Raw genomic sequence first — 56,198 nt, 5'->3', positions numbered from 1 at the left:
TGCATTCTTCTGCCAACCAAATACCCCCTAGGGTATGTTGGTGATACCCCCTGGGGTATAAATCGCCCAGCTTTCATACGACCGAGGAGACCTCCAGTGAGAATCGTGATGGTTGGCGGCGTCGCCGGCGGAATGAGCGCCGCGGCCCGCGCACGCAGGCTCGACGAGAACGCCGAAATTATCGTCTTTGAACGCGGCGAGCATCCGTCATTCGCCAACTGCGGTCTGCCGTACTACGTGAGCGGCGAGATCGAAGACGAAGCGTCGCTCCTGGTGCAAACTCCAGAATCACTGAAGGCCGCCCTCAACATCGACGTCCGCATCAAGCACGAAGTGATCGGCGTCGACCCGACGGCTCAAACCGTTCAGGTCCGCAATTGGGGTGCACCTGACGCGCCAGTCACCGACTGGGAGTACGACGCCCTCATTCTCTCCCCCGGCGCGGTCGCTCTGCGTCCCCCGCTGCCCGGCCTCGACTCGCCGCGGGTGCAGACGCTGCGCACGGTCGGCGATGCGGTCACGCTGCGCGACGAGGTCGACTCCGGCGCCACGCGCGCCGTGGTCCTCGGCGCAGGCTTCATCGGCTTGGAAGCCGCTGAAGGCCTACGGATGCAAGGCCTGAGCGTCGACGTCGTCGAACTTGCCCCGCACGTGTTGCCACCCCTGGAAGCCGAAATGGCCGCACTGATCCAGGACGAACTGGCGACCATGGGCATCACCGTCCACGCGGGCGTTGCCGCGACCGAAATCGAGACGGGCAGCGACGCTGACACCGTGATCCTCGCCGACGGCACCCGCATCACCGCCGACGTCATCGTCTTGTCGGTCGGCGTCCGCCCCGACACGGCAGCCTTCGAGGCCGCGGGCGTGGCGTGCGAACGCGGCGCCATCGTCGTCGACGAGCATGGCCGCACCAACCTGGACCGAGTCTGGGCAGTCGGCGATGCCACGGTCAGTACCGATTCGGTGACGGGCCTACGCAGGCCGGTGGCCCTCGCGGGCCCGGCCAACCGCGCCGGACGGCTCGTTGCCGACCACATCGTGAACCCGTCGACCGCGCGACCGATCCCGCATCCCGTCGGGACGGCGATCGTTCGCGTCGGCTCGCTGACCGCCGCCATGACCGGCGCAAACCGCAGCGCGCTCGATGCGGCGGGTATCGACTACGCCACGGTCCATCTACATCCGGGCAGTCATGCCGGCTACTTCCCCGGTGCCGAGCAGATCCATCTGCTGATGCACATTCGTCGGTCAGACGGCCTCATCCTCGGTGCCCAGGCAACCGGTATCGACGGTGTCGACAAACGCATCGACGTGCTCGCCACCGCGATCCGCGCAGGCATGACCGGACCCGACCTGATCGACCTGGACCTGGCCTACGCGCCGCCGTTTGGTTCGGCAAAGGACCCGGTCAATATGGCGGGCATGATCGCCGAGAACGTCATCAACGGGTCGCTGAAGCTCTGGTACGCCGACCAAATCGACGAGTCGGGCTTCCTCTTGCTGGACGTTCGCGGCCCCGACGAGCAGGACGAAGATCCCGTTCCCGGCGCGCTGTGCATCCCGCACACGGAAGTCCGCGACCGACTCGACGACATCCGAGAGGCCGCCGCGGGACAACCGATCCGCGTGCTGTGCGCCAGCGGCGTGCGGTCGTACCTGGCGTACCGCGTGCTTCGCGGAGCGGGCTTAGACGCCGCCAACCTGTCCGGCGGCTTGCTTACCCTGCGCGCCACCGAACGTCTCGCCGAACTCCAACCCGCCTGACGAGCCAGTCCGTCACTGAGCCAGCACTCGGCTGAACCACCACACAGCTGAGTCACTATCTAACTGAGGAGCATCACCCATGTGCCAACGAGCAACGTGCAAGAAGTGCGGCAAGACCACCTGGCGCGGCTGCGGCCGCCACGTCGATGAGGTAATGCGCGGCGTCCCCGCGTCCAAACGCTGCCAGGGTCATCCCGACGAGCCCGGCTTTTTCCAGAAGCTTTTCGGCGCACGGTAGACGCGCCTTCCCCCTTCCCGCATGATGCGTTGATTCCCGCTCCACGTCTGACGTGGAGCGGGAATCAACGCATCATGCGGGAACAATTAGACGAGGCCGACGCCGCCGAGAAGCGGAGCGTGCACCTGCCCGTATTCGGTGGTGCGTTGGCGTGGTCGGCGACCAATGCCTTCGACGATCTCATGCAGTTCGGCGACGGTCTTGGCGCTACCGTGCTGGCTGCCCGCCATGCGCGAGATCGTTTCTTCCATCAGCGTGCCGCCGAGGTCGTCGGCACCGCCGCGCAGCATCACGCGGGTGCCCTCGGTTCCAAGCTTCACCCAACTCGTCTGCACATGGTCGATCCGACCATGCAGCATCAGACGCGCCAGGGCGTGGACGGCGCGGTTCTCCCGGCGAGTGGGACCGGGGCGCGACGCACCCGCGAGATACAGCGGCGACGACTGGTGAACGAACGGCAACGGAACAAACTCGGTGAAACCACCGGTACGGTCCTGAATGTCGCGGAGAGTATTAAGGTGCCCCACCCAATGGCGAGGGGCATCGACATGCCCGTACATCATCGTCGAACTCGACGGAATCCCCAGCTCGTGCGCGGTGGTGATGACTTCGATCCACGACGCAGTCGGCAATTTGCCCTTGGTCAGGACCCAGCGGACCTCGTCGTCAAGGATCTCCGCGGCAGTGCCGGGAATGGAGCCGAGGCCAGCTTCCTTCAACGCCGACAGCCAGTCGCGAATAGACTCGCCGCCGCGCGATGCGCCGTTGACGATCTCCATCGGACTGAATGCGTGGACATGCATCGACGGAATACGTTCCTTGATGGCGCGCACCAGGTCGGCGTAGCCGGTCACCGGGAGTTCCGGATCGATGCCGCCCTGCATGCAGATTTCGGTGGCACCGTCGACGTGTGCTTCCCACGCGCGGTCGGCAACCTCGCTTGTCGACAGCGTGAACGCGTCAGCATCGCCCTTGCGCTGGGCGAATGCACAAAACCGGCAGCCGGTGTAGCAAATGTTGGTGAAGTTGATGTTCCGGTTCACCACATAGGTCACGTCGTCGCCGACCACGTCGGCGCGAATCGAGTCGGCCAAAGCGGCGAGCGCATCCAAGCCCGGCCCGTCGGCTTCGGCAAGCGCCAGATAGTCGTCGTCCGACAGGCCCGCCGGATTGCTTTCGGCACGACGCAAGGCCGCAGCCACCTCCGACGGCAGATGCGCGGGCGCACCGGTACCGAGTTCGAGGACCTGTTCGCGAATGGTGTCCCAGTCGCCGAACGCGTTGTCGATGTCGCTGCGAGTTTCGGTATTGCGACCGTCGGTGTCGATCTCCGAGTTGAGGTCAACGCGGCCCGACGAATCCCACTCCTCGTCGGGTTCCTGCCACGGCAGGCCGACGGGCTTCACGTCGGCGGCCAGTCCGGTCACCGGGTCGGCGAGCGCCGTGACATGCCGCATGATCCGCGGATCAACCCACGGATTGCCCGCCTTGACGTACTTGGGCTGCGCGGCGATCCGCTCAACCAACTGGTAGCCAGCGGATGCGGTGACCTCGGCGAGGGTGTCGAGGTTCGGCCACGGGCGTTCCGGGTTTACGTGATCGGGGGTAAGCGGTGAAACACCACCCCAGTCGTCGACCCCGGCACCGATGAGCGCCCGACATTCATCGAGTGACACCAGGTTCGGCGGGGCCTGGATCCGCATGCCGGGGCCCAAGATGAGGCGCGAAACAGCGATCGCCGCCAGGAACTGCGACATCTCCGCGTCGGGGGCACCGCTCATCGCGGTGTGCTCCTTGGCTCGGAAATTCTGCACGATGACTTCTTGAATGTGACCGAACGCCTTGTGCGACTTCCGAATCGCGAAGATCGACTCGGCCCGCTCGGTGCGATTCTCCCCGATCCCCACGAGGATTCCGGTGGTGAACGGGACAGCAAGACGGCCAGCGTCCGTCAACACCCGCAAACGCACCTCGGGGTCCTTGTCGGGACTCCCGTAATGGCATTCGCCCTTGTCGGTAAACAGTCGGCGAGCCGTGGTCTCCAGCATCATGCCCATCGACGGCGCGACCGGCTTCAGCCGATTGATCTCTTCCCAGCTCATGACACCTGGATTGAGGTGCGGCAGCAGGCCGGTCTCTTCCAGAACGCGGATCGCTGCGGCGCGAACAAAATCAAGAGTCGAATCGTAGCCGCGCTCGTCGAGCCATGCGGCCGCTTCGGGCCACCGGTCTTCCGGCCGATCGCCAAGCGTGAACAGCGCTTCTTTGCAGCCGAGCTCGGCACCCTGGCGAGCTACTTCGACGATCTCGTCGATCTCCATGTACATGCCTTTGCCCTCGCGGGCGAGCTTGCCGGGCACTGTCACGAAGGTGCAGTAGTGGCAGCGGTCGCGGCACAGGTGCGTGACCGGAATGAAGACCTTGCGCGAATAGCTGATCTGTTTGGCACGACCGTCGGCTTCCAGCCCGGCGTCGCGGACGCGCGCCGCAGCATCACACAGGGCGACAAGATCGTCGCCGGTGGCAGCCAAAAGCACGGCCGCCTCGTCGACGTTGAGGACCGCGCCGTCTCGTACCCGGCGTAGCGCCCGACGCATGGCAGTCGCGGACGGCAACGGTTCGTGAGAGTCGGCTACCGAAGGGCTGCCGGGGGAAGTATTGCCGTTGGAAGAGATGGTCACTTCTCCGATGGTAGCCACGTGGAATGGATCGGGGCACCGCGGTGGCATTCGATCACAGTTTGGTCAGATCCCTCATGCGGGAGTTGGAGATATAGAAAGCCGGTGCCGCCAAGCCCAAACCCAACAGGAGGAATAGTCGCCAATCGGTCAGCAATGATCCATTCCCGAAGATCGGGAGCATCGCCATGACGGTGACGATCAGCCACGCGATCAACGGCGCGAACTGCCATGCCGACCTGGTGTACAAGGCGGCGATCTTCCAGATGACGATGTTGACGATCCCGGCGATGACCGCGGTGATCGGGAATGGCCAGGAACCAATTCGTACCAGAAGGAATGCGGAGGTAAGGATGCCGAGGAGAAGGCCACTGACGACCAGAATCCCCAACTCGATACGACTGGTCACGCTCACTTGACCACCCCGGCGAACAGGTCTGTTTCGCGGATCCCGGGCTCGCGACCGGTGTCGACACGAATGAAGTGTTCGGTGGTCATGATTGGTTGCAGGATGTTGTTACTCAGCGTGAACTCGGTCCGCGACGGCGCCACGACCACCTGCGTCGCGTGGGCTGCGAGGGCCCGAGCCTTGCGGTCGAGCACTCCGCTGACGTCGATCGCCGCGGTCACTTCCGCGTCCGGATAGCTCGGGAGCTCGCCGGCTGCAGGCATACGCCAGCCATCGGGGACGGCGGTGACGGCAGCCAGTCCGCGCTGCAGTTCCGATGCCTCGGTAATCGATTCGTAGACCTTGATGGGCGGGCCGTCGACCTGGAATTGTTCGAGCGCCCGGCGGGTGACCTCGTGCACGCGAATATGGTCGGGATGCCCGTAAGTGCCCGCCGCGTCGTAGGTGACGACGACCTGCGGAGCAAAGTCGGCCAACTCCTGCGTCAGCGCCTCGACCAGATCGCCGAGGTCAGCTTGGACCAGCGCACGAGGATTCTCCGCCGATGGTGTGCCAGCCATACCCGAATCACGCCAGTGACCGGCACCGCCGAGGAACCGCGGCTGGGGCCCACGCACTCCGGGCGGAGTGAGCTCGGCCAACGCCGCCGCAAGCTCGGCGATCCGGAAACCGCCGAGCTGATCGGCACCCCCATCAGCGACGAGTTGCGACCACCGCGAACCAATGACTTCGCCCTCTTCGCCGAGAGTAAAGGTCACCACCCGCACGTCGACGCCACGCGAGAGATATTCGGCGATGATTCCACCGGTCATGATCGTCTCGTCGTCAGGATGTGCATGTACCAGCAGCATCCGCAGCGGGGCGATCATCGCAATGACCACCGTTCCGCGCCGCCAAAGACGCCAAGCTGTGCGGGACCGTTCAGTTCGACACCAACAATTCGATCGGTGACGGCCGCATACATGGTGTCTTGGAAGATCGGCAGGTACACGGCTTGGTCGGCCAGCAGGCCCTCCGCCTCTTGCAACACGGAGGTCGGATCCTCGGCCTGCACCGCAGTCGAAGCCAATGCCATCAATTGCGGGTTACACAGTCCGGACACATTGCCGGTGTAGCTGGCATCTGCGGCCACGTCTGTGTCCGGCTTCGCCGTCGATGTGGTGACGCCAGGTGCCTGCGGCGTTGTGGGCAGAATGCTCGCGTCCGCGGGCTGATCACTGCCCCGCTCCACCGTGTGGGCGCCGGCCTCCGTGCCCTTCGGCGGTGCCTGGCAGGCCACCTGCGATGCGAATTCCGTTGCGGGACTCCCGCCGACACCGGTCCAGCCGACGACCAGGTCGACGCGGCCTGCGGTCAGCGCCTGCCCGTACAGTTCGGTGTTCGACATGCCGACGACGCTGGCGCGAACACCCTTCGACCGCAGTTGGTCGACCATGGTTTCCGCGGCCGACAGCGAACTCTGATCGGTGTTGGTCGCACCGATCCGGACCACCAGATCGGTGCCGTCGAGCTGAATCGGAGCCACGCCAAACGGCAATCCCGGCACATCCGCGGGCACCAGCGCCGGTGTCGAGGGGGCGGGTGCTTCACTCGACGCCGACGGATCAACCGGTTCCGGGCGCTGCGTTGCCACACCCGGTCGGTAACCCGCTGCGGCTAACCATTCGAGAACCTGAGCTTCCGATGGCCGTGCACGGTTGGGCGCGGTGTAACCGGGGTCCGACGGGGCATACACGGTGTTGGCATAGGGCGTCACAACGTCGTCGCCCGCGGCGGCAGCAGTAATCAGCGCACCGTTCAGCATGCCGAACACGGCTTTGCGAACATCTTGCGAGGCCATCACCTTCGACCGCGCGTTCGCGTTCACCGCGAGAGCCCGCGTGGTGGGCAGTCGGTTGCTCGCGACACCGGGGATGGCACCGAGTTCCAGCGCCGACGCGTTTCCGGTCGGCAGTGCGGCGAGGGTGGAGTCACCGTTACGGATCGTTTGCGCCATCTGCTGCGGCGTGCCCGCCTTGCGCAGCACCACTTGATCGATTTCCGGGGGCTTGCGCCAGTAGCGGTCGTTGCGGATCAACCGCACTTCATCGCGTGACCGGTCGATCGAATAGATCTGGAAGGGACCAGCGGTGATGGGCTTGCCCTTGTCCATGCCATCTTGAAAGCCCGTCGGGTCCGACCGCAGCGTGTGGCTGGGCAGGAGGTTGTCGAACAATTGTCGCCAGTTCGGGTATGTCTCGTCGAAGGTGACGGTGACGACTTTGCCGCCGCCGGAAGTCTGCACGTTAGAGATTGCGCGATATCCCGCGGGACGAATCACGTTGGGCTGCCGCGACATCTGCTCCCACAGGTACTGGAAGTCGTCTCCGGTAACGGGGAGTCCGTCCGACCACTGGGCGTCGCCTTCGATCTTGTACTGGACCTGGAAGGGCGCATCGGAGATCACTTCGGCCGAGGTCAGGAGGGCGTCGTTGACGCGCCACTGCACACCGTCCGGTGTGTTCACCGGAACGAACGGACTCGGCAAAGTCATGGCGGCAATCGCCGTCGTGACCGTTCCCTGATCGGCACCGAGGTGCGGGTTGAACCCCGCACCGATCGAGTCGGTGGCGATGGTGACGGTCCGTTCGTCCGGATATTCGCTGGGGGTGTGCGTCGGGAGGGTTTCCCGAACGGGTGGAGGCGGATCTGCCATGCATGCGGTGGCCGTTAGAGCCACCAATCCCGCAATAGCGATCGCGGAGATTCGCGCCCGCACGGTCCTCATCCGCACTCCTTCACCCCTACCAGCCAAACGACCTACTAAGACATCGACTCAGACGACATCAATTTAGACGTTGGCGTCGCGCGACTTTGCGCGCGAGCGCTCACGTGCCCGAGTATTCGAGTCCAGGTTGACCTTACGCACACGGACAACCTCGGGCGTCACCTCGACGCATTCGTCGATGGCACAGAATTCCATCGCGCCTTCCAAGTCCAAGCGCATCGGCTTGGCCAGGGTCTCCATGACGTCGGCAGACGACTGACGCATATTCGTCAGCTTCTTCTCGCGCGTGACGTTGATGTCAAGGTCTTCCAGTCGGGGGTTGATACCCACGACGTGGCCTTCGTACGAGTCGTCACCCGGGTCGACGAAGAAGGTGCCGCGATCGGCGAGCTGGATCATCGCGAACGGGGTCACGGTGCCCGCGCGGTCCGAGACCAGCGAACCGGTGTGGCGGGCACGAATCTCGCCAGCCCAGGGGCCGTAGTCGTCGAAGACGGCATTGGCGATGCCGGTGCCGCGAGTTTCGGTCATGAAGTCGGTACGGAAGCCAATGAGACCACGCGACGGGATGTGGAACTCCATGCGAACCCAGCCGCTGCCGTGGTTGTTCATCTGGTCCATGCGGCCCTTGCGGGCGGCCAGCAACTGCGTCACCGCGCCGAGGTATTCCTCGGGGACGTCGATGGTGAGGTGCTCGAACGGCTCGTGCGTCTTGCCATTGACCTGGCGGGTAACCACCTGCGGCTTACCGACGGTCAGCTCGAAACCTTCGCGACGCATCTGCTCGACGAGGATGGCCAGCGCCAGCTCGCCACGACCCTGAACCTCCCAGGCGTCGGGTCGGCCCACGTCCTGCACGCGCAGCGACACGTTGCCGATCAGCTCAGAATCGAGACGATCCTTGACCATGCGCGCGGTCAGCTTGTGGCCCTTGACGCGGCCCGCGAGGGGGCTGCTGTTGGTGCCGATGATCGCCGAGATCGCGGGCTCGTCGACGCTGATGCGCGGCAGAGCAATCGGGTTTTCGGGGTCGGCGAGGGTATCGCCGATCATGATTTCCGACATGCCAGCGACGGCGACGATGTCACCGGCGACGGCTTCCTCTGCGGGTGCACGGTCGACGCCGAGGGTCACCAGGAGCTCGGTGATCTTTGCGCGCTCGACGACCTGCTCGCCGTCGACCTCGCGGATCCATGCAACCTGCTGACCCTTGCGGAGGGTGCCGTTGTGGATGCGGACCAAACCGAGGCGACCCAGGAAGGGCGAAGCGTCGAGGTTGGTGACGTGGGCCTGCAGCGGCGCGTCGATGTTGCCCTTCGGTGCCGGAACACTGTTGATGAGGACGTCGAAGAGCGGGTCGAGGTTCTCACCGTCGGGAACCTGACCATTTTCGGGCTGCTCGGTGCTGGCGATGCCCGCACGGCCCGAGGCGAACAGGACCGGCAGATCGAGTGCCAGTTCCGCGGCCTCTGCGGCTTCGTCGTCCAATTCGGAGGCGAGGTCGAGCAGAAGGTCCTGTGATTCGCTGACGATATCGCTGATGCGGGCGTCGGGGCGGTCGGTCTTGTTGACGACGACGATCACCGGCAGCGACGCGGCCAGCGCCTTGCGGAGCACAAAGCGAGTCTGCGGCAGCGGCCCCTCGGAGGAGTCCACCAGCAGAACCACGCCGTCAACCATCGACAGCGCGCGTTCCACCTCGCCGCCGAAGTCGGCGTGACCGGGGGTGTCGATGACGTTGATGACGTACTCGGTGCCGTCGGGCTGACGGCGATGCACGGCGGTGTTCTTCGCGAGAATGGTGATGCCCTTCTCGCGCTCGAGGTCGCCGGAGTCCATGACGCGGTCAACCAGTTCGGCGCGTTCACCGAACACTCCGGACTGACGCAGCATCGCGTCGACCAATGTGGTCTTGCCGTGGTCGACGTGCGCCACGATCGCGACGTTGCGGAAGTTGGTGACTGCGCTCACTAAGGTCTCTTTCGTATCTGAATCAGGTGTCATGCGGTGGCAGGCAGCGCTGATGCGCACCTTGCCAACACTGATCATGCCGATAGCTGATCAACCCGTTAAGGGTACGGGAATCGGGAACCTTTTCGCGACGGGCTCTTGCGCGAATGTGGTTAGGCTGCGCTAATATCAGGCATGGGTAAGACGAGTCCGGCGAAGGTCGCGCAGCTGAAGCCGAAGAAGAAGTGCTGCAAGAAGTCGACCCGCTGCCTGCGTTGCCCCGTGGTCATCCACCGGATGGGAAAGCTCGACTGCAATCACATGTCGAAGAAGCAGGCCAACAAGGCTCTCAAGAAGGCCCGCGCTGCCTGAACTGCAGTTCAGCAACCATTTCTCGAACCCAACCGAGGTCATTCGGCACTATCGCGCCCGCATCCAATAGCTCGCTGAGACGGTCGGGATCGGCCCACTCGATGGCCCGATGTTCCAGCGCGCGAGGCGTTCCCGACACGATTTCGGCCCGCAAGGCGACCAGCGTCAAACCCGGTTTTGGTCGCACCACATCGGCGAGTTGCGCGCCCGCAAAAATCTCAACGTCGAGTTCCTCACATAATTCACGTGCGAGTGCCTGCGCGGGAGTCTCCCCGTGTTCGACCTTCCCGCCGGGGAGTTCCCACAGGCCGGCGACGTCGGCGGGATAGTCGCGCTGCGCCAACAGCATGCGCGACCCGGCAATGATGGCTCCGGCAACAACCAGAACATCGCTGACCTGTTCGGTGCCACGCTGGCTCGCCATCCCCTCGCTCTCGCTCGCTTCGCTCGTCATCGGTTCGATCTTCATCGGGCGATCACCGCCAACGCTCCAGCGTCGAGGCGAATCTGCACTCGATCGCCTGCTTTCACCGGATGCGAACTGATGCCCTCGAGGGTGGAACCGTCAGCGGTCGTGACGCGCACCCGCCACGAGGAGACCAGCGCCGCCGCATGCTCAATCACTGCGCCACCGTTCGGGTCCGGGCTGGCGATGACTGACTCGGGCCGCAAGGCCACCTCGCACGGGCCGTCGGTGACGCTGCCGAAACTCACATCGTCGGCGAGCGACGCGGTTCCGAATGCCGTCGTCAAAACTTGTTGACGCACACTTCCACTAACCACCGCCCGCGCTCCGAGAAAAGACGCCGTGTCGTGGTCGATCGGTCGATGCCACAGCCGCGACGCCGCATCGGTCTGCACGATGGTGCCCGCCCGCATCACCGACACCGCGTCGGCCATGAGGGCGGCCTCGCGGTGGTCGTGGGTCACGAGCACTGTCGGCGTACCCGCGGCACGGACGATTTCGCCAATCGCTTCGGCCAGTGATTCGCGCAGTTGCGAGTCGACGGCAGCGAGCGGTTCGTCGAGGAGGAGCAGTCGTGGTTCTGGGGCTAGGGCACGAGCCAGCGCGACGCGCTGTGCCTGTCCACCCGACAGCGCCGCTACCGGGCGGGACCCGTACCCCTGCAGGCGCACGAGGTCGAGCATTTCCTCGATCCGCCGCGAGGCTGCCGCGCCACGTATGCGGCGCCGAGCGAGGCCGTAGCCGATATTCTGCGCCACCGTCCGCCCCGGAAAGAGTTGCCCATCTTGGAAGACCACTCCAAAGTCACGGCGATGCGGCGGCACTTTCGCCAGATCCGTCCCGTCCCACGAGATCACGCCAGCGGCGACGGGTTCGAGTCCAGCCACGGCACGTAGCAGCGTCGACTTGCCGCACCCGGACGGACCCAGCAGCGCCGTCACCGCTTCGGTACCCGAACCAACCGACCAATTGACGCGATCGACGGCAGCGAAGCGCCCGTAGCGAACGGTCACGTCGTTCAAGGTCAGCATTAATCCTCGGCCTTTTCGCTAGTGAGTTTCGGGGCAGCCGGCGGGGACGCCGTCCGTGTCTGAGTGGCACCGCCGCCGAGCAGTTCAATGAGCGCGATAATCGTCGCACTCGCCGCAACCAGCAAGACCGACGCCGCCATTGCCGTCGCCAGGTTGTCCTGGCCGGGGCGTCCCATCAGAGATCCGATGAGCACGGGCAGCGTTGTGGTGTCTGCGCTGGCCAAGAATCGGGTGGCACCAAATTCTCCGATAGCCATGACAAATGCGAATCCGGCTGCCGCACACAGGGATCGGATAGTGAGCCGGAAGTCGACCGAGACTATGACGCGCAGTGGGCCGGCCCCGAGAGTGCGGGCGGCATCGCGCAGGCGCGGCGGTACCTGGTTTAACGCCGGGATCATGATGCCTGCGACAACCGGGATCGCCAGGAGTGCTTGGACCGCCGGAATCACCAGTGGCGACTGGGCCAGGTCGGCGGGCAGTTTCGAGACAACCAGCAGATAGCCGAAACCGAGTGTCACGGCGCTGACCCCCAGCGGGAGCACCGCGATCAACGCGGCGATCTGCGCAGGCCAGCCACCGCCGCGGGTTACCGACAGCGCGATGAGGCTCCCGACTATCACCGAGATCACCATCGCTGCCAGGCCACTGGTCAGCGAATACTTCATCGCGACGAATGCAGAATCGCCATAGGTGGCATCGGTGAGAGCGCGGTAGCCGTCCACTGTCCAACGACGACCGTCGGGCCGCACTGATCGCACCAGAAGCGCCGCCAGTGGCAACAATTGCCACACCGCAATCCAGACCAGAATGGTCACAACCGCGACCCACGCGAAGCCGCGCGGGCGGCGGTGATGCGCGCGCCCAACCGCCATCGGACCGCTCACGGTGCTGCGTCCCCCGACAATTCTCGCGAGCAGAAGGGCGCAGGCAACGACAGCGATCTGCAGCATCGAGAGCGTGACGGCTTCCGGGATCCGGAAATAGCCGACTGCCTGCTGGTAGATCTCGGTTTCCAGCGTGCGCGCAGTTCCGTTACCCAAGATCACGACGACGCCGTAGCTGGTGGAACAGAACAGGAACACCAGGGCGGCTGAGGCCGCGATCGCCGGCACAATTCGCGGCATCACCACGTCGACAAAGGCCCGCGACGCGGTCGCCCCTAGCGTTCGCGAAGCTTCGACAGTTCGCGGGTCTACCTGCTGCCAGGCGGCCGTCACCACGCGGACTACTACCGCGACGTTGAGGAAGATGTGCGCGAGGATGATCGCCGCCCAGCCCCCATCGATGCCGAGAAAGCTGAGCGGCCCGGTCAGCAAGGCACGGAAGGCCACGCCGACGACCACGGTCGGCAGCACAAACGGAACGGTGACGATGATGCGCAGCAGCGCCGATCCCGGGAGTTGGACGGTGGCCAGGAGCCAGACGATTGGGGCGGCGACCAGGACGGCCAGCACTGCCGATACCGCGGCCTGAGCAAGGGTGATCCACAGCAGATCCCAGCCGCCAGTCCGGGCCAGGAGTTCACTGACCCGGAGGCCGGTCCCGTCGTCGGCCGCTCGTCGGACGAGTTCGACGAGTGGCCACCCGAAGAGGAGGGCAATAAATAGCGCAGGTACCGCGGCCACCGCGCGCATGGTCGGCGAACCGCGCCGGGGAGTGCCAGTGTCAGTCAACGGCCTAGCCCTTGACGACCGCACGCCATTCGTTCAGCCATTCTTCGCGGTGGGCGCTGATGTAGGCGGGGGTCATGGTGACAGTCCACGCGGGGATGGGAGCTCGCTGTCGCCAACTAGCGGGCAGGGGTGTCCCCTTCTGTACCGGGTAGACGTACATGGAGGTCGGCAGTGCGGCCTGAACTGTCGAGCTCAGCATGAAGTCGACGAGCTTCTTCGCGCCCTCGGTATTGGCGGCACCGCGTAGAACGCCGATGTACTCCACCTGTGCGAAGCACGAGTCCAGGAGCGCACTGGTGCCGGGTGTCGCGGCCGGGCTTGATGCGTAAGACACGACGATCGGTCGCTTCCCGTGGCCGGCCCCCGCGCTGAATTCCTGGTTGTAGGCGACTTCCCAGCCGGAAACGATCTTTGCGCCGTTACTGACCATGCCGCGCCAGTAGTCCGGCGCGTGATTCCGGAACCGGCCAAGCGTCGCCAGCAGGAACCCCATGCCCGGCGACGACGTCGATGGATCCATCAAAACTGTCAGATCGCGGTATTTGGGCTCGGTGAGTTGATCAAACTGCGTCGGCGCTTCAATATCTCGGGTGTCGAACCAGGCGTCGTCGATGTTGATGCAGACGTCGCCGCGGTCGACGGCAGTCAGTTCGCCGGCCGACCCTTCGACGTTGAACTCGGCGGCGCCATTGGCCGCGGCGGGTGACACATAGGGCAGGAGTGCTTTGGCCTCGATGGGGCGAGCCGCAAAGGTGTTGTCAATACCGAAAACCGCGTCGCCCTTGGGGGATCCGGGTGTCAGGGAGATCGTGGCCGACAGCGCTCCCGCGTCACCGGAGTGCACGATTTTGAGTTTCATTCCGGTCTCGGTCTGGAACTGGTCGACGATTTCTTGCGGCAACTGGAATGAATCGTGCGTGAGGAGGGTGACCTCGTTGGCGCTGTCTTCGCCAGATCCGCATGCCGATAGCGTCGCTACCAGGGATATTGCCAGCGAGGCGACGATCATCGTGCGACCGGGTCGCCGAATGCCGCCGCTGCGGTTACCGAAAATTGCCATCGGTCTGCGTATCTCCTCGGTTGTGAGTCGCCGAAAAGTCTTCACTCGCGGCGCACTGGTTCCTCCTGAGGCGAATATAGCCAGTTGGGAACGGGTATCGGAATTTGCCGGACCAGACGAACGTAATCCCATGAAACACTTCCGTAACAATTTCCCCAGCAGCCACATATGCACCATCGAGTTGTGGTTAGAATCGCCGAGTTAGGTTTTTCGTGGATCTCTCTGAAAATCCCATTGCTCGACGACCGAATAGGATCACAGCTGTGCGATTTGCGCACCCCCGCCGCACCGCCGCCGCCATCGCGGCGGCTGCCGTCATCGCCCCCGCCCTGATCGTCCCTGCGTCCGCATCGGCAGCGCCGGCCGACGCCGCACCAAACACCCAGCAGGAATTGCCGATCCCGGATGCTGAGAACGCACCCGACGTTGATCCGCAGGTGCTGGAGTCGCTCGGTGCGCTGACCCCGGCGATTATCGGTTCGGCCGCCACGCGCGACTCTGACGGTAACGTCAACACGAACCTTCTTGCGCAGGTCAAGACGCTCGCCAATAACCCCGCCGTGCCCGCGCAGGCACAGGAGGTTTGGCGCTCGCTGATCGACTTCCTCGGCGAGCCTGGCGCCAGGGAAGCCGCCAAGACCTTTGAACTGGAAGCCAACCCGGCCGCCAAGAAGGACGATGCCCCCGACATCCCGACCGGCCCCAACAAGCCGCGAATCCAGCAGTTCCTGTACCCAACCCTGGGATTCGGATGCATGCCCGGTGGCGGCAACTCGGTTGGCATGGCCCTGGTGACCGCAGGCCCGCAGAAGGCTCCGGCACCCGGCCCGAAGAAGGGTCAGGCCGGCTACGTCTACACGAGTTTGGGAACCGGCCCGGCAATGCGCACGGCATTGACCGTCTCCTGGTTGAACATCGACAACGGTCGCACCGGCCAGCAGAACTTGCGCCCCAACCCGAAGATCAATGCAACCAAGGGCCCCGGCACCTTCACCGCGATTGCCAACACCGGCCGCGGCCGCATCGTCTCGACGATCTACGGAACGGTGACCACCAAGACCAAGGGTCGCGTTATCTCGTGCGGGATCGCCCCGACCATCGGCACTGCGATCATCTAGATAGCCGCCTTTTTCTCAGCACCGCGCCCCAGACTCGAAGTCTGGGGCGCGGTGCTTTTCTGCTAGCGCGATTTTGCATTGCCGATGCAAGTTTCCCGCCGGTCGCGGGGAGGTCACGACTCGGACTCGAGACTTGAGAAAGCCACTCCGACTTACTCATTATTAACTTGAGAAACATTAGTCACATCAGTCACAGCCGCAACATGGCCTGGTGACCGATGCTCGCTTTCAAGCATCTACGTTCGGGAGGACCCCTGTGACCATGCGCATGAACCGATCGATGCGGGTAGGAATCGCTGGCCTCGCCGTCGCCACCACCGCAGCCCTGAGCTTTCCCGCCGTCGCGCATGCTGAACCAGAGGCCGTTCCCCCCGCTGCTCCCGGCGCCCCCGCGCCCGACAACGCCACCCCGGCGCCGTCCGGAGCGACGACGCTGCCCGAGATTCCCGGCGATGCGGAACTGGCCGACCTGGTGAGCACGCTGAAAGCCACCGGCGGCACGGAAAAGGCTAAGGAGGCGTTGACAGCGATCCTCTCCTCAGATGGTCAGCTGGACCCGTCAAAGTACCTTGGCAGTACAGGCCTGCTCGACAGCATCGGCCTGGACTCATCCATCCTCGGCAAGCTCGGACTGGGCTCCGGAAGCCCGACCGCCCCCACCGACCCGGCAGCACCGACTGATCCAGCAGCACCCACAGATCCGACTGCCCCCACCGATCCGACTGCTACAGCGCCAGCTTCCCCGGAAGCACCCGTCGCTCCCGGCGCTCCGTCGCCGGCCGCTGATTCCACCACCATCGGCGCGGTGCCAGCGGCTGACGACATTCTGACCACCTTGCAGAAGGTAACGGGCGCCAACCTGTTAACCCCGGCAATTTCACCCCTGTGTGCCGATCCGACCTCCGACAATCCGTTGGGCCTCGCAACGGCACCGGCACTCGCCGTCCCCGGTCCCTGGCCGACGTTGAAGGCAAGCCAGCCGGGCATCCTGGGCGCGCTCGCCAACCTCTTGCCGAACAACGACCCCGACCTGTTGGCGGCGATCAAGTCGGACGAGACCGCTTACGCGATCGTTCCGCCGAGTAAGCCGGAGTCGGACAATTTCCAGGTCGCCTGGTTCAACACCTCCACGCTCCAGGGCGGCTTGGCCGATTTGAAGCCGATCTCGGAGTCTGCCGAAGCCGGACCGCTGAAGGAACTGCTCGCCAGCACTGAGAACTTCCACGGCATTCGGCTAGCGAAGGTCAAGACCGGTGACGGCACCATCCTGTCGGCCGTTTTCGGGACCACCACCCAGGCGGGACGGACCTGCTTCTTCCTGCCCGCCCTCGGTGCAGTCGAAAGTTAACGACACGACACGCCAGCACTGCTCGTCTCCCCTGATCTACATCCAACGATCTACCTCCATCTTGCCCGCAAAGGACCCCCATAATGACCACCGCGAAGAGCCGGTTCACCCGCACCCGCGTCGGGAAGACCCTGGTCGTGACCACGGCTGCCGCAGCAGTGGCCGTCGGTAGTGTGACTGGCGCTCGAGCTTTCGCTGACCCGGCCGAGGCGGTGCCGGAGCAAGGTGGTCAGACCGCGGGATCGGTGTACGCCAACCGCGTCATCGCTCCCACAAGTCTCATCGCCGGCGCTGCCCGCGGCCAGGAGTACACCTACTGGTCGCCGGGTTCGGACGAACGGCTTCACCTGTCGACCGCAACGCTGCTGGAGCCGAAGGGTAAGACGCCGAGCGCCGGTTGGCCGGTATTGGTGTGGGCCCACGCCTCGAATGGCTGGAATCAGTCGTGCGCGCCGTCAAAGACCCGCAACGGTGCCGACGACGCCGCAGTGACACGCCTGTTGAAGCAGGGCTACGCGGTGATCTCGCCCGACTATGCCGCGGTCGGCATGCCCGGCGCGCCCCAGTATTCCGATGTGAGCGCCACCGCCCACAACATCGTCGACGCGGTGCGCGCGGGGAGCGACGTCGGCGAGTCCGATCTGTCGCCGAAATGGGCCGTGGTCGGTGAAGGACAGGGCGCTTCTGCCGCCGTTGAATTGGCCCGAAACGGCGCATCGTGGCAGTCGGGCAGACTCGACTTCCGCGGCGCCACCGCCACCAGCATTCCCGCCGGCTACGACGACCTCGTCACGAATCTGAGCCCATCGTCGCAGCCGGTCCCGACGGGCGTCGTCGCCGATGTGCTCTACACGCTTGCCGCCCAGGAGCCAGACGATGTGAAGTCGATCCTTTCAACACGCGGCACCGCGCTCGTCGAGCAGGCTCGCACCCTGTGTAGCGCCGCCCTCGCCAAGGAGATAGGCGGCACGCAGCTCGCGGACCTGGTGTCGCGGCCGCTGTCGTCGAACGCGAAACTGGCTGCGGCGCTGCGTAAGTCGCTGGCTATCCCGTCACGGGGCTTCAGTCGCCCGGTGTTGATGAGTCAGCGACTCATGGATCCGACGGTCGTAGTCCCGACCTCGCTGGAATACGTGACACAGGCCCAGTTCGCGAGCAACAAGGTCACGATGAAGACCTACCTGACCGGTGATGACGCGGCGGCCCGCAAGCAGGAACGCTCGGCCGTCGACGCCTACCTCGAGGACCTCTTCTAGCGTCGAGCCGACACCAGCAACCTAGACGACGGCGCTACTGCGGCACGACGAGTACTGCGGGTTCACCATCGGGTTGAACGCGAGGGCACCGATCTTTTGATGGATGGTGAAGGAGACCTTGCCTCGCCCCGGGTGCAGGACTGCTTCCCAGTCCGCGTTCCGCGCTCGGGTCGGGACGCGGACCGACCCCTTGCGGCCAGTGGTGACATTGCGCCAGTTCACGGTTGTCAGAGTGGTCACTTCAACAAACGGTCCCACGCCGTTGGTGTTGTTGGCCGCCAAGGAAATTGAGGGGCCGGGCAGTCCGTCCGATGCGGTTCCGCCGGTATAGATGTCGACCTTGATCCTAATCGGCGCACTTGGCCACGGGTTGGCACTGTTGCACGAGATGGTCCGGACAAATTTGCCGTCCCACGGGATTGCCGAAGCGGTCGGCGCGCTGACTACCCCAACCGCAACGACCGACGCGGTCGCTGCGACAACGGCACCGACTCGGGCGGCATACCTCTTAGAGGTTCGGCCACTGTGACTGTTGACGTTTGCACGTGAGTTTCCGCTGCGCATGTGTGGGAGTGTGCCAGCATCTACGATCCTTGTATGGGAAGACTCCAAATTGCCCAGGAGCGCGCCGCCGACGACCTCCTGTCGACAAATGCCTTTGCCTTGACGACCGGCATGCTGCTTGACCAGCAGTTTCCAATGGAGCGCGCCTTTGCTGGCCCGGCAAAAATTCTAGACCGATTCGGCACCCTCGATCCGGTGGCAATTGCCGCCGCCGATCCCGAGACGTTCGCCGATTTGTGCGCGACGCCGCCCGCCGTCCACCGTTATGGCCGGTCGATGGCCGAACGGATCCAGCAGCTCGCACGAGTGGTAGTCGACGAATACGACGGCGACACCGCCGCAATCTGGACTACCGCCAAAACCGGAGAAGAACTCTTCCGCCGCGTCCGGGCACTTCCCGGATTCGGCGAGCAGAAAGCCAAGATCTTCGTCGCCCTGCTGGCCAAGCAGTTGGATGTGAAGCCACGCGGCTGGACCAAAGTGACCGGCGACTACGGACGCAAGGGCTACCGGTCAGTCGCCGATGTCACCGATCCCGACTCGCTCCAGCGAGTTCGCGACTTCAAGAAGGCCGCGAAAGCCGCAGCCAAGCAGTAGACGGCACTAAGCGGTAGGGCCCGGATGTGTCTGCCGCTACAATCTACAACCATGAATAAAAGCGCGAACGATGTTCGTACCGCGATAAGAATCCCGATACGCATTGGTTTCGCGACTGCTGGCATCGCTCTGTCGACCCTCGAGTCGGTGCTCAACGTCGCCCGCCTCACCGCCGAGAGCGTGGAGAGCGAAGTTAATTCTGTGATCGGCATCAACGGCGGCGGCGAGATCGCCACCGTCCGCGCACCACTGACGATCCTGGCCCAGGTTGCCGACCTACTAAGCCCCGACCGACCCTTCGGTCGCATTCTCGCCAGCGGCGGGCCGCTCGATCGCCTAATTCAGCCGGGCGGTGTGATCGACCGTTTGACCGCGCCCGACGGGCTCCTTGAGAAACTGACCGAGCGCGGCGGGCTACTCGACCAGATGACCGACGAAAACGGCATCTTGATGCGCGTGGCATCGAAGGGCGGGCCACTGGACCGGCTAACCCGCGAAGGCGGAGTCGTCGACCAGTTCACCGACAACGAAGGCATCTTGGAGCGCATTACGTCCGAGGGCGGCATCGTCGACAAGTTGACGGCGCCGAACGGAGTGCTGGAGAAGCTGTCTCAGCCGGGCGGCGTCCTCGACCGCGCGGCCAGCGACGAAGGCCTCCTCGACCAACTTCTCGGCGCCGACGGCGCGCTGGAAAAGCTGATCGCCCCCGGCGGACCGCTCGACAAGTTCACCGAACTGTCCGAAACTCTCGCTTCCCTACCGCCGAACTTGGCCGCCATGCAGGAAACAGTCGATCACCTCAACGAAGTGGTCGAATTGCTGAACGCGTCGGTTGCGCCGATTGGCGGACTCGCCGACCGCCTCCCCAAACGCCTGACCCGCGGCACCGGCGGTACTGGCGGGGCCGGCGGGGCCGTGACCCAGACGCGCCCGCAACTCGCCGGTGACCCGACCGACGACGCCGCCAGCCGCTACCCCGGGCGTTAGGCGCCCGAGGATTAGGCGTTGAAGACGGCTTCCAATGCCGCCACGTAGCGGTCGAGTTGCGCTTCGGCCATCGAGCGCGAGGCGATGGAGATCGTCACGACGTCACCGATGCCGTGGACGCCGTGACTAAGTCCGTGGACTGCCGATAGTGCGGGAAAGCCAGCGGTAAACAACACGCGTCCACCTCCGAGGGCGAGGTCGTCGGTTCCGCGATTGACCGACGAGACGATGGTCGTACCTGCCACCCGCGCCGGGGTAGCCGACGCCGCATTCATCACCACCGCGAGTGACTCAAGGACTGCGGGAGCCTGGGCGGCAGCTCGTCGTTCGGCACGCCGGACGGGGGCGTCATCGCGAACCCGAGCATCGCGGAGTTGTTGGTCGATGACCATGGCGCGGTCGGCTAGCGGCAGATCGCTCCGCAGGTCGATACCGGTGGTAAAGAAGTTGTTGCGTTGACCCGCAACCGGCTCGCGCGCAATGGTCACCTCAGCGACAACTCGACCGTCGCTAGATCCGCCTATCTCTGGCAGGACCGTGCCGAGGACTGCGAGCACGCCGGTCGTCACCGAAGGTCCACACAGTCGGACCCGCTCGCGTGGAACCGTCACGGTACGAAGACGAGTGATCTTGGGCGCGGCCACCGCTGGAGCCGAGACATTGAGCCGGGTCGGAACGATCGCCGCTGGTGTCGTGGACGGAAGGTCGTGTTCTCCTGCGGCTTCGGTCGGCCCCGCACGCCTCCAGGCGTCAATGCCCAAGGCCATGGCCGCGGCCAACTTGGGGAGCGTTGTCATCAAACCGACACCGGCAGCGCACGCGTCGGAGACGTAACCCCACATCGGCACTCGCCGGGACCACTCTTCTCCGCTGCGCTGGCCCGATGAGGCGCTTCCCGCTGGCGGGCCTTCCGCTGACAGTAGGCACCGCGCGATGGCAGATGCGGTACGACCGTCACCGAGCGCATGCGACATCTGCAGGACGACCACCCGACCGTGTCCGCCGGCTGCAGTTGGCAACTGGGTCAGGTCCCCAAAGACGTGCACGCGCCACAGTTCGTCGGGGGTTCGCCCGCCCGCTGCTGGCCCCCTGTCCATCATGTCGGCGATCGTCAGGAGGCAGTCCTCCCAGGTGTCGCCCGGGTGCAGACGAAACTGGTCATCGCGTATCGGGGTCCGCGTCCAGCGCGGGAAATCAAGATTCCCGGGCACCGGGTCGATCCGAAGGTGCAGGTCCGCGATTCGGTCCGCGCGCTCACGCAACTCGCCCAGGATCGCCCCTTCCCTGTGGTTGCCGTCCCGGTGGTTGCCGTCCCTGTGGTTGCCGTCAGCACCGTCCGCACTGAGGGCAAAGGCGTATAGCAGGAATTGGTCGGTAGGCGAATTCAGTGACCGCCAATACATCGCGGCGTCGGGTGGGCTGAGCGCTCGCACCGGACCTCCTCACCATCCGTCATTGTCACCGTGGGCATAATTCGTTGCAGTGCAGGCGTCGCACGCGCGACGTCGAGAAAGGCAACGACGTGTCCAGCAGTTCCCACTCCGCAACTTCAACTTTCGAGGAGCTGGGTCTCAATCCGACCACCCCGGTCATCGTAGGCGTTGGGCAGGCGGCCGAACGCCTGGACGACCCCGATTATGCGGCGCTCGGCGAGGCCGACTTAGCTGCGCGGGCAGTCACTGCAGCTCTTGCTGACGCCGGCGTCAACCAGGTCGCCCTGGCGGCGTCCGTCGATACCGCAGTTGCCGTTCGGTCATTTGAGAACTCCAGCCCGGCGTCCCAGTCACCATTTGGTCGACCGGACAACATGCCGCGCGCGGTCGCCGCTCGGGTCGGTATGGAGCCGCGACGCGCGGTTGTCGAAGTGACCGGTGGGCAGAGCCCACAGCACCTGGTGAACGAGTTTGGAGCCGAAATTGCTGCCGGTCGAGCCCACGCGGTGGCGCTGTTCGGGGCCGAAGTGATGTCGACGGTGAGGCACGCACAGCGCAGCACTGACAGTAAACCCAACTTCGCCGAAACGATCGGCGGCCAACTCGAAGACCGCGGGTACGGAATCGGCGGCCTCATCTCCATTGAGGAGGTGAAACACGGGATCGTGATGCCGACTGCCCAATATTCGATTATCGAGAATGCCCGACGCCACCGGCTAGGGATGTCGGGAACCGAATACGCCCGATCGATGGGCGAATGGTTTGCCCCGATGACACGGGTCGCTGCCGAGAATCCGTTCTCGGCATCGACGGACGTGCACTCGGCCGACGACCTGTCGACACCCTCAGAGGGCAACCGGAGGGTCAGCGTCCCGTACACTCGTCGGCTGATAGCCCGCGATCAGGTCAACCAGTCAGCGGCCGTGATCCTGATGTCGGTCGCTTCTGCGCAGGCGGCAGGTATCGCGCCGGACCGCTGGGTGTTTCTACACGGACACGCCGACACCAGCGCTCAGCCGCTGCTGGGGCGACCCGATATCTCACGCGTTCCCACATCCGTCGCCGCCGTCCGTGAGGCGCTGCGCATGGCCGGGGTCTCCTTGGATGACGTCCACCACTTGGACTTCTACAGTTGCTTCCCGATCGCAGTCTCGCACGTGGCCGACGAATTGGGGCTCAAGCCCGACGACCCGCGCGGGCTCACGGTGACCGGCGGGCTCCCCTACTTTGGCGGCCCCGGAAACAACTATTCGATGCACGCGATCGCCGAGATCGTGCAGCGCGCACGGCGGGCACCCGGCAGCTTCGGGCTGGTGGGCGCGAACGGCGGGATGCTCAGTAAGTACTCGGTCGGCTTGTACTCCACCATCCCGACGCGGTGGCGGCCGTCGACCTCCGCTGGCATTCAGGCGGAACTGGACCGCGAAGGGTCGGTGTCCCTGGCCCGTTTCCCGAACGGTGAAGCAACAATCGAGTCGTTCGTGGTGATGTCCCCGGACTCGGGCCGACCGGCGGCCACCATCGTCGGGCGACTCGCGGACGGTTCCCGCTTCATGTCCGTGGCTGACTCGGATGACACCGACTTGCTCGAACTCCTGTCCGGCGACGCCGATCCCATCGGAACTACCGTGTATGTGCGGTCGACACCGGAGCGCAATTTTGTTGCGCTGTCGCGCGAAGAACTCGATACCCGCCATCCGCTGCCGCCGGTCGGGTTCGCCCAGCGCTACGAACATCTGGAGGTGCATTGTGATCGCCAAGTGCTTGAGATCACGATCAGGCGTCCCGAATCGCGCAATGCCTTGGATGCCACCACCAATGCCGAACTCAACGCAGTCTTCGACGCCTATTTTGCCGATCCCGACTTGCGAGTGGCGATTCTGACCGGCGCAGGCGACCGCGACTTTTCGGCAGGCAATGATCTGGCTGCGGGAGCGTCCGCTGCCGGATTCTCGATGCCCGCCAACGGGATTGCCGGACTCACGTCACGGCGGGAGATGCCTAAGCCAGTGATTGCCGCTGTCAACGGCGATGCCCTCGGCTCGGGTCTGGAGATTGTCCTGGCTTGCCACATCGCGGTGGCCGATAGCGAAGCAATGTTCGGGTTGCCCGAAGTCACAATGGGCCTGGTGTCGGGTGCGGGCGGACTTGTCCGACTGCCGCGAGCGATTTCACCGATGCTGGCGCGCGACATGGTCTTGACCGGTCGGCGCATTGACGCCGCCGAGGCGCTGGCACACGGATTGCTGTCCCGCGTCGCACCGCACGGATCGGTGCTCGAAGTTGCGCGAGCAGTAGCGGCCGACATCTTGGCTGCCTCGCCCGTCGCGATCAGTTCGTCCTTGGAATCGATGGAGCGCACGCAGACCCAATCCGACGTGGTCGACGCGGTCCTCGACAGCATGACCGCGTTCGACACCGTATTGGTCTCCGAGGACCATCACGAGGGAATTGCCGCGTTGGCCCAGAATCGGGAACCGCAATGGAAGGGTCGATGACCTGCACTGATCGCTAATATCCGCGCAACCCTTGAATTACTTGGACATCCAAGTATATCGTGGTGGCCGTCACCAAAACGGATGCCCACGGAAGGACTCGCATGACTGCGTTGCGAACCATCGATCACTACTTGAACGGCGCACACGTCGCTGGAACCGGCGCCACCGCCGACGTCTACGACCCAAGTACCGGCCAGGTTCAGGCGACGGTTCCCCTCGCCTCGACAGCGGAGGTCGACAATGCCGTCGCCATCGCAAAGGAAGCGCAGAAGACGTGGGCCGCGTTCAATCCGCAGCGCCGCGCCCGCATCCTGATGAAGTTCATTGCTCTCGTCAACGAGAACATGGATGAGCTAGCCGAACTGCTGTCCAGCGAGCACGGTAAGACTCTCGAAGATGCTCGCGGCGACGTGGTTCGCGGCCTCGACGTCATGGAATTTGCCGTCGGCATCCCGCACCTCCTCAAGGGCGAGTACACCGAGAACGCTGGCACCGGCATTGACGTCTACTCGATGCGCCAGCCGCTAGGCGTGGTTGCCGGAATCACGCCGTTCAACTTCCCGGCGATGATTCCCCTGTGGAAGGCGGGCCCGGCCTTGGCTTGCGGCAACGCCTTCATCCTCAAGCCATCTGAGCGTGACCCGTCGGTCCCGGTCCGTCTTGCCGAGATCTTCAGCGAGGCAGGACTGCCCGATGGCGTATTCCAGGTGGTGCACGGTGACAAGACCGCCGTCGACGCGCTGCTGGTGCACCCGGATGTGAAGGCCGTGGGCTTCGTCGGGTCGACCGACATCGCGCAGTACATCTACGAGACGGCTGCAGCCAACGGCAAGCGCAGTCAGTGCTTCGGCGGCGCCAAGAACCATATGATCATCGCCCCGGACGCCGACCTCGACCAGGCTGTTGATGCACTCGTCGGTGCCGGATACGGTGCCGCTGGCGAGCGATGCATGGCGATCTCGGTGGCCGTCCCAATCGGCGACGCGACCGCTGATGCGCTGCGCGCCAAGCTGATTGAGCGAGTCTCCGCACTCCGTGTCGGCCACAGCCACGACCCGAAGGCCGACTACGGCCCGCTGATCACCGCGGCCGCCCGCGACCGCGTGATCGATTACATCAATCAGGGCGAGGCCGCTGGTGCCGATCTGGTGATCGACGGACGCGGCAAGGGCTCCACCGACGCCACGTTTGAGGGCGCCGACCTGTCGGGCGGCTACTACGTCGGCCCCACCCTGTTTGACCACGTCACCAAGGACATGTCGATCTACACGGACGAGATCTTCGGCCCGGTGGTGTGCATCGTCCGCGCGCACGACTACGAAGCAGCCCTCGCCCTCCCGACCGAGCACGAGTATGGCAACGGCGTGTCGATCTTCACCCGCGACGGCGACACGGCACGCGACTTCACCTCCCGCGTCGAGGTCGGGATGGTCGGCGTCAACGTGCCGGTCCCCGTCCCCGTGGCCTACCACACGTTCGGCGGCTGGAAGCGTTCCGGTTTCGGCGACCTGAACCAGCATGGACCTGCGTCGATTATGTTCTACACGAAGACCAAGACGGTCACGTCGCGCTGGCCTTCGGGCATCAAGGAAGGCGCCGACTTCGCTATGCCGCAGATGCACTGATCCGACGACCGACGAGAGAAAAGGCACCGGCAGGAATCCCCATGCCCTATCCGAAGTTGCTTGATGACGACCGGATCGTGGTCGAAGCGGCGCGCGATTTCGCCCGCAAGCGGTTGGCACCGTATTCCCTCGAATGGGATGCGCAATCGCACTTCCCTGTCGACGAGATGCGGGAGGCCGCTTCTCTGGGAATGGCAGGCATCTACACGAGCGAGGACGTCGGCGGTTCCGGTCTACGCCGGATCGACGGGGTGCGGATCTTTGAGGAACTCGCGAAGGCCGACCCGGTCACCGCAGCGTTCCTGTCGATCCACAACATGTGCACGTGGATGGTCGACACGTACGGCACCCCCGCTCAACGCGAGCGGTGGGTGCCGAAGATGGCGTCGATGGAATTCATCGCCAGCTACTGCCTCACCGAACCGGGTGCCGGTTCGGATGCCGCAGCGCTGTCGACATCTGCACGGCGCGACGGCGACGGCTTTGTCCTCCGCGGGAGCAAGCAGTTCATCTCCGGCGGTGGCGTCTCCGACGTCTACGTGGTGATGGCGCGCACCGGCGATGCCGGCGCACGCGGGATCTCCACATTTGTGGTGCCAAAGGATGCGCCAGGTCTCTCGTTTGGACCACCCGAGGCGAAGATGGGTTGGAACAACCAGCCGACCGCACAGGTGATCTTCGACGACGTCCGGGTGCCCGCCGACGCCTTACTCGGCGGCCCGGACGCTGAAGGCACCGGCTTCTCCATTGCCATGAACGGACTCAACGGCGGGCGGCTGAATATTGCCGCGTGCTCATTGGGTGGAGCACAGTCCGCATACGACAAGACGTTGGCGTACACCGCAGAGCGCGAAGCGTTTGGTAAGCCGCTGATCCAAGAGCCGACGATCGCAGCGACGCTCGCCGACATGGCGATCGCACTCGAGGCCTCACGACTAATGCTGTGGCGGGCGGCCGATGCGCTCGATGCGGACGACCCAGACAAAGTCGAATTGTGCGCGATGGCGAAGCGATTCGTCACCGAGAGCTGTTTCACTGTTGCTGACCAGGCATTGCAGTTGCATGGCGGCTACGGCTACCTGCATGAGACAGGTATTGAAAAGATCGTCCGGGATTTGCGGGTGAACCGCATTCTTGAAGGAACCAACGAAATCATGCGGATGGTGATTGGCCGTGCTGAAGCACAGCGCGCCGCCGCAAGCCAGAAGGGCACACGATGAGCAGAATCGCTTTCCTCGGACTCGGTCACATGGGTGGACCGATGGCCGCGAATCTCGTTACCGGCGGACACGAGGTAGTTGGTTTCGACCTCGTCCCCGAACTGCTGTCAGCGGCTGTCGCGACCGGAGTTAAGGCGGCGACATCGGCCGAAGAGGCCGTCTCGGGCGCTGACGCCGTCATCACGATGTTGCCGAGCGGCGCTGCGGTACGCGCGGTGTACGAAGCGGTGATCCCACATGCGACACCGGGTCAGCTGTTCATTGATTCGTCGACAATCTCCGTCGAGGATGCACGCGCCGTGCACGACATGGCCGAGGCCGCCGGATTGATGCAGCTCGATGCGCCGGTGTCCGGCGGAGTGAAGGGTGCGACGGCAGGAACGCTGGCGTTCATGGTTGGCGGCAGTGCGACGTCGCTGGCGGCGGCGCAGCCGATTTTGGCACCCATGGCGGGAAAGGTCGTGGCATGCGGTGGCTCGGGCAACGGCCAGGCAGCCAAGCTGTGCAACAACATGATCCTGGCGGTGCAGCAGATCGTCGTCGGTGAGGCATTCACGCTCGCCGAGAAACTCGGATTATCGGATCAGGCACTCTACGACGTCGTCACCGGGGCGACCGGCAACTGCTGGGCGCTGCAAGCCAACTGCCCGGTTCCCGGTCCGGTGGAGTCGGCACCGTCAACAAACGAGTTCCGTCCGGGTTTTGCAACGTCCCTGATGAACAAGGACTTGCACCTGGCAATGGACGCGGTGTCGAAGACCGGTGCGACTGCCCCCTTGGGGTCACATGCCGCGAAGCTGTATGACGAATTCGCGTCGGAGCACAGCGACTTGGACTTCAGTGCCATAATCGAGACGCTGCGCTGAGCTGACAACAGACGGGCCGCCAGCAATAGTCGTTGGAGGGAGTGGCGTGGCCGAGGTTGATCGCGAGTCCAGTCTGCATGACCCGATTGCCTTGGCCCGTCGCAACTGGGAGGACGCCGGTTGGGGTGGCGACATCGCCGACGGCATGGAGGCGGTCACTTCAGTGATGCGCGCGCATCAGATTATGCTGGCGCGCGTCGAGCAGCAGTTGAAGCCGTTCGGCCTCACCTTCGCCCGGTACGAATTGTTGCGACTCCTTGCCTTCACTCGGCAGGGCTCGCTCCCCATTTCGAAGGCGAGCGATCGTCTGCAAGTTCACGTTTCGTCGGCGACGCATGCGATTGCTCGGCTTGTCGATGCGGGTTTGGTGGAGCGGATCCCGCACCCTACGGATGGTCGGACCACGTTGGTCTCTATCACCACTGACGGTCGTGACCTAGTCGAGAAGGCCACCATCGTGCTGAACGGCGGCGTGTTCGCCGATGTGGGAATGCCGGTCGAGCAGTCTCGTCAGCTGGTCGACGCCATCCGCACCCTGCGGCACTCCCACGGCGACTTTTAGCGTCGGCTACCGGCGTCGGTGGCGCCCCGACCGGGGCTAGTCGATGGCCGTATCGAATTCGATGAATCGGACGCGTCGCCCAGGATTGGTGTTGGTTTGATTCGCGCGCAGGGCGTCGAGTTCGTTTGCGAAGATTCGTTCCACCCGCGCTCCCGAGCTGGGCGAACCATCGGAGACCACTACTGCCCACACTCCGTTGCCAGCACCGCTGCTCACCGGTTGGGTTTCCGTTTTCGGTTCCGGACGGACTTGGGAGCTGTGGCCGCTTTCGGTCGCGGAGCGTGGGCGCACTGCGGTGGCGGCAATGTCTGCCCAGGCTGCGGTAGCACGCGGGTTTTCGAGCGCCTGCCGAAGGAGTCGGCGTAGTCCGTCACCGGCTTCGCGCGCGAAGCGATCGAAGTCGTCGGGTCCCCGGTCGTCGGGTCCGAAGTCATCTGTTGTGGCCATGGTCTCCATCCTCCTGATGAACTGGCTGCCGCGCCACCAAGTTAGTACCGTCAACGCTGTTGCCTGCATTTCAGGTACCCGGACGAGCCCGCCGTACCCGGACCGCGACAAGACGGTGGTTGAGGAATTCTCATGCACTGGCTCGTGCTCATCATTTCCGGCGTTTTTGAGGCAGTCTGGGCAACGGCGCTCGGCAAATCTGAGGGCTTTTCACGCCTCGGACCGAGCATCATTTTTGCCATCACTGTCGTCATCAGCATGGGCGGACTCGCCTTCGCCATGCGTGAGCTCCCGACCGGCACCGCGTATGCGGTGTGGGTCGGCATTGGTGCCTCGGGCGCGGTGGCCTACAGCATGATGACCGGTGCCGAGGCTGCCAGCATCGCAAAGATCGTCTGCATCATAGCGATCGTCGCTGGCGTTATTGGCCTGAAGCTAGCGAGCTAACCCCACCCCGGGCTGGATCACTCCACCCCCATCGCCGTTCGACCGCCCCTTACGCTGCCGCATCCTCGGCCACCGTAAGGGTGCGTCGCGCGTGCGACCGCACCACTCGACGCTTACTGCCCGGGCGAGCCGGGTCGGCCGGAATAATGAACCACGGATGATGATCGGTCCCCATGAAGACTTCCCAGCCTCCGTGGTGAACCTTCGTGTGGTGCATCCGGCACAACAGCACCGAACTCGCCAGACTGGTCTCCCCGCCCTCCGACCACGGAACAATGTGGTGCGCATCGGTCCACCCGACCGGACGCCCACACCCCGGAGCCGCACAACCCCGATCCCGAGCCTCCAGGCCCTTACGGATCTGGACCGTCACCGCCCGATGCTCCCGCCCCACATTGAGAGCCGACCCGTCACCATCAACCTCAATCCGACGAAGCGCGGCATCACACAGAACCAAACCCACGGTCGGACTCGACACCGGCCCGGTAAACTCAAGCGAAGCAACCTGCCCCGCACCGCCGGCACCCGAACCTGCACTCCCCGAGCCAGATCCGACCGCAACGGGGACCAACAGACTCACGTGCGGCAATACCCCACCGTTGGTCGGCCGGTCATTCCGGGCCAAGTACGTCCGCACAATCTGAACGAACGCATCTGCCCGACGCTGCCCAGCATTGCGCGGGTCCCGACTCCCATCGGGCTGCAACACCGGCCGACACAGCGGATCTAGGGCCTGCAACAGTTCCTCACCCAGTACCGCATCCACATCGATCGCGACATTGGTCCGACCGTCAGCCCCGACCACCACACTCATCTCGTTGAGCTCAACGTTCTCCGCAACCGGAACCCCATCGAAGCCCTCCTCAACAATGGGCTCCAACTCGATCGCGAGCTCCCGAGCCCGATTCCGAACATCGGAGGGACGCTCCTGCACCATCAACCGCCGAGCCACCTGGAGCTCGGCTTCCGAATCAAGCTCAACCCGCTTGCCAACAAAGGCCAAGCCCTCACCAACAGCATCGGCATGCTCAATAGCGACCCCACCAACCCGAGCCTGCGAAGCCAGCCCCGCCAACGCTGGCACCGACTCAAACGCCTTCCCCACCCGCGACAACCGGTAAGCCACCGCTGGCGGAACACCCAACCCCAACAACAGATCCACCCCGGTCTTCAACCGCTTACGCGCTGGAACCCCGATCCGCGCGGCACTCTGCACCGTCTGAGCCAAGAGCGTGTTCGCGACATTCAGCAAACGCACCCCTTCCACCAGCACAGCGAGCACCTCGCGATCGTCGGCCCCCGTAGACGAAGCCCCAGCCAGCAAACCCGCGAGCGACCCAGCACCGGCCTCGCTCTCCACCCCGGAGAGCTCATCCGACAGCCGATCAGCGAACTCTTTGACCACTTCAGAAACGCTCATGACGCCTCCCCTTTCGAGTAACGAGCGGTAACCACCTTTTGCCGTCGCACCACCCCCCCTTACTTCCTCAGCAGTGCCGTGGAAGCAGTTGGTGTCGCCGTGTGCCGCGACGCGCTTTTAAGTTTTCAAAGAACACCATCCACTCGAACAAACCCGAGTAGCTGATGTGATCTACGTTACTCTGACGATTTGACTAGCACAAGTGTTCGATAGAAAGAACATAGACCGCTTCTGACCAGTGCATAAGCTACGGCTCGGCCACCCCAATACGAGCCGCAATCACGGCCGCATGATCATTTCCCGCAACTCGGTGAGCGCGGCCAAACTGTTCGACCGCATTGATGTGATCATCGGTTGCGGATCACTTTGGATGTTCCGAGGTACCAGACCGCACCGGTCAGGAGCCAGATCGCGGTGATGACACCGAGCGTCTGGAATGTGGAAAATAGGTCGTCTCGTTGCCGCTTCGACCAAGAAGTCCCGAACAACTCGGCACTGACAGCCCCTACGACTGCCAGCGTGGCGTGCGCTTCGCCAGGAATGCCGAGATGCCTTCTTGCGCATCGCATGTGACGGCGTTGGTAGCCATGACTTCGGTCATGGCGGCGTAGGCGTCGGGTTCGGTGCGATCGATCTGGTCGTAGAAGGCGCGCTTGCCTACCGCGAGGGTGTCGCCGCTGAACTGCCCGATCCGGCCCGCAAGTTCCGCGACGGTGTCGTCGAGTGCTTCTGCAGGCACGGCACTGTTGATGAGACCCCAATCGACTGCGGTCGCGGCGTCGATCATGTCGCCCGTCAGCAGCATCGACATGGCGCGTTTGCGGCCGATCGCACGGCTCAGCGCCACCATCGGCGTGGAGCAGAACAGTCCGATCCGAACACCCGGGGTCGAGAATCGAGCATTGTCGGCGGCAATCGCGAGATCACAAGTCGCCACAAGCTGGCATCCCGCAGCCAATGCCATGCCCTGAACCTGGGCGATGACCGGTTGCCGAACCGCGTGAACGGTCGCCATGAGCTCGGTGCAGGCGGCGAAAATTTCCCGTTCATCGTCGACGGTCCGATCGACGATTTCGGAAAGGTCATGTCCAGCAGAGAACGCTGGCCCGTGCGCCTTGATCACGATGACTCGCACATCCGAGTCAGCCCCGAATGCCAGCAACTCACGAGTCGCCGCTCGCATTGTGCTCAGCGACAACGGGTTTCGACGTGCGGAATCGTCAAGGGTAAGCACGCCGACGCCGTCGACGACGGCTGCGGACAACGCAGGCACAGAAGTCATGCCCCCATTGTCGGCCAAACCATCTCGCAGCGCGGCTACTTCAGGGCCGACAGCACCCGGTCGGCGTGGACATTCATGTTTGTTTCGGACGCGATCACATCGGCCACGATGCCGTCGGTGCCGATCGCAAACGTGACGCGCTTGGTCGGCATACCGACCTTGACGAGAACGGATCCCCGGCGCACTCCGTAAGCCTTGGCGACCGAGCCATCAACATCGGAGAGCAACGGGTAGTCGAGACCGTGCTTGTCAGTCCAGTCTTTCTGCTTGCCGACGTCGTCGGCGCTGATGCCGACGCGCTGCACACCGGCCTGATCGAACTCGGTGGCGAGGTCGCGGAAATGGCACGCCTCTTTGGTGCAGCCGGGGGTAAACGCGGCCGGATAGAAGAACAGTGCGACGGGCCCGTTGGCCAGCAGTTCCGACAGTCGCTGGGTGTTGCCGGTTTGGTCGTACAACTCGAAATCCGGTGCGGTATCGCCGATCTTCATAAACGCCAACCCTACTCGCCTTGAACGACACGCCTCACGCCTCAACATGCACCGATCTGTTCTAGCGGTAACAATGGCTCCATGATCACCGTCGAACACCTGAGCAAGAGATACGGCGACTTCGTTGCCGTCGATGATGTTTCGTTTGTCTGCAAGCCCGGTCGTGTCACCGGCTTCTTGGGACCGAACGGCGCAGGCAAGTCGACCACCATGCGCATTATCGCTGGCCTCACCCCTCCGACGTCGGGTTCGGCGACGATCAGTGGCGTCCCCTATCGCGACATCCCAAACCCGGCGACCCAGGTCGGCGTTCTTCTCGACGCCTCCGCGCAGCATGCCGGCCGCAGTGGCAAGGAAACTCTCCGCCTCTCGGCGATGACGATGGGTCTGCCCGCTTCGCGCGTCGACGAGGTTCTCACGATGGTGGGTTTGACGCCCAGCGAGAGCAGTCGACGCGTCCGCAACTACTCGCTCGGTATGCGACAGCGCCTCGGGATTGCGAACGCCCTGCTCGGCAACCCGCAGATTCTGATCTTGGACGAGCCGGTCAACGGCTTGGATCCGGCGGGCATCCACTGGATGCGCATGCTGCTGCGCGACTACGCCAATCGTGGCGGCACCGTGTTGCTGTCGAGCCATCTGCTGCACGAGTTGGAGATCATCGCCGACGATCTCATCGTCATCGGCAATGGCCGGATTGTGGCGCATGGCCCGAAGGACGAGCTTCTGGCCGGGGTTGGCACTCGGGTGCGATCCGGTGACGACGCCAAGCTTGGTCAAGCGTTGGCGGCGGCGGGCTTCACTCTCCGAGATGCTGAGGATGGCGGCTTCCACGTGGAGGCCGAACCAGAGCAGGTGGGACGGGTCGCGCTCGACAACCAGGTACCCCTCATCGAATTGCGAGCCGGCGACAACACCGGACTCGAAGCCATGTTCTTGCAGCTCACTGCGCAAACTCAGCGTGAGCCCATCAACCAGGGAGCTATCTGATGAGCACCACGTTTGCTGCAGTCGACAACCGTGCACCGGGGATCCCCATGTCGCGCCTAGTCCGTGTGGAAATGCGGAAGCTATTCGACACCCGTGCCAGCATGGGCCTACTGATCGCCATGGGTGTCCTTACAATTCTGATCGCTGCCGTCTCGGTGCTGGCGAATATCAACCACTACCGGGATGCTCCGACGTCATCGTCCGATATCGGCGACCCGCTCTCGTTCGGCGACCTCTTCACCTCGATGAGTATCCCGATCGGCATCATTTTGCCGGTGATGGCGATTTTGCTGGTGACTTCCGAGTGGAGTCAGCGGACCGCGCTCGCCACGTTCACGATGGAGCCCCGCCGCGAGCGGATCGTTATTGCGAAGCTCGCGACTTCGCTCATTGCTGCTGCCGGTGCCGTGGTGTTCGCGTTGATCGTCGCGGCCATCGTGAACGTTCTGGCCGGGTTGTTTGTTGACGGTGCCGGGTCGTGGAATCTTTCGGTTGGGCAGATCGGCCAGATGTTCCTGATCCACGCCTTGGGAATGCTGGTCGGCTTCGGTTTCGCCGCGCTCTTCCTCAACACCCCCGCGGCGATCGTCGCCTACTTTGTGCTTCCGATTGCGGTGTCCCTCGTGTCGTCGCTGGTGCCGTGGATTAACGAGAATCTCTCCGAATGGATCAACACCGATCGCGCTGGTGCCCCGTTGCTCAGCGGTGCCCCGATGACGGGGGCGGACTGGGCACACGTCCTTGTGGCCTTCGGCATCTGGATTCTCCTGCCGCTCGGGTTCGGTATCGCCCGCATCATGCGGTCCGAAGTTAAGTAGTCGGGTTGGGGCGACGTGGCCAGAGATTGGTTTCGCTCTACCGAGTGGACGCCCGAGGTTGAGGCGGAGTTCGACGTCCGACTTCAGCGCGCCCGCAAATACAAGCGCCCGCAGTACCTGCGGGTCCAAGGGGTGACGCTGAAGCGGGCGGGCGACGTCGAAACTGCTCGTGAGCTGTGGCTGCGGGTATTGGACGAAGAGGACAACTCTGAGTCGGCCTCCGCGTTAGAGCACCTCGCCGATTCGTGGACACTCGAGGATCCGGCCCGCGCGATCGATTACTACCGAACGATGCTCGCCGACTTCCCCGATCTCAAGAGCACCAGTTGCACCGCACCTATCAAGTTCGCCGAACTGCTCCTCGATCGCGGCGAGCCGTCGGACATCGTCGAAGCGGATGCTGCGCTCGCCTTCCCGTTGGGGATCGCGCCACTTCCCGACATGGATTTCCGTCGGCAGGTGGCCCTCGCTCGCCTCGGCCGAATCCGGGGCGATAACGCTGCTGTGCGCTCGGCGGCCCGGACCGCGTTGGAACTCGCTGCCAAAGGACCGATCTTTACCTACCACCCCAATGTTGGGCTGGTCGATACCGATGCGAAGACACTCCAGCAACTCCGACGACTAGTTCGCTTTCCTCGACTCGCTCCGATTCCCCGGCTAACTACCCGCGGCTAGCTCACAGCGCCAACGAGGGGTCACGGCCCGACCGGGTAGTGACTCCGAATTGCGAGGCGGTTCCACGCATTCATCACGATGGCCAGCCAACTGATCGCCGAGATCTGCTCGGAGGTGAGGGAGCCGTTGTCCCACACCTGGGGCTCTGGCACCGGCAGCTGGGTCACTTCCTCGGCAAGTGCGATCGCCGCCTGCTCCTGGTCGGAGAAGTACTGGGACTCCCACCACGCCGCGATCACGGCGAGACGGTCGGCGCTCTCCCCTTTCGCTATGGCGTCGCGGGTGTGCATTCGCAGGCAGAACGCACAGCCGTTGAGCTGCGACACTCGGATCTTCACCAACTCAACCAGCAGCGGATCGAGGCCTGCGGCGTCGAGCGCCGATGCCACCGAGGCGTCGAGGCCAGCCAGCAATTTGTACTGCGCCGGGTGCTCCTTGCTCAGGTTGACAGTGACTGCCATCGGATCGAGATCAGGGTCCATTTTGTTTGGGCCTCCCATTCTTGATGCTTTGCACGCTACGCCGAGGGTCCGACAATTTTTGTCCTCCCTGAGTTGGTTGCCGCCGATACCGAACCGGCACCGTCTGACTAATGTCGACGGCATGGCGTTTACTGGTTTTCCCGAAGCGGCCCTCGACTTCTACGACGACTTGGAAGCCGACAACAGCAAAGTATTCTGGGATGCGCACCGCGACACTTATCGCGACAGCGTGGCAGCCCCGATGGTCGCGCTCACCGATGATCTCGCCGACATGTTTGGTGCGGCAAAAGTCTTTCGCCCGAACCGGGACGTCCGCTTTTCGAAAGACAAGACGCCTTACAAGACGCATCAGGGTGCATTCGTCGCGGTCGCTCCGGCGACGGGCTACTACGTCGAGATCGCAGCGCCCGGCGTCAAAGTCGCTTCCGGTTTCTATCACGCCGACACCGAACGTCTCGCGCGGATTCGCCGGTCCATCGATGAGGAACTCCACGGTGCCGAACTCGAACACATCCTCGAGGTCCTGAAGCGTAAGGGCTGGGAGATCGGTGGTGACCGACTCAAGACTGCTCCCCGCGGGTGGAGCGTGGACCATCCACGGATCGAACTGCTCCGGCACCGGTCCCTGACGGTGACCCGCAACTATGGTTTCGCCGACATCATCCACACTCCCGAACTGGCCGACCAAGTGCGCAAACATTGGCGCGAAACCCGCCCGCTACTCGACTGGCTGGTGCAGCACGGATAGCGGCCACACGCATCAAGCCGCCCCGACCGGTATTGGTCGGAGCGGCTTGTTCTAGTTTGACGAGTCAGAGTCCGGCAATCTTCGGCGGGACGTACGGGTCGTGGTCGGCCATTAGTTTCTCCACGCGCGCCTCGTCGATCCGCGCCATCACATGCGTCTGCTCCTGGCGGTCGCGAACCACCTTCGACAAGCTGAACGTGCTCGACACCAGGAACAGCAGGGTGATGCCGATGTAGCCGCGCTGCCATGCATCCATCGGCAGGTACGCCATCCCAATCAGCGCTGCGGCCATGCTGACTCCGAAGGCAATCATCGACTGAACGTAGAAAGCGGCCGTGTTGGACTGGGGAACTGTTCGTGTATCCATGCCTTAAGGGTGTCCGGCGCGGCCGCCGTGCAACTCCGTAAAGTTACGCAGATTCGCCACGCACTTACGCACAGGTAGGCGACCTCAGCGGGACCGGTAATGCAGGTACACGGTGCCGCCGTCGAACCGTCGTTGCTCGACGAGTTCCAGGTCAAGAAGCGCACCTTCGACGAGGGCGCGTCGTCCCCCACCCAGTACTTTTGGCGCAACAAACAGGTGGAAGTCGTCGATCATTCCGGCGCGCATCGCCGGCCCTGCGGTGGTTGGTCCGAAGATCTCAACGGAACCCTCCGCCTCGGAAACGATGCGAGCAAGCTCCGGTAGCTGCAGATCCGCGACGAGGCGACAGCGCCCGTCACCCAGATCTGCGTTCGTCAGCGTCGACGACGCCACCACCTTCTTAATTGCCCGCCAGCGTCGACCAAACTCTTGCTCATCGGGCGAGACGTCGGCGTCGGCGGGAAGGTCTTCCCAGTACTGCATCAGCGCGAAGGTTTTGCGCCCCAGCACTTCCGTTGAGACCTCAGTCATCCGCTCCAGGTGCGCGGCGAAGATCTCCGGACTGGGCGCAAACCATTCAAAACTACCGTCGGCGTCTTCGACGAAACCGTCGAGCGACATCGTCGTCGAATAGCTCAAAGTACCCATCGGAAATCACCTTTCCAGGAGGTTAAAGAACCTTTTTCACAACACTCGACTTAAGCTGCATCTGGCCGAAACCAGGCACCTTGGCATCAATGTCGTGGTCGCCCACGCCGTCGCCGATTAGACGAATCCCGCGAACCTTGGTGCCAATCTTGACGACGCCGCCACCGGCACCCTTCACCTTCAGGCTCCTGACGATCGTCACCGTGTCGCCGTCGTCGAGGACATTGCCGACGGCATCTTTGATGACGTCATCGGCTGCGACGTCAGCATCTTCGCTGGGCGACCATTCGTGAGCACACATCGAGCAGACGAGGAGAGTACCCGAATCGTACGTGTACTCGCTTTCACACGCCGGGCACGGCGGCAACTGATCAGACATGCGTGCGACGCTACAACATCTTGGCCCGGTCAGGCATTTGGCTGCTCAGGCGGTATGGACGGTTCAGTGGACGTCGATGGCTCACTCGCAGCGGGTGGGGCCGCGTCAGCCGGCGCCGCGGGTGCCGGTGCGGTTGCGCGCTCACGCATGATGCCAAAGTGGCGGACCGTGCCGGAGACGCTCGTCAGCTTCGCGGGCTTGGTCCAAGTACGCATGCCGTCGGAACTGTCGGAGTAGACGTAGTCACCGGCCTTGTATGAATCGAGGTACAGCCGCCACGTGCCGTTCGGCAACTGCGTCACGGCGGGGCCTTCGACAAGGGTGCCCCAATCTCCCGGGGTCACATACGAATACCGCCCGCGCAGTGTTGGCGCGACCGCATGCTGGATCGTCTTCTTGGTCTCGTTCTTCGTGAACGCATGGTAGGTGGAACCGACCTTCACGATGGTCGTATCAATGTGGTCGGCACCGATGCCGTCGAGCGCCACGGGAAAGCTCCACAGGGTGAGCGACGAATTGAGCGCAGTCATCAGGTACGGAACAAAGCCGCCACCGGTCGACATGGAGACGATGATGTTCACGGTGTTCCCGTCGACGAACCATTCCGGTGCCCACGCCTTTGTGGTGAACGGCGACAGGGACGGTCCGTCACGGAATCCGGCCGACCCGTTAACGCCGGGTAGCGGTAGCGGCCCCTTGCCGTCGCCCGTTCCGGGAAGGAAGGCGCAGCAGAACGGGAGCGGCCAGTTCTTCATCGGCGTCCAATTCACCAGGTCAGGACTACTCGCGAAGCCAATGCTCGTATCGCCGGTCGTGTAGGTGATGTAGTACAGGCCGTTGGTGTGCCGGAAAATGCTCGGGTCGCGGACCACGCCAGCGGGCGGGCGGTAGGCGGCCTTCTTCAGGAGTTGGAAGTCAGTGCCGTCGCTAGATGTGTAGACGTCCATGTCGCGGACGCTGGAATTGCTGAAGCCCACCATCGTGTACTTCCACCCAGGAGATGGTGCCGGCTCGGCAGCCGCAACGCCGGGCGAAGACACAACCAGTGCGATTGCGGCAAACAGGACAACGAAGGTGCTGACAAGACGAGGCCGATCGATGCGAGACACGTGTCCCAGAGTCGACGATCCAACTCGAATCATCAACCCCTTCTGTCACAGCAGCCCCAAATCGTTACCCGACGCTAAGCCTCGATTCGAATCCGCAACCAGTCGTACATCCCCGACCGCGCTTTCGCGGCCATCGATGTCGGATGGGCGGTGAAGGCGTGCGGCGATTCCGGATAGACGTTGAGGTCGACCTCCACACCCGCCGTCACAAGTCGCCCGACCATCGCCAGATTATCGTCGAGCAGGATGTCGTCGGCCCCAACGACTAGACGAACCGGCGGCAGACCGCGCAAATCAGCGTAGATCGGCGAAACATCAGCGATGGTTCGATCCGCACAGTCCCCCAGGTACGCCTGCAGGAAATACTCATCAGCGATGAGACGCCCCGCTGGCGTTTGACCGGAAAGGTCGTAAGTACCGCAATCTAGGACGGCACCGCAGTAGTTGTTGATGCCACGCTCGCGAAGGCGGATGAGAGTCGTCGCGACCAGCGTAGATCCGGCCGATAGCCCAAGCATCGCCAGTCTGGTAGTCCCGAACCTGGCCTCAGCGTTCTCGACAAGCCAGAGCGCCGCCGTCTCACAATCGTCCGGCGCCGAGGGCCAGGGATGCTCGGTAGCGAGCCGATAGTCGACGCTGACCACAGCGACTCCGAGGCGATCGGCGAGCTGCCGATTCCGCGTATCGCTGCCAGCCGCAGAACCCAAGTAGAAGCCGCCAGCGTGCATCTCCAGCACGACGCCTGCGGGTGGTACCTCCGTTGGCAGATGAATTCGAACGTCGACGGTCGTGCCGCCTGCGTTTACGGTCTCGATCGATGGCTCAGGCCAACAGATTCCGGGAGCGACCTTCCCCGCGCGGGCCGCGTGAAGCTCGTCCAACGTTGTCGGCCCACGTCCCGGAGTCCGATCGGCATAGAAGGCCCGCGACTCTTCGACGAGTGGTAGCAACGCTGGATCAATTAGAGAGTGGAGATCAAGTCGCATTAAGTGCACTTTACGAGTGCGGCGTGCGTTGTTCGACTGCTGGTCGTGGATATCTGCGGCACACGCTCTTACGATTGCCTGATGGGCATCAGTATGGACAACGTCGGGATCGTCGTGGAGAACCTAGACGGTGCCATCGCCTTCTTCCGCGAGCTGGGCCTTGACCTCGAAAACCGGGCGACCATCGAAGGCGACTGGGCTGGCCAAGTGACCGGTCTAGGTTTTCAGCGGGTCGAGATCGCCATGATGAACGCACCAGACGGCAGCGGCAAGCTCGAACTGTCGCGGTACATCGAACCGGAGGTGATCGCCGATCACCGGAACGCGCCGGTGAATGCGCTCGGCTACCTCCGGGTGATGTTCGCCGTTGACGACATTGACGACACCCTCGCCCGCCTGGCCAAACATGGTGCCGAACTAGTCAGCACCGACGTAATCAATTACGAAAACGTCTACCGACTTTGCTACATACGCGGCCCCGAGGGAATCCTAATTGGGTTGGCGCAAGCGGTTCACTGATCTGAGGCACGCCGCTCAGTCGTGCAACACGAGTTCGAGTATTTGTTGTGTGTGCCCGGGGATCTCGGACTCGGCGAGGCCGCCGATGATGTCACTCAAAGTCAGAATCTCGTCAACGACCAGGGCATCGTTCGAGACCAGCCTGGCCGGGATCTTAGAGACAAGTTCACGATCACTGAGGACGGGCCCCATTCACCCGGGGTGGCTCTACGACAGTGTCAGCAACACCTACACGCTCAGCGGCCTCAAGGAACTCGTCGTAGGAGAGGCGAAACGGCGTGGTGTCGAGCATTGATGACTTTCCTCCTGACCCGGATAATCCGCTCATCGATCTGCCATCTCCCACGGCGCCTGAGGTAGGACGGTGCCGGTTTCGAGCAGCGACTTGAGGTTGGCCAGCACGGCTGGCCAACCCTTCGAGATGCCGTTGAGCATTTCTTTGTTCGGAAGATTCTCGTGGGTCACGGTGAGGCGGACGATGTCTTGGTGAGACTCCACCAGGAACGTGACCGTGGAGGGTGCCCGTTGGGTCGACTCTTCCGGAGAGTCCTCGAAAGTGATCACCAGACGCCTTGGAGGTTCAGCCTCGAGGACTTCCCCGGTGACGTCGACGGTGCCGCTACCGTCAGTTCGACGATGCTCCCACGCTGACCCCGGCTGCCAGTCCGAGACGTTGGCATGACCCCAGTACTCGGCGGTGAGATCAGCGTCGGTCAACGCCTTCCACACCTGCTCCGGCGTTGCCTTGATGTAAGTCACGTACACATAGTTCGGAATCATGGCGTCCTCTTCTGCTCTGGCTTTGATGTCGGCGAGCGCGTCGAGTCGGGGCTTGTCGAACGCTGCGATCCAGCGCTGCTCGATGTCGTGGATGGGTGCCGGGTTGAGGTAGTGAAGACGCTCTCGCCCTCGTCGTACGACCGTCACGAGGTTGGCCCGTACGAGAACGTCGAGGTGCTGTGTCACGGATTGCCGCGACATGTCTAACTGCTCGCACAACTGACCGAGAGTCTGTCCATTTTCCGCGCGCAGGCGGTCTAGAAGCCGTCGGCGGGTCGAGTCTGCCAACGACTTGAAGATCGGATCCATATCCACACGACCCATTATGCAGGTATTTACTTGCCTATTTCAAGGGTTGTCGGCCGCCAGGCATTCGCACCGATGATTAGCGCGTACGGATCGCCCTTCAGTGCAGCATGATGGAGCCATGGCGAAACTGCGGCTCCTGCAGATTGGGATCGACCCCAACGTCGTTGACTTCTCGCCGTGGCCCGGCCAAAACGCAGACCTCTTGTTCGAACGCATTGCCATAGCCCAGGCCGCCCTGCGCGACGCCGGCTTCGACGTGACCGAATGCCTTGTGCCCGACGACGTGGACGCGGCAGAGAGCAGTGTGCGCCGAGCGTTCGCCGGACACGAGTTCGATGTCGTCGAAGTCGGATCCGGATTGCGTGCATCACACGATTACACGCCGGTGTTTGAATGTGTCATCAACACGGTTGTGGCACTTGCGCCCGGTGTCCGGTTCAGTTTCAACGATTCCCCGGAAACTACCCTCGAGGCAGTCCTGCGCAGCGTGCAACCATAGGCAAAGTGGCGTGCCCGTCAGTGCAGCATGATGGAGCCGCCGTCAACCATGAGCGTCTGGCCAGTCATGTAGCTGGCGTCGTCGCTCGCCAGGAAGACGACGACGGGCGCGATGTCGTCGGCGGGGCTGCCGAGACGGCCGAGCGGGATGCCAGCGAGCATGCGCTTGTAGTCTTTGGGGAACGCTTCCGACCACTGCTCGATGCCCGGTGTCAGCGCGACCGGCGAAACCAGGTTCACCCGGATACCGTCGGACGCCCATTCGTTGGCTGCGACGCGGGTGATCGCGCGGATCGCTTCCTTGGCCGCGGCATACGTGACCTGTGTCGGCAGCCCCTTCAGGCCAGCACCCGACGCGAAGTTCACGATGGCCCCCTTGTTCTCGGCCAGCTGCGCGTGTGCGGCTTGCATGAGGTGGAAGGTCGCGTACATGCCGCTACCCATGGAGAGGTCCCACATTTCCTGGGTGGTTTCCAGGATGGGGGCCTGCCTGGAAGCGTGTGCATTGTTGACAAGGATGTCGAGCTTGCCGAATGCGTCAACTGCCGCGTCGACGATCACCGCCGCATTGGCCTGTACCGAGATGTCTTTGTCGAGATAGACCGCCGGGCGGCCGTTCGCGATCTCGGCGACGATCATTTCGCCGTCGCCTTGCGGCACAATGTCGACGACGAGCACGCTCGCACCTTCGTCGAGGAACTTGGAGACTATTCCGCGACCGATCCCGCCCGCTCCTCCGGTAACGATCGCGACCTTGTTCTCCAAGCGCATGACGGTGTCCTTTCGTTGGCTCCTAACCGAAACTTACCGCCACATGGTGGACAAAACCTGGCGCATCAAAGAACGGACAGTGCCGCGGTCGGATGACCGGGGCACTGTCCGAGTCCGCACTCTAGTGGTCGCGGTTTCAGCCAGGTCACCCGAACAGGCTATCCAGCGAGCCGGTGCCCAGGGAACCGTGATCCGGCTGGGCGCAGCCGGTCACCGTAACGCTTCGCCACTCCCGATTGCCAAGCCATTCAGGCATGCCATCAGCGGTCTGCCCGTTGTTTCCGGGAGGTCCGAGCACCATGCGGTAGGCAATCTTGTGGGTCGCCGCGTTGGGGTTCGGGAGGCCCGGATTCCAGCCGTTCAGACTCTTCAGATCTTGCACGTAGGTTGCTGTCACGGGTGCGCGGTCGGACACCATGGTCCGGTTCGCCTCAGTGTTCTGGCCGGCACCGCCATCGGGCCAGCTGGGAAGGTCAGCCTTCGACGCCATATTGGGGCTGCCGGTCCGCCAGACGGGGAACCCGACACCAATATCGCGTCCTTCCGGCACCTCATCGTCAATTCGCCAGTCAATCGTGTAGCTCGTGACGTTGGTCTTGTTCACGATGGAAAATTCGGCCTTACAGTGGCCGAGGTTCTTCGCGGAGAATGTGACGGCCCCTACCGGCGAGCCCGCGGCTGGCACAGCGCCAGCCGATCCAACGCCGACCGAGACGAGAGCGCCCGCTGCCACGCAGGCAGTCGTAAGGGTCCGAGCAATAGCAACCATGGTGGTCCTTTGTTTGGGAGGGCAACGTGCAAAACATAGCCTCACCGGCACCATCACTGTCCACACCGCCGCGCATTCACCCCTTCGGCGGACACAATTCTGTGCATACAGCGAATTCGGGTCACGATAGTTGGCACGGGCCTCAACGCCGACTGGCTGCAAATTGTCCAGTTTCCCAAGCACACCGTTTGTTGCATCGCACGAATCCCGCGACCGCTGGGACTGATGTGTGCCCAGTGACCGTCGGGAAGTATCGGAGGGCAGGTCCAACCCCAACGCACACGCTCGGACTACTCGGAGTTGGAACCCAGCAGCCACCGTCGCTCATGCACGTTCAATCGGGAACCAGAGCTCACACGTCGCAGTACTGAAATCGGCTGCGCGCTCGAGGACAGCGACAATCGACGGACCGGGCCGCAGGCGCCAGGGGTTAGACGGGAACCATTCAGTCGCCGATGCCGCATACGATTCCTGTAGCGCTTCCGGATACGGCCCCGATGTCCGGAACACCACCCAAGCTCCTGCCTCGACGTCAATCACGTCCAACTCGGCGGGCACCGGGTCAGCTGCGTCGACCGCTACGCCGTGCAGGTAGGTCAATTCGCTGCCTTCCACAGCATCTGGATCAACATCAGCGCTGACCTGGAGGAGTCCCGCAGGCTCCGACGAACTGAGTTCTTTGAGCCGCTCATGTGCCGAGCTGGGCAAGGCTGCAATGTGCTGTTGAATATGCGGGTTGACTCCTTCATAAATGAGCGGCACGCGCGCGGCTTGGCCGATGAGTCGGAAGGCTGGTCGTTCGGTAATTCGGGCATCCATGGGGTTGTTCCCTTCGACGGTCAGGCGGAACCTGATGTGCGGTTGGCTACGAAGGGGGCCGCCATCGCGGCGGACATCGCCGTGACTGACACCGTGCACCGCGCGAAATGCTCGACCAAATGCTTCGACCGAGCCATACCCGTAGCGCACCGCGATCGTGAGTAGACCCTCATCCCCGGTAACGTCGGCCGCTGCTACCGTCATTCGACGGCGTCGCACGTACTCCGACACCGGCATCCCAGACAGGGACGAGAACATCCGGCGGATGTGGTAGCCCGTCGTTCCCATCGATGCTGCGAGGCCGTCAACGTCGACTTCGTCCCCGAGGTGCTGCTCGATGTCGTCGACGAGCCGGTTGAGGATGTCAATCATCATCGCTCCCTTCGGCTTCCACTTTCATCGAAGTGGCGCACCTCGCGCCCGACTATCCGGGCCCGGTTTGATCGGCTATCCGCTGCCACCCCAGTCGCTCTCGGGGACCAGCAGTTTTCGGAGAGCTAGCTCTCGCTCTTGCCCTCCGCATAGGCACGACTGCCGGAGAGCGCAAAGAGCGCGTCGATCACCGAAATGAACACGTCGGCCGACTCGGCAGTGGCAAACTCTGCGAGTTCACGCGGGTCGCCGTCCGGGTTCAGTAGACCGAAGACCTCACCGTCGGTGCTCGGTAGCACCCAGAGTCGGTCGGTGCCCGGACCGGTGATGCGAACAATGGGGTCCGGATCGTCGACGATCTGCGTCGGCACCACCCACTCCACCCCGGGGTGGTCGGTGTCAGCACCGGAGGCGATCGTGTCACCACCGATGCGCAGATGCTCGGGCATCTTCGTCATCTTGGCGATCAGCAGGCCCGCCCGCTTGGCGGCCTCTTCGTCGAAGGCGGACGCGAGCGGCTGCCACGACGATTCTCCAGTCCGGTAGATGATGAGGTACTCGTCGCCGTTACCGACGACCGCGAGTTGCGCACGAGTCTGCGACGGCAGTAGCGCGCCCCAAGCACCGTAGATCTCCATGCCGGTCTGTTCCGTGCTGTCGTTCAACAGGTTCCCTTCGTGGGTCGAGTCGCACCTAGTTTCGCATGCGACCTGGCTTGGGAGCCTCGGGACCGTCGTCACTGCGGGAAACAGTGGTTACTGCGGGAATCAAGGGAAGCTATCGCAGCCTCGATCATGCCCTTCGGCCACGCGAATCGTTGCGGCGAACGGGCACCGCCCACTGCTACAGTGACGAAAATCCGGACCAACCTCCCGATCGGACTTCGATGGCCCGTTATTCCTCTCCGCTTGCGCTCGCCGCAGCTATCACTGCCATGGCGGTCGTGAGTGCCTGCTCGACAAGTCCCGACATGGCGCCTGCCGCACCGTCGTCGGAGCAGGTCGCGACCTTCTCCGAGACTCAGCGCAATCGCATCCACTATCTGACCGGCCCAGACCAGGACCCAGATCAAAATTGGGCGGACTTTTACCTCCCGGCCGGCAGGCAGGCCGTGGACACCATCCCGTTGGTCGTGCTGATCCACGGAGGCGGGTGGCGATCTCAGATCGGTGCCGACGTCTTCGATGAGCTCGCGATGGATCTCGCCGGTCGCGGAATGGCCGTCTACAACGTCGAGTACCGGCGGCTCGGTCGCGGTGGAGGCTGGCCTACGACGTTCCGCGACGTGGCCCGGGCCCTTGACCACATCATCGACCTGGACAAGAAGTTCCCGCAGATCACGGTGAGGGATGAACTGGTCGTCGGACATTCCGCGGGCGGCCAACTCGCGATGTGGGCCGGTACCCGCCATAAGCTGGAAGACGATGAGGTCGGATCACGGCCGCGTTTCCGGCCGACTCGCGTCGTGTCCCTAGCCGGTCCGTTGGACATGCGGCAGACCGCGAAGGACGGCAACAACCACATCATCGGCGCGATGGGTGCCCCGCCGTCGGCGAAGCCGGAGCGGTGGGATGCCGTCGACCCGATCAAGAACATTGACCCGACGATGCCGGTAGCCGCAGTGCACGGCACCGCGGATACCGTCGTTCGCCCCCACAATTCGACCCGGTACATCGCCGAAGTCGAACGCCGCGGCGGTGCCGGACGCCTTCTGCTCCTCGACGGCGAAGGTCACGTGTCGCTCGTCCAGAAGGGCAGTCCCGCGTACACGAGAGTGATCGACCTAATCGCCGAATACTCGTCCGAGGAACAATCCGAACTCACCGAGGAGTAGGTCGGCAAGCTAGACGTTAAACCGGAACTCGACGACGTCGCCGTCGACCATGACGTAGTCCTTGCCCTCCATGCGGACCTTGCCGGCAGCCTTGGCCGCGTTCATGGAGCCGTTCTCATCGAGATCGGCGAAGGAGACGATTTCGGCCTTGATGAAACCCTTTTCGAAGTCCGTGTGGATAACACCCGCAGCCTTCGGTGCGGTATCGCCCTGACGGATGGTCCAGGCGCGCGCTTCCTTCGGTCCGGCCGTCAAGTAGGTCTGTAGGCCGAGGGTGTGGAAGCCAGCGCGGGCCAGCTGGCGCAAACCGGGCTCGTCCTGACCGATCGAGTCAAGAAGTTCCTGAGCATCCTCTTCTTCGAGCTCAAGGAGTTCACTTTCCACCTTGGCGTCCAAGAAGACGCAGTCTGCGGGCGCGACGGCATCGCGCAGTTCCTGCTTGCGGGCATCGTCGGTGAGGACGGCTTCGTCAGCATTGAATACGTAGAGGAACGGCTTTGCGGTAAGCAAGTGCAGTTCACGGACCGACGACAGATCAAAGTCGTCTTTCGCCGAGAACATCGTCTTGCCCGAGTCAAGGATCGCCTGCGCGGCCTGCGCAGCAGCGAGCACGCTGGCCTGGTCCTTGTTCTTCTTGGCTTCCTTCTCCAGACGCGGAATTGCCTTCTCCAACGTCTGGAGGTCAGCCAAAATCAGCTCGGTCTCGATGACTTCAATGTCCGCGCGCGGATCGACGCGACCGTCGACATGCACGACGTCGTCGTCGGCGAATACCCGAACGACCTGGCAGATCGCGTCAGCCTCGCGGATGTTGGCGAGGAACTGGTTACCCATGCCCTCCCCCTCCGAAGCGCCCTTCACGATTCCGGCGATGTCGACGAAAGACACGACGGCGGGCAAGATCCGCTCACTGCCGAAGATTTCGGCGAGGCGGTTAAGCCGCGCATCCGGCAGTTCGACGATGCCGATATTCGGCTCGATCGTCGCGAACGGGTAGTTCGCGGCGAGCACATCGTTACGGGTTAGGGCGTTAAAAAGGGTCGACTTTCCAACGTTGGGCAGGCCGACAATTCCGAGGGTAAGACTCACGGGAGGTCAGTCTATCTGCGATTTGGTGGCGGACCTACCCAGGCTGATTCTGCGCTTGCCTCGACCGCTGTTGGATGCGCGTGCTGCCGCGCGTGCGAGTTCGTCCTCGGCGGCAATCTCATCGCCCGCAGCGTGCCCAATCTGCTCAAGCATGTACCGGAACGCAACGGTCAAGCAGGATGCCGCAGGAACTGCCAAGAACGCGCCAGTAATCCCGAACAGCGAGGCACCAAGCGTCACCGACAGCAGCACGATCACCGCGTGCAGATTCATCGACTTCGCTTGCAGCCACGGCTGAAGGACGTTGCCCTCGATTTGCTGCACCACCAGGATGATGGCCAGCACAATCAGTGCGGACGTCAAGCCATTCGAGACCAACGCGATCAACACCGCGAGCGCACCGGCGACGAACGCACCGACAATGGGGATGAAGCCACCCATGAAGGTGATGACAATCAACGGGCCAGCCAACGGCACGTTGAGGACTATCAAACCGATGCCGATCAGTGAAGCGTCAACAAAGCTCACCAGCGCCTGCGTCCGGATAAAGCCGCCGAGGGTGTCCCACATGCGTCGGAGCACTTCGCTGACATGAGCGGCACCGCCGACACCCATCGTCCGGTGAATCCACGGAAGGAACTTGGGCCCGTCCTTCAAGAAGAAGAACACCAGCACGATGGTTGTGAACAATGTGACGAGAGCCGACGTGGCGACGCCGACACCGTTGAACACACCGCTGGCGATGGTGGTGGCACTCTGCTGCAGCTTTTGGGTGATCGCGTCGACGAAGTCGTTGATCTGATCGTCACCGATGTTGAGCGGCGGCCCCTGAGCCCAGTCTTGCAACTTGCGGATGCCCTTGATCGCCTCGTTGGCCAAATCCGGGACCTGCGAAATCAACGACGGAACAATCAAGCCAATAACGCCGCCGATGACGACCATGGCACCGATAACTACCAAGATGGTGGCTAAGGCAGCGGGGACGCCGTGAGCCCGCAACCACCGAACCGGCGGCCAGAGCACGGTAGCGAGAACGATACCGAGGACAACCGGAAGAAGAATTACCCACAGCTTTCCCAGCACCAGCAGCAGTGCATACAGGAACACCAGGACCAAAAGCATCTGCAAGCAGATGACTGAAGTGGACCGAAGACCGGTTCGGAACACTCGTCCCCTGGTTGGGTACGGCTTGCCGGTAACCGGGTTACTCAGCACTTCTGTCGCTTCAGGGACCGGTGGCTCAGTTTTCGGCGAGGCATTCGATTCACCCGTTTCGTCGTTCACCCGCCAATCCTCACACACACCCACCGCATTCGTAGCCTGAGACGCGCTTGCGGGTCCCTGTGGATGACGTTGGAACCGAACTGGCATCCGGTGCGTCCAATTCAAGACCGCGTCCATTTGGAAGCGGCCCCACAGGCACAGGAGGAACGATGACCACCGCAGTTGCACCTTCTCTCGGCTGGGCAACCGTCCCGACCGAAGACGGCCCATTCACCGCCATCTTCGATGACGACCACACTGTCTACGCCTCCGGCTGGACTCATTCACTTGAATACCTCGAAAGCTTGATCCACCCGGAATTGCGCACCACCGACCTATTCGAGAAGCCAGGAGGTCCGGTTACCGAAGCGGTTCTCCAGTACTACGACGGCCACACGACGGCGCCGTCACACATTCAGGTGCGGCAGCAGGCTGGTCCGTTTATCACCGACGCTTGGGTGGCACTCCGGAAGGTACGCGCTGGCACTCCGGTGACCTACCGACAACTCGCTGAACTTGCCGGGCGCCCGACAGCAGTTCGCGGGGCCGCACAATGCTGTGTCCGCAATGCCGCCGCGCTATTTGTTCCGTGCCATCGCGTCATGCGAACCGATGGCAGTCTCGGCGGGTACCGCTACGGCCTGGAACTCAAAGAAGACCTGCTCCGCCGAGAAGCCGAATCCCTGGCTGCCGCTCGCGACGAACACGGCTTCTGATCCGGTCGGCGATACCCGCGATGTGAAGTAAGACGACGGCCGACCAAAGTTGTCAGAGCCAACCGCCATGATGTGGGCATGACACCAGCAGCAATCATTGGCCCGGTCTGCCTAATCATTGGTGCGGTCCTTGGGTGGATGGCTCGGTCAGCGGCCGCGCGGGCACACGGCAACCAGCCGCCACCTGGCCCATCGGTCGGCAGCGAGGTCGACCTTGTCGTCGGCCCGCTGCGCGACACCCTGGGGCGCCTATCCGAGGAACTGCGACGCACTGAGGCCGGTCGCGCGCACGCTTACGCGGGCCTGTCCGAGCAGATGCGTGGCGTCTACGCGACTTCGCAGCGCCTGCAGCAACAGACCAGCCAGTTGGCCGGCGCCCTCCACGCCCCGCAAGTCCGTGGCCGCTGGGGCGAAATCCAACTTGAGCGGATTGTCGAGTTGTCGGGTATGTCGCGACACTGCGACTTCTCGACGCAAGTCCATGGACAATCCGATGCCGACCGAATCGTCCGACCGGACCTGGTGGTGAACCTCGCTGGCGGGCGACGCATTGTGGTCGATGCCAAAGTCCCGATGCAGCAATACCTGGATGCGATGGCGGTGCCGTCTGGCGACAACCGCGAACCCCTCGCCCGCCATGCGCAGGCTGTGCGCGCCCACGTCAACACCCTGGCATCGAAGGCATACTGGTCGGCCCAGCCGACCTCACCCGAGTTCGTCGTACTGTTCTTGCCCGGCGACGGAGTGCTGGAGGCCGCACTTCGCGGTGACCCCGGACTCCTCGACTACGCCTTCGACCGCGACGTTGTGCTGGCCACCCCCAGCACGCTGATAGCCCTGCTGAGGACTGTCGCCCTCGGGTGGCGACAGTATGCGCTCGCCGAAGACGCCGAGACGATTCATCAGCTCGGTCGGTCGCTGTACCAACGCATCGATCAAGTTCTCGCGCACCTGGAGAAGACCGGGGTATCACTGCGGCGGGCAGTTGAGTCGTACAACTCGACAGTGGGCGCCATCGACACCCGACTGGGCGTCACCGCCCGCAAACTAGCTGAACTCGAGGCCCTCTCCGGCCCGACAAACCGGTCGTCCCGCATTACCGACGGTGTCCCAAATGTCGATACTGCAGTGAGATCCATGTCACCGCGCTAGAGAATTCAGCAAACTCACGGCTTTGGATCCCGGGGTTCAGCGCAGTGGAAGGTACCGTTGAAGGGTGTTTTCGCGCCTGTTAGCCGGCCCTGCCGTACCCGCCGATCAGCGGTCGGTATTGCCTACCGTCCGGGGAGTCCCCTGGTGGGGTGCTGTCCTTATCGCGGTCGGCATCACCACCATCGGTGCCGTTATCGACGCCGAAAGCGCGTCGACCCTCGGCCGATCGTTCAAACTCTGCTACTTGGTCGGCTGCATCCTCGCCGCACTTTTGGTGCGCCAGCGCGCCCTCTTCACGGCCGCCGCTCAGCCACCCCTGGTCGCTTTCGCCGTCGGCATCGCGACTCTCTTTGTCCTGGATTCCGGCGATTCGCAGGGCCTGCGGGCCATCGTTTTCAAGGTGGTCCTACCGATCGCCTCAAGCTTCCCCTGGATTCTCCTCGCCTTCCTCGCCACGCTGACAGTGGTTTTGGTGCGCTGGTTCGCCGCCCGACCAAGCGGGCAACCGTTCTTTGGGAAGGGCTCCAAACGCCCGGCCGGGGTAGCCAAGAAGGCCACCCCCGCAAAGAAGACGCCAACAAAAACTGCGACCACCGCAAAGAAGCCAGCGGCGAAGACTGGATCGCCCACCCAAGGGGCCCCGACAAAAGCTAAGCGGCCAGCAACGAGCCGGCCGACATCCACCACTGACGCCACACCGGCAAAGCCAACCGTTCGGCGTCGCCCGGAATCGGAACCCGCACCTCGTCGGGCCGCGCCCCGCAAGTCCGCTCCCCGACCGGCGGCAGCGCAGCCAGCTCAGCCCAGATCGGCCCAGGCGAGCGCAACTGCAGCTGGCACGCCACCGCGTCGTCGGGCCGCGCCACAGACCATCCCCGCTCGGGATACCAAGGGAGCACGTCGCACAGCAGGTCAGATGCGCGACAAGGCACACATCGAAGATCTCACCGCCGGCGCCGACGACCGCTAGTCGTCCAGCTAGTAGCTACAGCTCGCCGAAATCCGTTTCGGCCAACCACGCCCCGAGGTCTCGGGCCGCGTGTTCGATAGCCGTCGGCCAATCCATCGCTGATTCATCGGCGTTGTCTGTGACGACTTTGACCACGCGAAACAGCACGGCGAAGTCGTCGCAAACTTGAGCGAAGGCGGCACCCTCCATATCGACGAGGTCGGCCCGTTCGGCGATCACGTCACGGTGCACCGGATCGGAAACGAAGGTGTCACCGGTCGCAAGGATGCTCCCGTCACCACCGAGAATCTCCCACTCGTCGACCAACGGATAACCCATCGCGGTCAGTTCAGCAGCGCTGATGTCGTGTTCGATCACGCGGGACGGCAAGTAGAGCCCACTGCGGCCGTCGCGAAGGGCACCCGCCGTGCCAATGTTGATGACCCGACGGTAGTCGCCGGTGATCAGCCGTTTGGTGAGGGCGGTGGCGGCTCGTACTTTGCCGATGCCGGTGATCAGCAGGTCGGTCCCGGGTGGCACGTGCACAGCTTCGGCAGGCGTCGCCGAAACCACCAGAACCCCGGGTTGGTGTGGCCCCCTCACTCGCTGCGCCGTGCGACCGTCGAATCGGACCCCGCTGCGGTGCCGTCGCCGACACCGAGGTTGCTGATCCGCGAGAGGTAGTCAAAGCGGTTGTTGGCGATCCGCATGACGACCTCATACGGAAGCGCGAACTTGCGAGCCCACCAGTACCCGAAGCGGATGTCGAAAGACGTGTAGACCATAAATTTGTTTTTGGTAATGCCGCGAAGGATGGCCGATGCCGCCTTCTCGGGCGTCACCGCGACTTTATGGAACCCGGCGATTTCCTTCTGGATGGCACTGTTGCTTCGGTCGAGGCCGACGATGTCCACTGTCTCGACCAACGGTGTGGCGACACCACCCGGACACACCAGGGACACCCCGATGTTGTGGCGTCGCAAATCAAACCGGAGAACCTCCGAGACTCCGCGGATCCCAAACTTGCTCGCACTGTAGGCGGCATGCCAGGGCAAGGCCAGGATCCCCGCAGCCGACGAGACATTCACGAGCTGCCCGCCACGACCATTGCGAACCATCTGGGGAACAAAGCTCTCAATTATGTGGATGGGGCCCATCAGGTTGATGTCGACGGCCTTTTTCCAATGCTTATGCTCAAGGTTTTCGACAGTCCCCCAAACGGAGATTCCCGCAATATTCATGACCACATCCATGACGCCGACCTCGGCATCGACCTCACGCGCAAACGCTGCCACCCACTCGTAGTCGGAGACGTCGCCCGCACGGTGATAAAGCACGGTGCCGCCATGATCGAGAATTTCGGCGACTACGTCGTCGAGCGGACCTGATTGAATATCGGTGAGTACCACTTCCGCTCCGGCCGCGGCCGATGCCAGCGCGGTGGCACGCCCGATGCCGCTGGCCGCACCGGTAATCAACACCTTGCGACCACGCAGTGACGGCACCGGCGTCGGCACGACGAAGAGTTCCCGAATGGTCTGCAGCGCGGGCAGTTTCAGCGATGTCATGAGACCCATGACACACAGACTAGTGGAACTAGACGGGTAGCTTTCCGCCGAACACTGCGTAGACGACAGCCAGGACCGCCTTGAGGACCTCAGCGGACACGTCTTGCCCTTCGGTCATCAGAATTCGCTGTGCTTCCTGAGGGCTCTTGGCTTTGCTGAGCTTGTCGATCAGTGGGCCGATCGCCTCAACGCCCTTGACGTCGGACAGGTCGGATGCGGACGGATCGTTGGGCGCGGTCGGGTTCGGCGCTGCACCCGGTTCCGGTGCGGGCGCGGTCGGGTTGGCTGCGGCGGCCTTGCCACCCAGGTAGTTGGTGATGCCCGTGGTGATGGCGACCGCGTACTTGGTGGCACCGGCCGGCGACGACAGGACGGCGGCCTCTGCTGGGTCTGACAGGTTGCCCATTTCGACGAAGGCTGCGGGCACCCGAGTCAGGTTGACGGCGGCGATATCTGGACGGGTGACGACGCCGTTGACGGCCCCGAGGTAGTTGGCTGGCGCGAAGCCTGCGCCCGACATGGCGTCACGAATCGTGTTGGACGCCTTGCGACCTTCGTTCCCCTGCGCTGCGTCGACAGCCTTGTCGGGGATCGGCAGGGTCGGCACAATCAGGTGGAAGCCCTTGTTTTTGGCGTCGGAGCCGGTGCTCGTGGAGTCCGCATGGATGCTGACGGCCAGGTCCGCGCCGGACTTGCTGGCGGCGGCGGCGCGCTCGTCGACGCAGCCACCCCAGCCGGTGTCGTCGTTGCGGCTCATGACGACCTTGGCGCCCTTGCTTTCGAGCGCGGCCTTCACCACCTGGGCGACGTTCCAGTTGATGGTGTGCTCAGGCACTCCGCCGAGGGCCGTGGCACCGGTGGTCTGGCAATCCTTCGTCCCGCCACGACCGTCGTTGACCTGCTTTGACAGGTTGTGGCCGGCGGCTGACCCTTGGTGTCCCGGGTCCAGGAACACCGTCTTGCCTGCAAGTTCCGTGGTCTTCGGTGCCGCTGCGGCGGGCGTGACGGCCAACAGCGCGCCGACCATCGCCGACGAAGCCAAAATGGACGACGCGATCAGCGTGCGCCGAGGGGCCCTAGCGAGCGGAAACGAAGCAGTCGGTTTCTCAGCTGAAAAGCGCATGGGGCGGGTTGGGTGTGTTGGCCCACGGGCACACACCACTCTCCTTCCGAAGGAATAGCATCATCTGTCACACGGACAACTTTGGTAACAGTCAACCAGTGGTTGAGACCCGACGGCAAACCCGGAGGCTCACAGGCCAGAAATCGTTAGGTTCCCGTGATCCGCAGAAACAGAAAATTAGCCATCCGCTAAGTCCTCAGCGCGTGAACGCTCCGGCGGCGAGTAGGCGTGTCGGGTGAGATGCAAGATGCCGTTCACATCAGCTGGATCCGGTGGCCGCACCGTCGCTTCGAGCGCTTCACGCGCCCGTTCCGCATCGAGTCCGGCCCCGATCACCACTAGCGAAGTCGCCCTTTCGCGACCAGACCACGGCCCAGTGTCAACGCGAATAAAACCACCGACCGATTGGACCGTGTACGCCAAGTGCCGGTGGTCGGGCAGGTCAACGAACACCGTGCCCTTGATGCGGTAGGCGCCCTCGGGCGGACGCTCAAGAAAGCGAGCGAGCGCCCGCGGGTCCACCGGCAAAGGCGTTTGCAGAGCGGCCGAATCGAATGCCGAGTGCAGGTGAGGGTCGGCCGCACTATGTGAGTGTTCGTGCGGATCATCGGAGAACAGGTCATCGAACGTCAGTTGCCGGGGTCGGGTGTCATCCACGACCACCGCTTCGGACGGTTCGAAGAGCAGCTCCGGATCGATCGCGGCATCGGTCACCGGCAAGATTGGCGCTGTCGGGTTCGCCGCGCGCACGGTCTCCACGAATTCGACGACGTCGACACCGTCGGGGAGCAGGTCGATCTTGTTGCAGACCACCAGATCGGCGATCGCCAAATGCTCAACCACTTGCGGATGTTCGACGATGGTTTCGGCATAGTTGGCCGCGTCAATAACGTAAACCAGTCCCCCGTAAGCGACGTCCTCGCTTCGGGCGGCTAGCACCATCCGCACCAGCGCTTTCGGTTCGGCAATCCCGCTGGCTTCAATCAGGATGGCGTCGAGCCCGTTACCGGGCGCCGCCATCGAGGCCAAGGTTTCGGTGAGGTCGGCAGCATCGGTGGTGCAGCACATGCACCCATTTTCGAGGCTCATGGTGCCACCGGATTGGCCCGACACCAGCAGGGCATCGATGTTGATCGACCCAAAGTCATTCACCAGCACCCCGATGCGGCGGCCCCCCGCATGACGAAGAACGTGATTGAGGAGAGTCGTCTTTCCCGCACCGAGGAAACCCGCCAACACGACTACGGGCAGAGGCCCCTTCCTCATTGGGCTAGTTCGGCCTGGCAGTCAATGCAGACGACGGCGAGTTCCCGGCCGTCACCGTCGGGATAGTTGATCACTTCGCTGGTCGGTGATCCACACCGCACGCATTTGCCGATTACCGCCGTATCGGCACCAAAGTCGATCTTCATCCGCTTGTCGAATACATACAGCGAGCCCTCCCAATTGCCGCGATCGCCGTATTTTTCGCCGTAGCGCACGATTCCACCGTCGAGTTGATAAACCTCATCAAACCCGCGTGCTGCCATCAGTGCGCTAAGTACTTCACAACGCACTCCGCCCGTGCAATACGTCACGATCGGTCGCGACTTGAGATGGTCGAGGGCACCGCTTTCAATCAACGGAATGAAGTCGCGGGTGGTCTCGACATCCGGGACGATCGCGTCACGAAAACGACCAATTTCTGCTTCGATCTTGTTTCGTCCGTCGAGAAATACAACGTCATCGCCACGCGCATCAAGCAATTCGTGGAGTTGTTCGGGTGCCAAACGTGTGCCGCCGCCCACCACGCCCGACTCGTCGACCTTCAGTTCACCGGGCGCACCAAAGGTGACGATTTCCGGGCGCACTTTTACGCTCAACCGCGGAAAGTCCTCGCCCACACCGTCG

The 56,198-nt window shown here is 63.4% G+C and carries 57 protein-coding genes and 1 riboswitch (1 of these 58 running past the window's edge); of the genes, 24 read left to right on the top strand and 33 right to left on the bottom strand.

Annotation, left to right across the window (positions count from 1 at the left end; genetic code table 11):
• The first annotated feature begins 96 nt into the window (after positions 1-96).
• Both AC1L34_RS01120 and AC1L34_RS01115 read left to right on the top strand, forming a co-directional pair.
• Entirely contained in the window at positions 97-1,767 is a 1,671-nt protein-coding gene (locus AC1L34_RS01120) for an FAD-dependent oxidoreductase (protein ID WP_424322946.1), read from the top strand.
• A gap of 79 nt (positions 1,768-1,846) precedes the next feature.
• A complete protein-coding gene (locus AC1L34_RS01115; protein ID WP_424293421.1) occupies positions 1,847-2,005 on the top strand; it encodes a hypothetical protein in 159 nt (52 codons plus the stop codon).
• Between the two features lie 86 nt (positions 2,006-2,091).
• On the opposite strand, the gene AC1L34_RS01110 is transcribed toward AC1L34_RS01115, so the two are convergent.
• The 5 genes from AC1L34_RS01110 to typA form a co-directional block, all read right to left on the bottom strand.
• On the bottom strand, positions 2,092-4,602 hold the full coding sequence (locus AC1L34_RS01110) for a bifunctional FO biosynthesis protein CofGH (protein ID WP_480035294.1): 2,511 nt from the start codon (positions 4,600-4,602) through the stop codon (positions 2,092-2,094).
• A gap of 136 nt (positions 4,603-4,738) precedes the next feature.
• Positions 4,739-5,092, bottom strand: a complete 354-nt coding sequence (locus tag AC1L34_RS01105; RefSeq protein ID WP_424325163.1) for a hypothetical protein — start codon at positions 5,090-5,092, stop codon at positions 4,739-4,741.
• 2 nt (positions 5,093-5,094) lie between these two features.
• Positions 5,095-5,961 carry an N-acetyl-1-D-myo-inositol-2-amino-2-deoxy-alpha-D-glucopyranoside deacetylase gene (gene mshB / locus AC1L34_RS01100; RefSeq protein ID WP_424294050.1) on the bottom strand — a complete coding sequence of 289 codons (867 nt, stop codon included), beginning with the start codon at positions 5,959-5,961 and terminating at the stop codon, positions 5,095-5,097.
• Positions 5,958-7,859 (bottom strand): ABC transporter family substrate-binding protein, encoded by a 1,902-nt coding sequence (locus AC1L34_RS01095; protein ID WP_424294052.1) that lies wholly within the window; start codon positions 7,857-7,859, stop codon positions 5,958-5,960. Before AC1L34_RS01095 ends, mshB begins: the two co-directional genes overlap by 4 nt.
• Before the next feature lie 63 nt (positions 7,860-7,922).
• The gene (gene typA / locus AC1L34_RS01090; protein WP_424294053.1) at positions 7,923-9,830 is read right to left on the bottom strand and encodes a translational GTPase TypA; all 1,908 of its coding nucleotides are present in this window, start codon (positions 9,828-9,830) and stop codon (positions 7,923-7,925) included.
• 174 nt (positions 9,831-10,004) lie between these two features.
• Between typA and AC1L34_RS01085 the strand changes: the two genes are divergently transcribed.
• Positions 10,005-10,181 (top strand): hypothetical protein, encoded by a 177-nt coding sequence (locus AC1L34_RS01085; RefSeq protein ID WP_424294054.1) that lies wholly within the window; start codon positions 10,005-10,007, stop codon positions 10,179-10,181.
• Here the strand turns inward: AC1L34_RS01085 and AC1L34_RS01080 are convergent.
• From AC1L34_RS01080 to AC1L34_RS01065, 4 genes are read right to left on the bottom strand one after another with little or no spacing between them, the layout of a single operon-like run.
• Positions 10,159-10,650, bottom strand: coding sequence for a (deoxy)nucleoside triphosphate pyrophosphohydrolase (locus AC1L34_RS01080; RefSeq protein ID WP_480035042.1), 492 nt, complete (start codon positions 10,648-10,650; stop codon positions 10,159-10,161). The two genes, AC1L34_RS01085 and AC1L34_RS01080, sit on opposite strands and share 23 nt — an antisense overlap.
• Positions 10,647-11,678: an ABC transporter ATP-binding protein gene (locus AC1L34_RS01075; protein ID WP_424324208.1), complete on the bottom strand. Its 1,032-nt coding sequence runs from the start codon at positions 11,676-11,678 to the stop codon at positions 10,647-10,649. Before AC1L34_RS01075 ends, AC1L34_RS01080 begins: the two co-directional genes overlap by 4 nt.
• Positions 11,678-13,315 carry an ABC transporter permease gene (locus AC1L34_RS01070; protein ID WP_424324212.1) on the bottom strand — a complete coding sequence of 546 codons (1,638 nt, stop codon included), beginning with the start codon at positions 13,313-13,315 and terminating at the stop codon, positions 11,678-11,680. The genes AC1L34_RS01075 and AC1L34_RS01070 overlap by 1 nt, the downstream gene beginning before the upstream one ends.
• Before the next feature lie 43 nt (positions 13,316-13,358).
• Complete coding sequence (locus AC1L34_RS01065; protein WP_424325656.1) at positions 13,359-14,414, bottom strand: thiamine ABC transporter substrate-binding protein; 1,056 nt, start codon at positions 14,412-14,414, stop codon at positions 13,359-13,361.
• A gap of 263 nt (positions 14,415-14,677) precedes the next feature.
• Here AC1L34_RS01065 and AC1L34_RS01060 point away from each other — a divergent pair, with 263 nt between their 5' ends.
• From AC1L34_RS01060 to AC1L34_RS01050, 3 genes are all read left to right on the top strand, one after another.
• Positions 14,678-15,532, top strand: a complete 855-nt coding sequence (locus AC1L34_RS01060) for an Rv1157c family protein (RefSeq protein ID WP_424294057.1) — start codon at positions 14,678-14,680, stop codon at positions 15,530-15,532.
• Positions 15,533-15,794: 262 nt separating this feature from the next.
• Complete coding sequence (locus tag AC1L34_RS01055; RefSeq protein WP_424324210.1) at positions 15,795-16,880, top strand: hypothetical protein; 1,086 nt, start codon at positions 15,795-15,797, stop codon at positions 16,878-16,880.
• 83 nt (positions 16,881-16,963) lie between these two features.
• Positions 16,964-18,136, top strand: a complete 1,173-nt coding sequence (locus AC1L34_RS01050; RefSeq protein WP_480035041.1) for a lipase family protein — start codon at positions 16,964-16,966, stop codon at positions 18,134-18,136.
• A gap of 21 nt (positions 18,137-18,157) precedes the next feature.
• Here the strand turns inward: AC1L34_RS01050 and AC1L34_RS01045 are convergent, their stop codons facing one another.
• The gene (locus tag AC1L34_RS01045; protein ID WP_424294254.1) at positions 18,158-18,700 is read right to left on the bottom strand and encodes a hypothetical protein; all 543 of its coding nucleotides are present in this window, start codon (positions 18,698-18,700) and stop codon (positions 18,158-18,160) included.
• A 33-nt stretch (positions 18,701-18,733) separates the two neighbouring features.
• Here AC1L34_RS01045 and AC1L34_RS01040 point away from each other — a divergent pair, with 33 nt between their 5' ends.
• On the top strand, positions 18,734-19,297 hold the full coding sequence (locus AC1L34_RS01040) for an HhH-GPD-type base excision DNA repair protein (RefSeq protein WP_424294253.1): 564 nt from the start codon (positions 18,734-18,736) through the stop codon (positions 19,295-19,297).
• A gap of 51 nt (positions 19,298-19,348) precedes the next feature.
• The gene (locus AC1L34_RS01035; protein ID WP_424323943.1) at positions 19,349-20,284 is read left to right on the top strand and encodes a hypothetical protein; all 936 of its coding nucleotides are present in this window, start codon (positions 19,349-19,351) and stop codon (positions 20,282-20,284) included.
• Positions 20,285-20,295: 11 nt separating this feature from the next.
• Here AC1L34_RS01035 and AC1L34_RS01030 read toward each other — a convergent pair whose 3' ends face one another.
• Positions 20,296-21,717: a hypothetical protein gene (locus AC1L34_RS01030; RefSeq protein WP_480035040.1), complete on the bottom strand. Its 1,422-nt coding sequence runs from the start codon at positions 21,715-21,717 to the stop codon at positions 20,296-20,298.
• A gap of 89 nt (positions 21,718-21,806) precedes the next feature.
• Between AC1L34_RS01030 and AC1L34_RS01025 the strand changes: the two genes are divergently transcribed.
• From AC1L34_RS01025 to AC1L34_RS01005, 5 genes are all read left to right on the top strand, one after another.
• Positions 21,807-24,215, top strand: a complete 2,409-nt coding sequence (locus AC1L34_RS01025) for an acetyl-CoA acetyltransferase (protein ID WP_424325168.1) — start codon at positions 21,807-21,809, stop codon at positions 24,213-24,215.
• A gap of 101 nt (positions 24,216-24,316) precedes the next feature.
• The gene (locus AC1L34_RS01020) at positions 24,317-25,840 is read left to right on the top strand and encodes a CoA-acylating methylmalonate-semialdehyde dehydrogenase (protein ID WP_424322936.1); all 1,524 of its coding nucleotides are present in this window, start codon (positions 24,317-24,319) and stop codon (positions 25,838-25,840) included.
• A gap of 41 nt (positions 25,841-25,881) precedes the next feature.
• Complete coding sequence (locus tag AC1L34_RS01015; RefSeq protein ID WP_424293924.1) at positions 25,882-27,060, top strand: acyl-CoA dehydrogenase family protein; 1,179 nt, start codon at positions 25,882-25,884, stop codon at positions 27,058-27,060.
• A complete protein-coding gene (gene mmsB, locus AC1L34_RS01010) occupies positions 27,057-27,926 on the top strand; it encodes a 3-hydroxyisobutyrate dehydrogenase (RefSeq protein WP_424293923.1) in 870 nt (289 codons plus the stop codon). The genes AC1L34_RS01015 and mmsB overlap by 4 nt, the downstream gene beginning before the upstream one ends.
• Positions 27,927-27,972: 46 nt before the next feature.
• Positions 27,973-28,488 (top strand): MarR family winged helix-turn-helix transcriptional regulator, encoded by a 516-nt coding sequence (locus tag AC1L34_RS01005; protein ID WP_424293922.1) that lies wholly within the window; start codon positions 27,973-27,975, stop codon positions 28,486-28,488.
• Between the two features lie 36 nt (positions 28,489-28,524).
• On the opposite strand, the gene AC1L34_RS01000 is transcribed toward AC1L34_RS01005, so the two are convergent.
• Positions 28,525-28,935: a hypothetical protein gene (locus AC1L34_RS01000; protein WP_424293921.1), complete on the bottom strand. Its 411-nt coding sequence runs from the start codon at positions 28,933-28,935 to the stop codon at positions 28,525-28,527.
• 56 nt (positions 28,936-28,991) lie between these two features.
• Positions 28,992-29,057: riboswitch (guanidine-III (ykkC-III) riboswitch) on the top strand.
• A gap of 10 nt (positions 29,058-29,067) precedes the next feature.
• On the opposite strand from AC1L34_RS01000, the gene AC1L34_RS00995 reads away from it, so the two are divergent.
• A complete protein-coding gene (locus tag AC1L34_RS00995) occupies positions 29,068-29,382 on the top strand; it encodes a DMT family transporter (protein ID WP_424293920.1) in 315 nt (104 codons plus the stop codon).
• A 49-nt stretch (positions 29,383-29,431) separates the two neighbouring features.
• Here the strand turns inward: AC1L34_RS00995 and AC1L34_RS00990 are convergent, their stop codons facing one another.
• The 3 genes from AC1L34_RS00990 to AC1L34_RS00980 form a co-directional block, all read right to left on the bottom strand.
• Positions 29,432-30,802, bottom strand: a complete 1,371-nt coding sequence (locus AC1L34_RS00990; RefSeq protein WP_480035039.1) for an HNH endonuclease signature motif containing protein — start codon at positions 30,800-30,802, stop codon at positions 29,432-29,434.
• Between the two features lie 505 nt (positions 30,803-31,307).
• Positions 31,308-32,084: an enoyl-CoA hydratase gene (locus AC1L34_RS00985; RefSeq protein ID WP_480035038.1), complete on the bottom strand. Its 777-nt coding sequence runs from the start codon at positions 32,082-32,084 to the stop codon at positions 31,308-31,310.
• A 35-nt stretch (positions 32,085-32,119) separates the two neighbouring features.
• Positions 32,120-32,575: a peroxiredoxin gene (locus AC1L34_RS00980; RefSeq protein WP_424293193.1), complete on the bottom strand. Its 456-nt coding sequence runs from the start codon at positions 32,573-32,575 to the stop codon at positions 32,120-32,122.
• Between the two features lie 81 nt (positions 32,576-32,656).
• Between AC1L34_RS00980 and AC1L34_RS00975 the strand changes: the two genes are divergently transcribed.
• Genes AC1L34_RS00975 through AC1L34_RS00965 form a run of 3 tightly spaced genes read left to right on the top strand, consistent with a single transcriptional unit; the run spans position 32,657 to position 35,058 of the window.
• On the top strand, positions 32,657-33,565 hold the full coding sequence (locus AC1L34_RS00975) for an ABC transporter ATP-binding protein (protein ID WP_424293194.1): 909 nt from the start codon (positions 32,657-32,659) through the stop codon (positions 33,563-33,565).
• Complete coding sequence (locus AC1L34_RS00970; RefSeq protein WP_424293195.1) at positions 33,565-34,383, top strand: ABC-2 transporter permease; 819 nt, start codon at positions 33,565-33,567, stop codon at positions 34,381-34,383. Before AC1L34_RS00975 ends, AC1L34_RS00970 begins: the two co-directional genes overlap by 1 nt.
• A gap of 15 nt (positions 34,384-34,398) precedes the next feature.
• Positions 34,399-35,058, top strand: a complete 660-nt coding sequence (locus tag AC1L34_RS00965; protein ID WP_424322930.1) for a tetratricopeptide repeat protein — start codon at positions 34,399-34,401, stop codon at positions 35,056-35,058.
• A 20-nt stretch (positions 35,059-35,078) separates the two neighbouring features.
• On the opposite strand, the gene AC1L34_RS00960 is transcribed toward AC1L34_RS00965, so the two are convergent.
• Positions 35,079-35,540, bottom strand: coding sequence for a carboxymuconolactone decarboxylase family protein (locus AC1L34_RS00960; RefSeq protein ID WP_424322929.1), 462 nt, complete (start codon positions 35,538-35,540; stop codon positions 35,079-35,081).
• A gap of 121 nt (positions 35,541-35,661) precedes the next feature.
• Between AC1L34_RS00960 and AC1L34_RS00955 the strand changes: the two genes are divergently transcribed.
• Entirely contained in the window at positions 35,662-36,288 is a 627-nt protein-coding gene (locus AC1L34_RS00955; protein ID WP_424323870.1) for a DUF2461 domain-containing protein, read from the top strand.
• A gap of 64 nt (positions 36,289-36,352) precedes the next feature.
• On the opposite strand, the gene AC1L34_RS00950 is transcribed toward AC1L34_RS00955, so the two are convergent.
• The 5 genes from AC1L34_RS00950 to AC1L34_RS00930 form a co-directional block, all read right to left on the bottom strand.
• The gene (locus tag AC1L34_RS00950; protein WP_424323871.1) at positions 36,353-36,655 is read right to left on the bottom strand and encodes a YiaA/YiaB family inner membrane protein; all 303 of its coding nucleotides are present in this window, start codon (positions 36,653-36,655) and stop codon (positions 36,353-36,355) included.
• An 84-nt stretch (positions 36,656-36,739) separates the two neighbouring features.
• Entirely contained in the window at positions 36,740-37,303 is a 564-nt protein-coding gene (locus tag AC1L34_RS00945; protein ID WP_424294060.1) for a dihydrofolate reductase family protein, read from the bottom strand.
• A 22-nt stretch (positions 37,304-37,325) separates the two neighbouring features.
• Positions 37,326-37,682: a zinc ribbon domain-containing protein YjdM gene (locus AC1L34_RS00940; RefSeq protein WP_424294061.1), complete on the bottom strand. Its 357-nt coding sequence runs from the start codon at positions 37,680-37,682 to the stop codon at positions 37,326-37,328.
• Between the two features lie 29 nt (positions 37,683-37,711).
• Positions 37,712-38,791 carry a glycoside hydrolase family protein gene (locus tag AC1L34_RS00935; protein ID WP_424294062.1) on the bottom strand — a complete coding sequence of 360 codons (1,080 nt, stop codon included), beginning with the start codon at positions 38,789-38,791 and terminating at the stop codon, positions 37,712-37,714.
• Between the two features lie 74 nt (positions 38,792-38,865).
• The gene (locus AC1L34_RS00930; protein WP_480035037.1) at positions 38,866-39,777 is read right to left on the bottom strand and encodes an alpha/beta hydrolase; all 912 of its coding nucleotides are present in this window, start codon (positions 39,775-39,777) and stop codon (positions 38,866-38,868) included.
• Between the two features lie 81 nt (positions 39,778-39,858).
• On the opposite strand from AC1L34_RS00930, the gene AC1L34_RS00925 reads away from it, so the two are divergent.
• A complete protein-coding gene (locus AC1L34_RS00925) occupies positions 39,859-40,296 on the top strand; it encodes a VOC family protein (protein WP_424294064.1) in 438 nt (145 codons plus the stop codon).
• A gap of 324 nt (positions 40,297-40,620) precedes the next feature.
• Here AC1L34_RS00925 and AC1L34_RS00920 read toward each other — a convergent pair whose 3' ends face one another.
• Entirely contained in the window at positions 40,621-41,385 is a 765-nt protein-coding gene (locus AC1L34_RS00920) for an ArsR/SmtB family transcription factor (RefSeq protein WP_424322954.1), read from the bottom strand.
• 118 nt (positions 41,386-41,503) lie between these two features.
• Between AC1L34_RS00920 and AC1L34_RS00915 the strand changes: the two genes are divergently transcribed.
• On the top strand, positions 41,504-41,884 hold the full coding sequence (locus AC1L34_RS00915) for a hypothetical protein (protein WP_424323873.1): 381 nt from the start codon (positions 41,504-41,506) through the stop codon (positions 41,882-41,884).
• A gap of 17 nt (positions 41,885-41,901) precedes the next feature.
• Here the strand turns inward: AC1L34_RS00915 and AC1L34_RS00910 are convergent, their stop codons facing one another.
• The 4 genes from AC1L34_RS00910 to AC1L34_RS00895 form a co-directional block, all read right to left on the bottom strand.
• Positions 41,902-42,654, bottom strand: a complete 753-nt coding sequence (locus AC1L34_RS00910) for an SDR family NAD(P)-dependent oxidoreductase (protein WP_424297471.1) — start codon at positions 42,652-42,654, stop codon at positions 41,902-41,904.
• Between the two features lie 145 nt (positions 42,655-42,799).
• Positions 42,800-43,387: a hypothetical protein gene (locus tag AC1L34_RS00905; RefSeq protein ID WP_424324926.1), complete on the bottom strand. Its 588-nt coding sequence runs from the start codon at positions 43,385-43,387 to the stop codon at positions 42,800-42,802.
• A gap of 360 nt (positions 43,388-43,747) precedes the next feature.
• Positions 43,748-44,617, bottom strand: coding sequence for an AraC family transcriptional regulator (locus tag AC1L34_RS00900; RefSeq protein WP_424324927.1), 870 nt, complete (start codon positions 44,615-44,617; stop codon positions 43,748-43,750).
• Between the two features lie 122 nt (positions 44,618-44,739).
• Entirely contained in the window at positions 44,740-45,279 is a 540-nt protein-coding gene (locus AC1L34_RS00895; protein ID WP_424324928.1) for a hypothetical protein, read from the bottom strand.
• A 221-nt stretch (positions 45,280-45,500) separates the two neighbouring features.
• On the opposite strand from AC1L34_RS00895, the gene AC1L34_RS00890 reads away from it, so the two are divergent.
• The gene (locus AC1L34_RS00890) at positions 45,501-46,448 is read left to right on the top strand and encodes an alpha/beta hydrolase family protein (RefSeq protein ID WP_424324929.1); all 948 of its coding nucleotides are present in this window, start codon (positions 45,501-45,503) and stop codon (positions 46,446-46,448) included.
• Positions 46,449-46,457: 9 nt separating this feature from the next.
• Here the strand turns inward: AC1L34_RS00890 and ychF are convergent, their stop codons facing one another.
• Both ychF and AC1L34_RS00880 read right to left on the bottom strand, forming a co-directional pair.
• On the bottom strand, positions 46,458-47,537 hold the full coding sequence (gene ychF, locus AC1L34_RS00885) for a redox-regulated ATPase YchF (RefSeq protein WP_424324930.1): 1,080 nt from the start codon (positions 47,535-47,537) through the stop codon (positions 46,458-46,460).
• Between the two features lie 6 nt (positions 47,538-47,543).
• The gene (locus tag AC1L34_RS00880; RefSeq protein WP_424296673.1) at positions 47,544-48,821 is read right to left on the bottom strand and encodes an AI-2E family transporter; all 1,278 of its coding nucleotides are present in this window, start codon (positions 48,819-48,821) and stop codon (positions 47,544-47,546) included.
• Between the two features lie 149 nt (positions 48,822-48,970).
• Between AC1L34_RS00880 and AC1L34_RS00875 the strand changes: the two genes are divergently transcribed.
• From AC1L34_RS00875 to AC1L34_RS00865, 3 genes are all read left to right on the top strand, one after another.
• Positions 48,971-49,516 (top strand): methylated-DNA--[protein]-cysteine S-methyltransferase, encoded by a 546-nt coding sequence (locus AC1L34_RS00875; protein ID WP_424324931.1) that lies wholly within the window; start codon positions 48,971-48,973, stop codon positions 49,514-49,516.
• Between the two features lie 78 nt (positions 49,517-49,594).
• Positions 49,595-50,668, top strand: coding sequence for a DNA recombination protein RmuC (locus AC1L34_RS00870; RefSeq protein WP_424322911.1), 1,074 nt, complete (start codon positions 49,595-49,597; stop codon positions 50,666-50,668).
• Between the two features lie 64 nt (positions 50,669-50,732).
• Positions 50,733-51,638: a DUF6542 domain-containing protein gene (locus AC1L34_RS00865; protein ID WP_424323721.1), complete on the top strand. Its 906-nt coding sequence runs from the start codon at positions 50,733-50,735 to the stop codon at positions 51,636-51,638.
• A 15-nt stretch (positions 51,639-51,653) separates the two neighbouring features.
• On the opposite strand, the gene AC1L34_RS00860 is transcribed toward AC1L34_RS00865, so the two are convergent.
• The 5 genes from AC1L34_RS00860 to trhO all read right to left on the bottom strand — a co-directional run.
• Positions 51,654-52,157, bottom strand: a complete 504-nt coding sequence (locus AC1L34_RS00860; protein WP_480035036.1) for a nucleosidase — start codon at positions 52,155-52,157, stop codon at positions 51,654-51,656.
• Positions 52,158-52,216: 59 nt separating this feature from the next.
• Entirely contained in the window at positions 52,217-53,194 is a 978-nt protein-coding gene (locus AC1L34_RS00855) for an SDR family oxidoreductase (RefSeq protein WP_424296663.1), read from the bottom strand.
• A gap of 19 nt (positions 53,195-53,213) precedes the next feature.
• Positions 53,214-54,308 (bottom strand): N-acetylmuramoyl-L-alanine amidase, encoded by a 1,095-nt coding sequence (locus tag AC1L34_RS00850; protein ID WP_424296661.1) that lies wholly within the window; start codon positions 54,306-54,308, stop codon positions 53,214-53,216.
• A gap of 177 nt (positions 54,309-54,485) precedes the next feature.
• A complete protein-coding gene (locus AC1L34_RS00845; RefSeq protein ID WP_424296659.1) occupies positions 54,486-55,574 on the bottom strand; it encodes a CobW family GTP-binding protein in 1,089 nt (362 codons plus the stop codon).
• On the bottom strand, positions 55,571-56,198 hold the 3' portion of the coding sequence (gene trhO, locus AC1L34_RS00840) for an oxygen-dependent tRNA uridine(34) hydroxylase TrhO (RefSeq protein WP_424296657.1). It continues 230 nt past the right edge of the window; 628 of the gene's 858 nt are visible here — the last part of the coding sequence; its start codon lies off the right edge, out of view; the stop codon is at positions 55,571-55,573. Before trhO ends, AC1L34_RS00845 begins: the two co-directional genes overlap by 4 nt.

The organism is Gordonia sp. 34D (genome assembly GCF_056682775.1).
This window is presented reverse-complemented; position numbering and strand designations above follow the sequence as displayed.

Bases quoted from the DNA above. Each gene is read 5' to 3' on its own strand.
- AC1L34_RS01115 (WP_424293421.1), top strand. From the start codon at position 1,847: ATGTGCCAACGAGCAACGTGCAAGAAGTGCGGCAAGACCACCTGGCGC.
- AC1L34_RS01110 (WP_480035294.1), bottom strand. From the start codon at position 4,602: ATGCGTCGGGCGCTACGCCGGGTACGAGACGGCGCGGTCCTCAACGTC.
- mshB (WP_424294050.1), bottom strand. From the start codon at position 5,961: ATGATCGCCCCGCTGCGGATGCTGCTGGTACATGCACATCCTGACGAC.
- AC1L34_RS01095 (WP_424294052.1), bottom strand. From the start codon at position 7,859: ATGAGGACCGTGCGGGCGCGAATCTCCGCGATCGCTATTGCGGGATTG.
- AC1L34_RS01085 (WP_424294054.1), top strand. From the start codon at position 10,005: ATGGGTAAGACGAGTCCGGCGAAGGTCGCGCAGCTGAAGCCGAAGAAG.
- AC1L34_RS01080 (WP_480035042.1), bottom strand. From the start codon at position 10,650: ATGAAGATCGAACCGATGACGAGCGAAGCGAGCGAGAGCGAGGGGATG.
- AC1L34_RS01075 (WP_424324208.1), bottom strand. From the start codon at position 11,678: ATGCTGACCTTGAACGACGTGACCGTTCGCTACGGGCGCTTCGCTGCC.
- AC1L34_RS01070 (WP_424324212.1), bottom strand. From the start codon at position 13,315: ATGCGCGCGGTGGCCGCGGTACCTGCGCTATTTATTGCCCTCCTCTTC.
- AC1L34_RS01065 (WP_424325656.1), bottom strand. From the start codon at position 14,414: ATGGCAATTTTCGGTAACCGCAGCGGCGGCATTCGGCGACCCGGTCGC.
- AC1L34_RS01055 (WP_424324210.1), top strand. From the start codon at position 15,795: ATGCGCATGAACCGATCGATGCGGGTAGGAATCGCTGGCCTCGCCGTC.
- AC1L34_RS01050 (WP_480035041.1), top strand. From the start codon at position 16,964: ATGACCACCGCGAAGAGCCGGTTCACCCGCACCCGCGTCGGGAAGACC.
- AC1L34_RS01045 (WP_424294254.1), bottom strand. From the start codon at position 18,700: ATGCGCAGCGGAAACTCACGTGCAAACGTCAACAGTCACAGTGGCCGA.
- AC1L34_RS01040 (WP_424294253.1), top strand. From the start codon at position 18,734: ATGGGAAGACTCCAAATTGCCCAGGAGCGCGCCGCCGACGACCTCCTG.
- AC1L34_RS01035 (WP_424323943.1), top strand. From the start codon at position 19,349: ATGAATAAAAGCGCGAACGATGTTCGTACCGCGATAAGAATCCCGATA.
- AC1L34_RS01020 (WP_424322936.1), top strand. From the start codon at position 24,317: ATGACTGCGTTGCGAACCATCGATCACTACTTGAACGGCGCACACGTC.
- AC1L34_RS01015 (WP_424293924.1), top strand. From the start codon at position 25,882: ATGCCCTATCCGAAGTTGCTTGATGACGACCGGATCGTGGTCGAAGCG.
- mmsB (WP_424293923.1), top strand. From the start codon at position 27,057: ATGAGCAGAATCGCTTTCCTCGGACTCGGTCACATGGGTGGACCGATG.
- AC1L34_RS01000 (WP_424293921.1), bottom strand. From the start codon at position 28,935: ATGGCCACAACAGATGACTTCGGACCCGACGACCGGGGACCCGACGAC.
- AC1L34_RS00995 (WP_424293920.1), top strand. From the start codon at position 29,068: ATGCACTGGCTCGTGCTCATCATTTCCGGCGTTTTTGAGGCAGTCTGG.
- AC1L34_RS00990 (WP_480035039.1), bottom strand. From the start codon at position 30,802: ATGAGCGTTTCTGAAGTGGTCAAAGAGTTCGCTGATCGGCTGTCGGAT.
- AC1L34_RS00985 (WP_480035038.1), bottom strand. From the start codon at position 32,084: ATGACTTCTGTGCCTGCGTTGTCCGCAGCCGTCGTCGACGGCGTCGGC.
- AC1L34_RS00980 (WP_424293193.1), bottom strand. From the start codon at position 32,575: ATGAAGATCGGCGATACCGCACCGGATTTCGAGTTGTACGACCAAACC.
- AC1L34_RS00975 (WP_424293194.1), top strand. From the start codon at position 32,657: ATGATCACCGTCGAACACCTGAGCAAGAGATACGGCGACTTCGTTGCC.
- AC1L34_RS00970 (WP_424293195.1), top strand. From the start codon at position 33,565: ATGAGCACCACGTTTGCTGCAGTCGACAACCGTGCACCGGGGATCCCC.
- AC1L34_RS00960 (WP_424322929.1), bottom strand. From the start codon at position 35,540: ATGGACCCTGATCTCGATCCGATGGCAGTCACTGTCAACCTGAGCAAG.
- AC1L34_RS00955 (WP_424323870.1), top strand. From the start codon at position 35,662: ATGGCGTTTACTGGTTTTCCCGAAGCGGCCCTCGACTTCTACGACGAC.
- AC1L34_RS00950 (WP_424323871.1), bottom strand. From the start codon at position 36,655: ATGGATACACGAACAGTTCCCCAGTCCAACACGGCCGCTTTCTACGTT.
- AC1L34_RS00945 (WP_424294060.1), bottom strand. From the start codon at position 37,303: ATGGGTACTTTGAGCTATTCGACGACGATGTCGCTCGACGGTTTCGTC.
- AC1L34_RS00940 (WP_424294061.1), bottom strand. From the start codon at position 37,682: ATGTCTGATCAGTTGCCGCCGTGCCCGGCGTGTGAAAGCGAGTACACG.
- AC1L34_RS00930 (WP_480035037.1), bottom strand. From the start codon at position 39,777: ATGCGACTTGATCTCCACTCTCTAATTGATCCAGCGTTGCTACCACTC.
- AC1L34_RS00925 (WP_424294064.1), top strand. From the start codon at position 39,859: ATGGGCATCAGTATGGACAACGTCGGGATCGTCGTGGAGAACCTAGAC.
- AC1L34_RS00920 (WP_424322954.1), bottom strand. From the start codon at position 41,385: ATGGATCCGATCTTCAAGTCGTTGGCAGACTCGACCCGCCGACGGCTT.
- AC1L34_RS00915 (WP_424323873.1), top strand. From the start codon at position 41,504: ATGGCGAAACTGCGGCTCCTGCAGATTGGGATCGACCCCAACGTCGTT.
- AC1L34_RS00910 (WP_424297471.1), bottom strand. From the start codon at position 42,654: ATGCGCTTGGAGAACAAGGTCGCGATCGTTACCGGAGGAGCGGGCGGG.
- AC1L34_RS00900 (WP_424324927.1), bottom strand. From the start codon at position 44,617: ATGATGATTGACATCCTCAACCGGCTCGTCGACGACATCGAGCAGCAC.
- AC1L34_RS00890 (WP_424324929.1), top strand. From the start codon at position 45,501: ATGGCCCGTTATTCCTCTCCGCTTGCGCTCGCCGCAGCTATCACTGCC.
- AC1L34_RS00875 (WP_424324931.1), top strand. From the start codon at position 48,971: ATGACCACCGCAGTTGCACCTTCTCTCGGCTGGGCAACCGTCCCGACC.
- AC1L34_RS00870 (WP_424322911.1), top strand. From the start codon at position 49,595: ATGACACCAGCAGCAATCATTGGCCCGGTCTGCCTAATCATTGGTGCG.
- AC1L34_RS00855 (WP_424296663.1), bottom strand. From the start codon at position 53,194: ATGGGTCTCATGACATCGCTGAAACTGCCCGCGCTGCAGACCATTCGG.
- AC1L34_RS00850 (WP_424296661.1), bottom strand. From the start codon at position 54,308: ATGCGCTTTTCAGCTGAGAAACCGACTGCTTCGTTTCCGCTCGCTAGG.
- AC1L34_RS00845 (WP_424296659.1), bottom strand. From the start codon at position 55,574: ATGAGGAAGGGGCCTCTGCCCGTAGTCGTGTTGGCGGGTTTCCTCGGT.